The organism is Enterovibrio nigricans DSM 22720 (genome assembly GCF_900167155.1).
Lineage (GTDB): Bacteria > Pseudomonadota > Gammaproteobacteria > Enterobacterales > Vibrionaceae > Enterovibrio > Enterovibrio nigricans.
Window position 1 is genome coordinate 57,672 of the sequence record NZ_FUXU01000005.1, and the last position, 57,671, is coordinate 115,342.

Genomic DNA, 57,671 nt, shown 5'->3' on the forward strand with positions numbered 1-57,671 from the left:
GAAAAATTGCCACACGGGTTGTGGTGACAGTTGGCTGATTTCTGACACAGGCTCTCTCCAGAAAAACGAAAAAAAATCGACGTGCAGCAAATGCTGCACGTCGATAACCTAACAGAATTTGTAACGGAAAAGTATGCCTTGTTAAAAGGATATCCCTATAAATCTGATAGGTGGCTAAATCTTAAACTGTATAGAGAGGCTTTTAGGTCGTACACCTGCTGTGAAGTCTATGAATCATTTGGATTGAGTCCGACGGTTCGCTAACCCGTCATAGCATTAAGATGACGTTTTATGTAATTTTATTACATAAACAGCCTTGTTCATGCAATAAGTGTGATGTAGATCTCTATAGATATTGTAATAAAATAACGAAAAAGCTATTATCTCACCGTCCTGAGTCAGGACTGTGAAGAAAGGTCTACGCACCCAGGAATAGGGGATGCGCTTTCATTCGTTTAAGGAAAAGCCCGATATTATTCGTCTCCAAGGAACCGAGCTTTGTAGAAGCCGCATCCATTCGAATGTATTGAGAGAGAGTACTTTAACAATGAAAGGCAGTTCAGCGTCCAGCTATTGGAACCAAGGTGCTGTGTTCACAGCAAATTTCAGATACCCAAATCCGTTTGGTTATCAGCGCAAGTGACCGTACTTGTGCACGATACTGTAATACCCCAACTCTAACAGATAATTTGTTTCCAACTTGGATACAACGTTTCATCTGGCGCCACGACTTCGTGGCGTTTTTTTTGCCTCTTTTTCGTGAAAACTTGAATGCGACTCAATTACTGAGAGGTTACTTTATATCGATCTCATAATCTTTAGTTGTACATTTATTGTGCTGAAATTCCTTCTACTATGTGCGCTATTACTCGAACAAACGACGCTTCGCTTAATTCACCACCAATTGATGTTTACGTGACGCAATTCACGCTGGAAATTTTGAGAAGTGGCGGGTAATATTCGCGTCGAATTTCCACGCAAACGTTTGTGGTAAACGTTTGCGTCATTTTGACTGGCCATAAACACTCTTTCCAAGGAATTGAAAGCCATGCTTGAGCGTCTTTTTAAACTAAAAGAGCAAGGTACAGATATACGCACCGAGGTTATCGCAGGACTCACAACGTTTCTGACGATGGCTTACATCATTTTTGTTAACCCAGCAATCCTCTCTGAGACAGGTATGGATCGCGGAGCCGTGTTTGTTGCAACCTGTTTAGCTGCGGCTATTGGCTGTTTCGTCATGGGTCTGGTTGCTAACTACCCCGTTGCTCAAGCTCCGGGTATGGGTCTGAATGCCTTCTTTACTTACACGGTTGTATTCCAAATGGGTTACTCGTGGCAAGTTGCGTTGGGCGCTGTATTCCTGTCTGGTTTGTGCTTTATTGCACTGAGCTTGTTTAAAGTCCGTGAATTGATCATCAATTCTATTCCCCTTTCTTTGCGCACGGGCATTTCAGCAGGTATCGGTATCTTCTTGGCACTGATTGCACTGCAAAATTCAGGCATTGTTGTTGACAACCCTGCGACGCTAGTTGCAATGGGCGATTTGTCTTCGTTTGGTCCAGCAATGGCTGCGCTGGGATTCTTCCTAACCATTGGTTTGGTTAATCGCGGCATTAAAGGCGCGGTAATGATTGCCATTTTGATCGTGACCGGCATTGCTGTTATCTCGGGTAACGTTCAATACGCGGGCATTATGTCTGCACCGCCAAGCATTGCGCCAACATTTATGCAAATGGACCTGTCTGGTGCATTTGATGTGGCAATGATTTCAGTCGTCTTTGCTTTCCTGTTTGTTGACCTGTTTGATACGGCTGGCACCTTGGTCGGTGTGGCAACGAAAGCTGAGTTGTTGGACAAAGAAGGTAAACTTCCTCGTCTGAACAAAGCATTGCTAGCAGACAGTACAGCCACGACTGTGGGTGCTGTATTGGGTACCTCGAATACCACCTCGTATATTGAGAGTGTTGCGGGTGTTGCTGCTGGTGGTCGTACGGGTTTGACCGCGGTTGTTGTGGGTTTGATGTTTATGTTGGCCCTGTTCTTCTCACCTCTGGCGGGTATGGTGCCTCCATACGCGACAGCGGGTGCACTTTTCTACGTTGCTATCCTGATGATGTCAGGTTTGGTGAGCGTAAACTGGCGCGATCTGACGGAAGCCGCCCCTGTCGTAGTGGTATGTTTGCTGACACCGCTGACATACTCAATCGCACACGGTATCGGTCTTGGCTTCATCTCTTACTGCGCAATCAAGGCATTCAGTGGCAAAGGACGTGACGTGCATATCAGTGTATGGGTTCTTTCTGCGATGTTCTTGCTGAAATTTGTTATGTAAGACACAATACGCCGCAATCTTTTGAGTGAGTTATATTGGCGACCATCGCCTCTGAGGTTTTCTAAATGAGCAACAAGTTTGTTATCACCTGGGACAACATGCAAATGTATACCCGCCAGCTGGCAGAGAAGCTGCTTCCTGCTGATCAGTGGACTGGAATTATCGCGGTAAGCCGTGGTGGTTTGGTTCCAGCAGCAATTCTGGCTCGTGAGTTGGGTCTTCGTCACGTAGATACTGTTTGTATCGCTAGTTACGACCATGATCATCAGCGTGATATGCAAGTCCTGAAGAAAGCTGACGGCGACGGTGAAGGCTTTATCGTTGTTGATGATCTGGTAGACACTGGCGGTACTGCGGAAGTGATCCGTGAAATGTACCCGAAAGCGAAGTTTGTAACCGTGTGTGCGAAACCTGCGGGTAAGCACCTGGTTGACGACTACGTAGTAGACATCGCTCAGGATTGTTGGATTGAGCAACCTTGGGACATGGGTGTAACATTCGTAGAGCCTGTCGCTAAACGCTAAAATTTTAGAAGCCCCGAAAGGGGCTTTTTTTATGTCTGAACAAAGGCATGTGGGAATTTTTTTCTCTGGGGTAATGTCATGGTTTTCTAACTGTGATGGTTTACACTACCTCCAGTAATTTCTGAATATTTGGGAGAGGTATCGTGAGCGAAACCGAATCCGAAAACCTGTCGATTAAACTCTTCAAACAACACAAAAATGCCAAAGAAACATCCACTATTGTGGGTTCAGTCAATCAGGGCTTGAGCAACATACACAATGCGTTGGATGGCGACAGTGACAATAGTTGGTATCGTATTCTTCGCCGCCCACAGTGGATATGGCAAGGGATCGATCCGATTGAAATGGAAGAAACACTGGCGCGAATTGCGGTATCTAACAATGAGCGCAGTAGCGAAAAGCTGTTGGATACAGTGATTGGCTATCGTCCTGGAAACTGGGCGTATGAGTGGACGCAATGCGGTATGCGCCATCAAAAAGTGGCGCAACAGTTGGATGAGTCGGGTAAAAAAGAAGAGGCAGTAAAAAAATGGCTGTTGGCGAGTACCTGTTTTAGCATCGGAGCGTATCCTCACCTCAAAGGCGATTCTCTATCATCGCAAGCAGAAACGTTAGCAAACAAAGCGTTTCATCATGCGATAGATAAGCTGCCTTACAAAGTGAAAAGCATCGTGACGCAGGTAGATGGGAGACCATTGGAAGGTTTTCTCTATTTGCCCCACACTAATGAACCCTTGCCTACCGTCATTGTCAGTGGTGGTGTAGACAGTTTGCAAATTGATGCTTGGCGTCTGTTTGAAACCTATTTTGCTCCCGCCAATATCGCCATGTTGACGTTGGATATGCCATCGGTAGGACGAAGCAGTCATTGGAGCCTTACAGAAGACAGCAGTCGGCTGCACCAAGCCATGCTGCATGAGTTACGTACAGTACCATGGGTAGATCACCATCGCGTCGGTTGTCTTGGCGTCCGTATGGGCGCGAATGCAGCAGTTAGAATGGCATTTGTCGAACAGAACAATGTGAAATCCTGTGTCTCTGTAGGCGGTATGCTCCATACCATGCTGAATGAAGCGTACCAGCAGAAAAACATTCCACCTATGTATCTTGATACCATCGCCTCAAGGATGGGTAAGCACGTTGCCAGCACATCGTTACTGACTCAGTTACAAGCATTGTCGCTCAAAAATCAGGGGCTGCTGACAGGACGACGAACGAAAGTTCCTGTGTTGGCGTTGAGCCTGTCGGGTGATCCTGTGTGCCCAGAGACAGACAACCAATTGGCGGCTCTCTATAGTCAGGGTGGTAAGGCAAAGACATTACCGAATAAGCCGCTACACGATGGCTATCACAGAATTATGTTGGAAGCTATGGAGTGGTTTTCAAACACCCTGTGACAAAGATCGTTTAACTTGCTTTCGCTATCTCGTATTCGTCAAGGCTCTCTGATATAGGACGAATTCCTTTGTTTAGTTGTTATACACTTGAAGTTTGCTGATTAAAAAACAACCTCACGATGAGGTGATGGAATCGGGCGGGAGCACCGTCAGAACACATCGCAACAAATAATAACAACATTGGAATTCGTTTTAAGGGAACTTGCTATGACTGACGAAACTAAATCTATCTCCCATGGCCGACTCATGACAAAGTTTGCCCAACTGGGACCCTATCTTCGCCAGAATAAATCATCGGAACAGAGTTACTTCTTCGATTGCCTCTCTGCCTGTGTGAATGCTAAAAAAACACCAGAAAGCCGCGAGTTTTGGGGCTGGTGGATGGAACTGACGCCAAAAGAGGGTGGGTTTGAATACGTCTACGCATTTGGCAAATTTGATACTGCTGGCGAGTGGAAAGAAGAAAATGTGCCTAGCAAGAGTGCGAGTGAAGTGAAGGCGTCATTAGACACTTTCTATCAAAAAATCACTGGTTTTGTCGAAGGTGACCTGTCGTTAGAGATTTCAGCACTCCCATCACTTAAACAACCAAAGTTGGGCTCGGCTGCATAACCAAAGAATATCGCTATATTCGCTTGTTATCTTGGGCTGAGATTGATAAAAGTAAGACTCATTTGCTTTATTTGTTATCAATGTCATGTCAGGCCAAGAAAACAATTCATCTATTAAAGTGTCTGGTGGTCAAATCGATCGCCAGACCGTCGTTGTAAAGCTGGGTACTAGCGTACTCACTGGTGGTTCTAAGAAACTGGATCGCGCCCATATGGTCGAACTGGTTCGCCAGTGCGCCATGCTTATTCGTCAAGGTCACCATGTCGTGATTGTCACCTCTGGTGCGATTGCTGCAGGTCGTGAGCATCTCAATCATCCTCAAATTGCAAACACTATCGCGAATAAGCAAATGCTGGCAGCGGTAGGGCAGTCTCGTATTATTCAAGCGTGGGAAAGCCTGTTTGCTATTTATGGCATCAATATTGGTCAGATGCTTCTGACGCGTGCTGATTTGGATGATCGTGAGCGTTATTTGAATGCGCGTGACATGCTACAGGCGCTACTGGACAATAATATTGTCCCTGTTGTGAACGAGAACGACGCCGTTGCAACCGCTGAAATCAAAGTGGGTGACAACGATAACTTGTCTGCGCTGGTAGCTATTCTCGCAGAAGCGGACAAGCTTCTGTTATTGACTGACCAACCCGGTCTCTTTACGGCCGACCCGCGTAGCAACCCAGATGCAGAGCTGATCCATGAAGTTCATACCATTGACGAAACCCTGCATAAATTAGCGGGTGGTAGTGTCAGTGGTTTGGGTACAGGCGGAATGGCAACCAAACTTCAAGCAGCAGACGTAGCACGTCGTGCTGGGATTGAAGTGACGATTGCAGCAGGTAGCCGTCCTGAAGTGATTCAACATGTGGTAGAAGGCAAACCCGCAGGGACACGTTTCTTACCGTTGGAGTCACCACTTGAAAGCCGTAAGCGCTGGATTTTGGCAGGGCCTCCTCCTGCAGGAAATATTGTCATTGACGATGGTGCTGCGAAAGCTGTGGTTGAGCGTCACAGCAGTTTGCTGTCTAAAGGCATTGTGTCGGTAGACGGTCAGTTTGACCGTGGTGCAGTGGCACGTATCTGCAACAAAGATGGAAAACTGCTTGCTCGCGGTATTTGCCGGTACTCAAGCAAAGACTTAAGTGCCATTGCGGGTCGACATAGCCAGGACATTCAAGATATTCTGGGTTATGCACACGGAGCTGTGGCGGTGCACTGCGACGATTTAGTCGTAATCGATTAATCAGGCTGAGGCGCACGCCTTAGCCAAAATGGAAGAGCAATAGAGGCTGAAATGAGTCTGCAACAAATGGGACGCGCAGCGAAAGACGCTGCTTACGCACTGGCAACCGCACCGACGGCGCAGAAAAATAAAGCGCTGGCAGTGATTGCTGATGAATTGGAAGCAAATGCAGCAACAATTCTTGCTGCAAACGCAAAAGACATCGACGCAGGTCGCGAAGCCGGTCTGCCCGATGCCATGTTGGATCGTCTGCTTCTGAATGAATCCCGTCTGGCAGGCATTGCCGCAGACGTTCGCAATGTTATTTCTCTGTCTGACCCCGTCGGCAGCGAAATTGACTGCAAAGTGCTAGAAAATGGCATGACATTGAGCCGTCGTCGTGAGCCCATTGGCGTCATTGGTGTGATTTACGAAGCGCGCCCGAATGTGACCATTGATATTGCTTCGCTCTGCCTGAAAATCGGTAACGCGAGTATTCTGCGTGGCGGTCGCGAAACGTTCCACTCGAACGTTGAGCTTGTGAAAGTGATTCAGACTGCGCTGGAAAAAGCCGATCTGCCAGCCGCGTCTGTTCAGTACATTGAAAAACCAGACCGTGAGCTGGTGGGTGAATTACTGCGTTTGGACGAGTACGTGGATATGATCATTCCACGTGGTGGTGCGGGCTTGCACAAAATGTGTAAAGAGAACAGCACTATCCCTGTCATCATTGGCGGTTTTGGCATTAGCCATCTGTTCGTGGATAAGACTGCGGATCTGGATCGTTCACTGGATCTCATCATCAACTCGAAAGCACAGCGCCCATCAGCCTGTAACGCACTGGATACCTTGCTGGTGCATGAAGACGTTGCGACAGAGCTATTTGAAAAGCTGGTGCCACTGCTGAATGACAACAAGCTGAAGATCGTTGCAGACAGTGCAGCTTACCCTCTGTTGTCAGCGGTTGCGGATCTGCATGAAGCAGGCGAAGGCGACTTTGACACTGAATGGCTGAGCTACACGCTGGGCGTGTCGATTGTCTCTGACGTGCATGCTGCTCTGAAGCATATGCGCGATCACAACGCGAGCCACTCAGACGCGATACTGACTAACGATCTGATGGCGGCAGAAGCCTTCATCAACGGTGCGGGTTCAGCGGCGGTGTATGTGAATGCGTCTACACGCTTCACAGACGGCGCACAGTTCGGTTTGGGCGCGGAGGTTGCGGTATCGACTCAGAAACTGCATGCGCGTGGCCCAATGGGCTTAGAAGAGCTCACCACCTACAAATGGGTAGGTAAAGCAGATTATCTCGCACGCCCATAAGGCGAGATGAGATAAATCGTAACAGAAGGCACTCTCCATGAGTGCCTTTTTCTATTCAGCCACTATCTGTTTTCATTGAATGGCGGTACTCTCTCGCCACTATTCGATAACGCCAGAAACTGCGATGGATTACACCACACTCTCTCGGATCAGCCTTAAGAATCTTACCGTGATGCATGTGCTCTTGATGACGCACAGTGTCACGGCTACGGCGGATATTCTGTGTGTGACCCCATCCAGTGTCAGCAAGGCACTCAGTCAGTTAAAAACGCAGCTTAATGACGATCTTTTCTTCCGTCGTGGTAATCAGCTAACGCCGACGCAATTTGCGCTCAGTATCGGCCCTGCGATTCACAATGTGCTGTCGAACATCAATGGCATTTTCCAGCAAGGGGAATTCTCGCCAGAGGTGTATGAAGGCACCTTGTCGCTCTCAATGCGAGAAAGTACGTTCGAGCTGTTTGCGCCGAAGCTTTGCGGTATTTCCGCCCAGCTTTCGGACAAAGCGCGCCTGAATATCTCCACCAAAGAGCAGTTCAGTTTTGAAGCGCTGCAAAGCGGTAAGTTGGATTTTCTGTTGTTACCGCACGACATCAGCCAGCCGCCGACTCAGAGCAAAAGCTTGGTGTGGCAAACCATTATGGAAGATGAAATGGTATGTCTGATGCGTGCCGATCATCCGCTTGCACAGCAAGACTTATCGATCGAAGGCTATCTAAGTTGCCGCCACATTCGGGTGATCGACAAAGACTTGGCTGAACCCTATTTTGAGATGACGCTGACGCAACGCCATGGTGCGCGCAATATCGCTTTGATGGTTGCAGATTTTGGTTCTGCGGCACTGACCTGTCATCATTCAGACTATCTATTTACCTGCTCTAAACGCTGGGTGGAAACCGCCTTGCAGGCAAAAGATCTGATAGCAAAACCTTTGCCCTTTGACTACGGACAGGTGGCGTACAGTCTGGTGTGGAACATGGTGAGCCTTAACAACCCAGCGTGTCGTTGGCTTCATAGCCAGCTTATTGCTGAGTGCTAATATGCCTATCAAGGCATGAGCATATTTTAGGTATAAATGGTGGGTTTCAGCATCGGACGCTGAATGCGGGCGAACAGCAAATCGTGGAAGCGATCCATTTCGGCTTCGCTGCATTTTTCCCACTCCAGTGCCTGACCCATCACGCCATGGTGTTGAAACGCATTGAGGCGAATCTGAACCGATTTTGGCAGTTTATTGAGATACGCGCCGACGGCATCCACTTCCGTATCCAAGTCACTTTTCCCCGGAATATGCAGCAAACGCACTTCGTGCAGTTTTCCTATATCAGCCAGCAAGTCGATAGTCTCGATGACGCGGTGTTTATCGCGGCCAATGAGCCAGCGGTGCGTCTCGGATTGCCAAGATTTTAAATCAATCATTGCGCCATCAAGGTAAGGGGCAACACGCTCCCAACCTGCGCGCGACAATGAACCGTTGCTGTCGATAAAGCATGTCAGATGTGACAACGCAGAATCGGCTTTAACGGCTTTGAAAAGCTCGATAATGAACGGCAGTTGCAGCGTGGCTTCACCGCCTGAGACGGTAATGCCGTTCAGGAAAAAGTGGTGTTGGCGAACCAAGGCCAGCATGTCGTCCAAGCTGTAGCTGACAATTTTCGGGTTGGACTTGTGGGGACACACATCAATGCAGAGATCGCAATGTGTGCACTTTGCAGCATCCCAAACCACTTTGCCTTCAGCACTGAATGACAGCGCATCAGCAGGGCAGGGAGCCACGCAATCGCCGCAATCGGTGCAGTGATTGATGGTATGCGGGTTGTGGCAGGTAATGCAGTCGAAATTGCAGCCCTGCAAAAAGATGACCAGGCGGTTGCCCGGTCCATCTACACAAGAGAATGTCAGGATACGGCTGACCAATGCGTTTGTCTTACTCGGTTTCACTGACATTCTCCGATTGTGCTTTCTACTGACGTTTACTTACTTGTAAACAGGCGTGGTCTCGAAGCTCACCACACGTGGTGCGCGGTCAAGAATACCTGTGTTGCAAGCCGCTTCTGCGCCCAGCCACGTGGTGTTCTTACGAGAGCCTTCATCGTCGTATTTCGCGATGTCAGACAGTTTGATCATGTAACCCGTTACGCGTACCAGATCGTTTGACGCAACGTTCGCAGTGAACTCGCGGTAGCCCATGTTGATTGCACCCTTACACAGGTTGAACATGGCTTCTGGGTTTGATTTTACTGTCTCGTCGATGGTCAGAATGTCACTGATACCCGAGGTGTAGTATTTGTGGTGACCAGCGGTTGCGTGAACGTAAGTCACTGGGTCTGGTTCAGTACCGTAAGGAATACGAACGCCAGGGGTCACGTCTTTGTCGATGCTGATACCACCTTGTGAGTGCAGAACCGCTTTACCGTTCAGACCGTACTTCACAGGGCTTGCTTCAACCAGCTCTGCCAATTTTGCAGAGATAGCGTGGCCCAGTTCGTTTGCCGCGATGTCGTGACCGTACTTCATTGACTGACCGTCTTTCTCCATCAGGATGTTGACGGCTTCCGCCATGCCGTAAATACCGAACATAGGCGCGAAACGACCTTCTTCAATCAGGCCTTCTGTTGCCAGGAAGTGTTTGAAGTAGTTTGAAGATTCGTGCAGGAAGCTGCTACGAACGTCCATCAGTTCAACCATCAGCTTGCTGTACGTTGGCAGCACTGCGTTCAGGAAGTCTTGTGCACTTTCCGCTTTCTCAGCAGCGTGCTTCAGGTTCATACGCACCAGCGTGTTAGAACCGCCAGCCAGTGGCAGCGAGTTGTAGCAGCTCACGATACCGAAGCGCTTGTCGCCGTATGCGGCAGCGTGCATTGGGTAGTTCGCGATGTGCGGCTTGCTGCACTCAACGATGTTTGCAGTCGCTTGACGAAGCAGGTCGTCAGACGTTACCGCTGGGTCGTACATGAACGTCAGGTTCGGTGCGATTTGCTTCAGCTCAGCATCCACGCGCAGGATGGTGCGACAGATGATGTTGTCTGCTGGGCCGATGTTTGCGTGCATGAATGCATCTGGCAGGGTGCGGTCCAGCATGATCCAGAAACGCTTAATTTTTTGGTAGATCTCTTCGTCTGACAGATCGCCCACGTAAGGCATCAGCACATCATCCAGTTGACCCACGTAAACCGGAATGTTGGTCACAGACGGTACGTGGTGGTAGATGATGTTCAGCATGTTCAGCGCATCATCAAGGTTCTCTGCAGGAGACAGCTCTAGGTACTCAGAACCCTGAGACAGGAACTTTGCGTAGTCTGGCAGCACGTAGCGTGGTTTGAATGGTGCGTGACCTTCAAACATGTCACAGATAACGCCGTCTTTCATCGCCTGCTCGATATCGTCAGAGATATCCATGTAAGGCAGGCTTGCTTCTGCTTCCAACGCCAGCCATTGGTTTTTCTGCTTTGGCGACAGGGTTGGGTTGTTGATGATTTGGTAGAAACGTTCTTGAAGTTCTGTCAGATGCTTGCTCATGGAAAAGACCTTACTTTGATTTGGGTTTATTCTAAGCGCGAATCCGGTTTGCCACTATTGAACAATCAAGAAGCGGCTTTTTCTAAAATGGAAATCCGCGAGATGTTGTGGCATTGTACTGAAAAACGCTTGGAGAGGAGCGATAGATTGAAAGCACACTATTGGTAAGCCTTTGTCCTGTGGAGCGCAAAAATACCACTTATGGCTAGTCGTTTGATAAATGACTAATTTGTTTTTTTGTACGATCACGATCAAGTCTATCATTGCGTGCCTCATGATATGCTTTGGTCTAATATTTTAGACAGAAATGGCATTTTGTGTGGCGAAAAGAAAAGATCGTTAGCGTTAGAAACTTGTGCTCATGTGGGGGGGAAATAATATGTCGATTGAAAGTGTTGTTAGCTGGGCTAACAAGTTAAAAAAGAGTCTTTGGTGGCGTCATGCAATAAGGTTAGCTGCTGAGAAAGGTGAATTAGCTCGAGATGACTTGCTGCTGCTTTTCACTATTGCCAAAATGGAACATGGCCTAGAGACTCAGGACGATTCTTTCCCAGACTACATTGCGCCAGTAGACCTTACGGGATTTGGTGAGGAAGGACAGTCTGTAAATCTGAAAAGCATTGGCAAAGTGAATCATGTATCCGCATTGGTTTCTGATGCATTGTTAGAATTCAAAACCGAAGGCCTGACTGCAGTATATGGTGACAACGGTTCTGGAAAGTCTAGTTATGCAAAAATCCTCAAGAATACTTGCCTAACTCGCGGTAATACGCCAAAAATTCTATCTAATATTTATAAAGATAAATCTGGAGATCCTTCTGCGGAGCTCTCGATTGTCATCAACGAAGAACAGCATGATGTTGAGTGGGCTCTATCTGCCGCCTCACGCGAAGATCTAAAGTCAATTCGAGTATTCGACAACACATCTGCCGCTCACTACATTTCAGGTGAAGATGCTATTGAGTACAAGCCAGTCGGAATGAAAATCTTGGCGCAGCTTATGCGTGCCTGTGAGTTTGTGCGCGCTGAAAACGATAACGAGAAGAAACCGTTTGTCCCACCAACCCCATTGCCGACTTTCAAACCTAATAGTAAAGCTCTCGCTTTTGTTTCGACATTGTCGGCTAAGACTAAACCTGAAGATGTTGACGCGCTATGCATCGATAAAGAAACAGAAGATTCGATCCCTGTTCTGATTGAAGAACTAGCGAAGCTCAAAACCAGTACCCCTGAGCAACTTCGCAAAGGTTACAGTGACAAGTACAAGGGTCTACAGCCACTACTTACTCATTTAGAGAAACTGAGAGACAAGTTAAAGCAAGAGAGTTTCGACTTAATCAAGGCTTCTTACGACGATTACAAAACAAAGCAAGGTGCAGCTGAGTTAGCTCGCAGTCAGGCTGTTGATGGTCATGAGCTTGCCGGTATCTGTTCACAAGAATGGGCTCAGATGTGGTTCCATGTTAAGACGTTTGTTCAAACTTATAACAGCAAACTGGCATTTCCACCAGTTGAGGGTTCAGCATGCCCTACGTGTCTCCAACCCATTTCAGGTGAAACTGCAATTAAGCTGAAATCATTTGACGACTATTTGAAAGATCAAACTCAGGTAGAAGCCAAAAAAGCGAAAGGAATTTTTGACACTTACATTGCGAACCTGAAGATCCTCAACTTTGATTTAAAGCCTTATGAGTTGGTTCTAAGCAAGATCCGCGACCACAATGCAGAGTGCGCAGATAGCATTGTCGCACTGAATACAAGCCTCGAAACTCTTCGCAACAACCTAGTTAAAATCGAACCGGACTTTACTTCTATCAAGGTTGACTTCAAGGCTGTTGACTGGATTACTGCTCAGATTGCCTCTTGGAAGAAGAAAGAAGCTGAAGTTGCAACGAATGAAGGTTTGGCTAAGAAGATTTTAGACATTACGGTGCAGCTCCAAGAGCTTGAGGACGGAAAGACCTTCACTGCAGCTAGACGAAATGTAATGAGTGAGATTACTCGTCTGCAGATGCTCGCTCTGTACAATAGTCTTGGTAGCTCTTGTCAGTCTGCTTCTATCACCACTCAAACCAACGCTATCGCAAATAGTGGTGCTGTAGGTGCTCTGCAAGGTGCATTTAGAGCTGAACTTGAGAAGCTCCACTTTGACAATTTTGATGTGGATACCGTTACTCGCGGATCTCGTGGAAAGCAAATGCTCAAGATTCGCCTTACAGATAAGCCTAACGGGATCACTGACGTGGCAAGTGAAGGCGAGCAAAAGTGTATTGCCCTTGCTTGCTTCTTGGCTGAGCTGACTGTAGATAACAGAAAATCAGCTATTATCTTTGACGACCCAATTAACTCACTCGATCACAGGTGGCGTCGTTTGTTCGCTGATCGCATCGCTCAAGAGGCTTTAACACGTCAGGTGATTGTGTTCACGCACGATATGTCTTTCTTGAAGATGTTAGAGGAATCCTGTGGGGTAGCTAAAGCTCCTTCGGAAGTGGTTTCTATTCGTAAATTAGGTGATGTAGCCGGTTATCCATTCCGAGAGCCTCCGTGGGATGTCAAAAACACAAACGCTCGAGTTGGTGAACTGAAAAACTTGGCACCTCAACTCAAGAAGATGGAAGCATCAGGAGATTTTGAATATGAAATGCGAGTTAAGCATAGTTATGGTTTGATGCGTGAAACTTACGAGCGTCTTGTTGAAGAGTGGCTACTAAGAAAAGTTGTTGAGAGATTTGGTCGTGCAGTTAAAACTCAAAGCTTGAAAGAGATCGTCGACGATGTGACTTCTGAGGACAATGATATCATCAATGCAGCAATGTCTAAGTGCAGTACTTATATGTGCGGTCATGACAATGCAACCGGATTGGCGGTCGATTGTCCTCGTGCGAGTGAATTTGAGAAAGATGTGAACGATTTAGACGCTTATTTCAAAGCTCTGAAGAAGCGTCGTAATTAATGAAACGGTAATGCGGCTTAGTGAGGAGCTTTGTGTTAGCTTCATTTTCCCTAGCTCGGAATTGTCCCAAGCCAAATTAAAGCACCACAACACTTTCCCTTTTCCCACAGAGAGAAAGGCTTCAACAACCAGAAACAAAAAACGCCGAGCAATGCTCGGCGTTTTCGTATCTAGATTTGCGTGAGTGCTTACTTAATTTCCACGCCCTGTGCTTGCAGGTCTGCATGGTAAGAAGAACGAACAAATGGACCACACGCAGCGTGTGTGAAGCCCAGTTCCAACGCGATATCACGCAGCTCGTCAAACTCTTCAGGCGGCACGTAGCGCTCTACCGGAAGGTGGTGACGGCTTGGTGCCAAGTACTGACCCAAGGTCAGCATGGTTACACCGTGTTCACGCAAGTCTTTCAGGACTTGAACGATCTCTTCTTTGGTTTCACCCAGACCCATCATGACGCCAGATTTGGTCGGGACGTCAGGGTGCATTTCACCGAACTTCTTCAGCAGCTCAAGAGACCACTTGTAGTTGGCACCCGGACGCGCTTTACGGTAAAGGCGAGGGGCGGTTTCCAAGTTGTGGTTGAACACATCTGGCGGGTTGTCTTTCAGAAGCTCAAGTGCGGTATCCATACGACCACGGAAATCAGGCACCAAGGTTTCGATGCGGATTTCTGGGTTCAGCGTACGAATTTCGCGGGTACAGTCGGCAAAGTGCTTAGCACCACCGTCACGCAGGTCATCACGGTCTACCGAGGTAACCACCACGTATTTTAGCTTCATGTCGCTGATGGTTTTTGCCAGTTTCGCTGGCTCATTGTCATCAGGCTGGTTCGGACGGCCGTGAGCAACGTCGCAGAAAGGGCAGCGTCGAGTACAAATCGCACCCAGAATCATGAAGGTCGCGGTGCCGTGGTTGAAACACTCCGCCAAGTTAGGGCAAGAGGCTTCTTCGCACACCGAGTGCAGGTTATTTTTGCGCAGCGCAGACTTAATGTCTTGGATGCGTTTGCTGTCCGAAGGAAGTTTGATCTTCATCCACTCGGGCTTGCGCAGCATCTCTTTTTGCTCGGTCGGCATGTTTTTGACCGGGATGAGCGCCATTTTGTCTGCATCGCGGTACTTAACGCCGCGTTCCATCTGGATCGGTTTGCTCATAATTCGTTGCTTTCTGTTAGGGACTCCACCTCATCATAACCGAGGTGAGAAGTCAGTTTATCAACTAACACAGGGTAAAGCTCAGCAAGTGACGCTGGGCCCCCTAAATCGACGGTTTGTGTCATCGCCATTCCGGCATACCCACAGGGGTTAATGCGTAGGAATGGGGACAAGTCCATATTGACGTTTAGTGCCAATCCGTGGAAAGAACAACCTCGACGGATACGAAGACCCAACGAGCAGATTTTGTTGTCACCCACATACACACCCGGCGCATCCGGACGCGCATTGGATTCAATACCATAATGGGCAAGCGTATCGATCACAATGTTTTCGATATGCGTGACCAGTTCACGTACGCCCATTTTTTTGCGTTTTAAATCAATCAGTACGTAAGCGATTTGCTGACCCGGACCATGATAGGTGACTTGTCCACCGCGGTCACTCTGAACAACGGGAATGTCACCGGTTGCGAGCAAGTGCTCAGCTTTGCCTGCCTGACCTTGGGTAAACACAGGCTCATGTTCGACGAGCCAAATTTCATCAAGCGTATCACTGTCGCGTTCATCAGTGAATGCGTGCATCGCTTCAAACGTTGGCGTGTATGGGCGCAAACCAAGCTGTCTGATGATGAGACGGTTTTGCTGCAAAGTACACCTGCCTGATTGAGATAGCTTCATCCGTAATCAGGAAAAGATTGCGGTAAGAAGATGACGTAAAACGGGTATCAGTGTCGATATTATAATGAGCGACGGCTGAATTAACAGCCGCCGACAGTAAGGGTATTACGTGTTCAGCTTGCGCTGATCACAGAACCATACGAACGATTTCGATATCGGCAAGTTCTTTGTACAGCGTTTCAACTTGGTCGATAGAGGTGGCTGTAATGGTCACAGATACCGCGTGATACGTGCCTTTACCGCTTGGCTTCACAGTCGGGCTGTAATCGCCGGGTGCGTGACGCTGAATCACTTCCAAAACCAGATCTGGCAGCTCTGGCTTCGCATAGCCCATCACTTTGTAAGTGAACTTACACGGGAACTCCAGTAAGTCTCTCAGTTTTGGTTCTTCTTGCATGTATGACTCCATATCGGCGGCAGAAAAAAGCAGCCGAATACTTGTTTGTACGAGTCCCTGACCACTGTGTATGTATCTCAGAAACTGGGATTTCGATCACGAATATAATTGGGGGAGAATAGTAATCGTCTTGTTAAAAGAAAACAAGATGATGTGCGTTCACCACCCTAAGGTATATGGGGGCGAAAGTGGAAAATAAAAAGGGCAGTGAAATCACTGCCCTTAAATTCATTTTATCGGATGCTTAGAAGAGGTTCTTGAAGAACATCACGATGTAGTCCATCAAGCGGCTGAATAGGCCACCTTCTTTGACATCATTCAGTGCAACCAATGGGTATTCTGCAACGTCTTCACCATCAACTTGATAGTACAGCTTACCGACAACATCGCCTTTCGCGATAGGTGCTTCCAGCGTTTTTTCCAGTACGAAGCTCGCTTCTAGATTTTTCGCCTTGCCGCGTGGCAGAGTAACGTAAGTATCTTCAGTCACACCCAGTGCCACTTGGTCAGTGTCACCCATCCACACTTTTTCAGTTACAAACGTTTCGTTTGCTTTGTGTGGTTCAACGGTTTCGAAGAAACGGAAGCCGTAGTTCAGCAGCTTTTTGCTTTCTGCTTTACGCGCGTTGGCACTGTTTGTGCCCATCACAACCGCAATCAGACGCATCTTGCCTTCGGTTGCAGAGCTCACCAGGCTGTAACCTGCTTTGTCTGTGTGACCCGTTTTGATGCCGTCAACGTTCATGCTCTTATCCCAAAGCAGACCGTTACGGTTGTACTGGGTGATGCCGTTGTAGGTGTATTGCTTATCGCTGTAAATGCGGTATTCCTCAGGAACGTCGCGGATCAGCGCTTGGCCAAGCAATGCCATATCATATGGCGTTGAATAGAGGTCGTCATGGTCTAAGCCGTGTGCATTCATGAAGTGGGTATCTTTCATGCCCAGCGATTTTGCCCAGCCGTTCATGAGATCAACAAAAGAATCTTCAGAGCCCGCGATGTGCTCAGCCATCGCAACACATGCATCGTTACCTGATTGGATGATAATGCCGTGGTTCAGTTCGTTGACGGTGACAGTGGTGCCCACTTCAATGAACATTTTCGAGCTGCCTGGGAAGTTTTTTGCCCACGCGTTCTTGCTGATCACCACTTCATCATCGAGGCTGATATTGCCGCGTTCGATTTCCTGACCAATGACATAACTGGTCATCATTTTGGTTAGACTCGCTGGGTTCAGACGTTCGTGAGCATTGTGCTCAGCCAGAACTTTGCCTGAGTTGTAGTCCATTAATACGTAGCCTTTTGCCGCGATTTGCGGGGCATCAGGAACAACGCTAGGCGCTGCGAAAACGGTCGCAGAAGTTAGTACAGCGGTCGATAAGACTAAAGAGCGCAACAATGAGGGTGATTTTTTCATAAATTTAGGTACTTACTCGGTATTTCTCTAGTCAAAACAGCCCACACTATATCAGATAGGTAGGCATTGTGTCAGACGGTGTTACAACAACTTACTAATTACTGACATTCAAATTGGGTGTCGGTTCATTAGTGATCGGTTCAACAACAACAAAAGCTTCATTAATTTGATGTTCACGTGCTCGCATGGCGGCATTCTGCGTTTTATCGTAGTCGTAGAATGGCCCCAAGCGTACGCGATAGACGCTGTCGGCATGCAAAATATCGGTTGGCTGATCGAGTTGCTTGCCGAAGGTTTCTGCAGCGCGTAGTGCTTTGTCTTTATCTGAAATCGCGACCAGTTGTACAAAATAGCGATTCAGGCGCGCACCTTGCCATTCCGTATCGTCGGCGGGCTTATCGACTTTTAACAGCGTCACTTTAACAGGAGCAGTCCCAGTTTTCAGCACATCGAGCTTGGACGCGGCAGCATAGCTCAAGTCTATGATTCGACCCTCATGAAAAGGCCCGCGATCGTTAACACGTACAATGGCTTTTTTGCCGTTGGCGGTGTTCTCTACTTCGACATAACTTGGCAGAGGTAAAGTCTTGTGCGCAGCAGACATGGAGTATATGTCATAAATCTCGCCGTTAGACGTTTTGTGGCCGTGGAACTTCTTGCCATACCATGAGGCTATCCCTGTTTCAGAATAGGTTTCAGGCTCTTGCAGTACATGATATTGCTCACCGAGCACGGTATAGTCTTTATTGCCAGCACGGCTATAAGGTTCATAGCGTGGCTGTGCATCTTCAATATGCTGTAGGGTTGGCACAACGTCTGGTGCGGTGTCGTCAGCCAGTGTGTAGCGGCCATCATTTTCTGTGGTCGCACAACCCGCTAAAACCAATACAGACATCACTAGGTATTTTTTCATTACAGTGCCTTCGAGAGCATTTTTCGGTGGGTATGGATGGACATCAAAATGCCAAAGCCAGCCATCAGGGTCACCATTGAGGTGCCGCCATAGCTAACTAACGGCAGGGGAACACCTACCACTGGCAATATGCCACTGACCATACCGATATTTACAAACACATAAACAAAGAAGCTCAGTACGATACTTCCTGCCATCATGCGTCCAAACGCGGTTTGTACTCGGCTCGCGAGCAGCAGTCCACGACCGATAACAAAAAGGTAGAGAGTGAGCAGACAAGCTACGCCAATCATTCCCCATTCTTCCGCGATCACCGCAAAGATAAAGTCGGTGTGACGCTCTGGCAAGAACTCGAGTTGAGACTGCGTGCCATGTAACCAACCTTTGCCTGAAATTCCACCAGATCCTATGGCAATCTTAGATTGGATAATGTGATAGCCCGCACCAAGCGGATCAGATTCCGGGTCAAAAAGTGTTCTTACGCGAATACGCTGGTATTCGCGCATCAGAAAAAACCAGAGCACAGGAATAAATGACGCCAGTAAACTGACTGCACCGATGATGATTTTCCAACTGATACCAGAAAGGAAAAGCACAAAAATGCCTGAGGCGGCAATAAGAATAGATGTTCCCAAGTCGGGTTGTTTCGCGATGAGTATGGTGGGAACAAAAACCAAAACTAGCCCAATGATTAGCGTTTTAAATCTCGGGGGGAGGGATTCTTTTCCGATAAAGCGCGCGACCATGAGGGGAACGGCCAGTTTTATCAACTCGGAGGGCTGAAAGGTAATCACACCAAGATTCAGCCATCGCTGGGCCCCTTTTGCAATTTCACCAAAGAGTAAAACCGCAATTAGCATACCAATGCCTACGATGTAGAGATAGGGAGCCCAAAATTCGTAGTGCCTGGGAGACACCTGTGCTAACACAAACATCACGCCAAGTGCCAGAAGCATTCGGAACACTTGGCGTTCCATCATCGCAACGTTTTGCCCACTCGCGCTCCACATGACCAGAAGACCGAATCCCATTAACGCCAAGATACCAAAAAGAAGTGGAGCATCGAGGTGTAAACGTTCAAACAGTGTTTTCTTTTGGCCTGAGGATGCGAGAAGGCTCATTGGACAATTTTTCCGCTGTTTTTATCTTTGTCTAGAAGCACATGATCAAATATCCGCCGTGCGATAGGGGCGCCGTTGCTGGAACCACCACCGGCATTTTCCAGTACCATAGAGACAACCACTTTAGGGTTATCAAAGGGTGCAAATCCTGTGTAAAGGGCATGGTCTCGCAAGTGCTCTGCCACTTCGTCAGCGTTATATTCTTCGTCTTCGCCCAACCCGAAGACTTGCGCCGTTCCTGATTTACCGCCAGTCACATATTTTGCGTCGGCGAAGTGACGTCTCGCCGTGCCTTTGCGACCATGGTTTACCAAGCGCATGCCTTCCAATGCCATGTTCCAGTATTTTTCATCGACATTTTCAATCGGTGGGTACGGAGACAGTTGCACCTCTTCTTTCACGCCTTCTTTCTCTGTGCGCATGAGAAGATGTGGCGGATAGACCTTACCGTGATTGACTAATACCGCTGTTGCCTTGGCAAGCTGCATCGGTGTCGTCGTCCAGTAGCCCTGACCAATACCAACAGGGATTGTGTCACCTTTGTACCAAGGCTGTCTGTACCGCGCCATTTTCCATTCACGGGTTGGCATGTTGGCTTTGCTTTCTTCGTAAATATCGATACCAGTGAATTCACCAAAGCCAAATTTACTCATCCAACTGGAGAGTTTATCGATGCCCATGTCGTATGCAATCTGATAGAAGAAGGTATCCACGGACTCTTCAATGGATTGAACGATGTTGACACGACCATGACCCCAAGGGAGCCAGTCACGGAATGGACGTGAATTGGAGTTAGGCAGTCGCCAGTAACCCGGATCATTACGTGTTGTATTCGGTGTGATAATCTTCTCTTCCAGTGCTGATACAGCAATGAAAGGTTTGACGGTCGATGCTGGCGGGTAAATGCCCAGCGTTGCCCTGTTCACCAGTGGACGATTATTGTCATTTAACAACGCACGATAATCTTTACCAGAGATGCCGTTCACGAACAGGTTCGGGTCATAACTGGGTGTGGAAACCATGGCGAGTACTGACGAATCTTTAGGGTCCAGCACGACGACAGCTGCACGTCTGTCCCCTAATATGCCACGGATATAAAGCTGTAGGTCGACATCAATATTGAGCACAAGATCTTTGCCTGGCTCAGGCGGAACGTACTTCAAGGTGCGAATAATGCGACCACGGCTATTAACTTCGACTTCTTGATAGCCTGCAGTGCCATGAAGCGTGTTTTCATAGAAGCGTTCAATACCGAGCTTTCCAATATCTCGGGTAGCTTTGTAGTTACTGATCACTTCTGCTCGCTCTAGGCGAGCGATGTCTTTGTCGTTGATTTTTGCTACATAGCCCAGCACATGCGTGAGTGCATCACCGTACGGGTAATAACGCTTGAGGTAGCCCTTAATTTCAACGCCAGGGAATTTATATTGATTGGCCGAGAATACCGCAACTTCTTCTTCAGTCAGTTGGTTTTTCAGTGCAACGGCATTGAAACGGCGCGACCGTTTCCTATCACGTTCGAAGTTTTTAAGTTCTCGTTCCGTGATAGGCAGGATTTCTTTCAGGCGCTCAATTGTCCCCGGGATGTCTTTGACTTGCTCTGGGGTAATTTCCAACGCGTAGACCGGACGGTTTTCGGCCAAAATCTTGCCATGACGGTCATAGATCAGGCCGCGGTTAGGTGCGACAGGGACGACCTTGATACGGTTATCGTTAGAGCGGGTAATGTAATCGTCGTGCTCTTTAACTTGAATGTTATAGAGGTTGAGCAAAAGGATACCCACGAGAACGACAATACCGCCGAAAGCCACAATGGCCCGGCGGAAAAACAAAGAAGACTCAGCCTGATGATCGCGTATTGGACTACGCTTGTACTTCATGAATTATTCTCGGTGATAAGGGTGATTAGCTGTGATACTCCAAGCTCGGTAAAGGCTTTCTGCCATCACGACGCGTACTAGCGGGTGTGGCAGTGTCAGGGGTGACAGTGACCAGCTTTGATCGGCCGCTGCTTTGCAGGCTGGGGCTAATCCTTCAGGACCTCCAATGAGAATTGACACATCGCGGGCATCCAACTTCCAGCTTTCCAACTGTTCTGCCAACTGTTCAGTGTCCCAACGTTTTCCCGGAATATCTAACGTAACAATACGGTTGCCTTTAGGCACCGCAGCCAGCATTGCTTCACCTTCTTTTTGTAGGATGCGTGCAATGTCGGCATTTTTACCGCGTTTACCCGCAGTAATTTCCACCAGTTCCAGTGGCATATCTTTAGGGAATCGACGGCTATATTCTTTGTAGCCTTCCTCGATCCATTTTGGCATTTTGGTGCCAACAGCAATTAACTGAAGTTTCATCTGATCAGTTCCACAGTTTTTCTAACTGGTACAACTGACGTTGCTCATCTTGCATGACATGCAACATGACATCACCGAGATCCAGTACGACCCATTCACCTTCGTTTTCGCCGTCCATGCCTAAAGAGCGAATGTTTGCCGCTTGCGCTTCATCAGCAACGTGCTCGGCAATGGAGGCGACATGGCGTTTTGAATTTCCAGTGCAAAGCACCATGAAGTCCGTGATGCTACTTTTTTCGCGAACATCAATGGTAATGATGTCAGCCGCTTTCATATCATCAGCTTTATCGACAACGAAATGTTGAAGTTGTTCCGGAAGCAAAGTTAACCCCTTTGTAGATACTAGTCCTCAGACGTTTGGCCTTGAGGTATTGAACGCCCATTCTGCTGAATGGATCGAAAAATTATAACATTGGCGCATTTGAATAAAATACGTTGATGTCTAATTGACAGTTAGTTGACAGGTGACAGTCGGACAGAATGCCCGCACATATTGAGGCTAAATTCTGCGAGAGCTGGCCAAGGTTGACTGTCAAAGTCAGTCTTAACCATGGTTTCAATCTCTGCCAAGCTTCGTAATAACTGCATCAGTGCAGGCAATGGCAAGCGATGCAGAGCCGCGGTCAGTGGCGCCCGACGATTTTGCCAAACACGGAAATGGTCGAAAATTTTACTCAGACCCATCCCAGACCCACCGTATTCCTGCATTTTGCATAGCTGAACCAGCTCTTTTTGAATCACACGTAATAAGATGGTGATCTCTACGCCTTCGGCTTCTAATTGACGAAGGATACGGATAGCGCGCTTGGCTTTCCCTTCGATCAACGCATCAGTGAGCTGGAAAGGGGTAAAGTGGTTATTACGAGACAATGCGTCTTGTAACCGTACCAGTGTCAACTCGCCATCAGGGTAGAGCAGTTGAAGCTTCATCAAACTTTGGGATAGCGCCAGCAAGTTGCCTTCGTGCCACTGTGCCAGCAAAAGAACAGACTCGTGATCGGGTTTGAGGCCAAGACCATGACAGCGGTTTTCAATAAAACGTGGCAATTGGCGCGCGTCGGGCGTATTGCACGGCACGTATAAGCCATTTTTATGAAATAAGGTGAACCACTGTGTCGACTCTTGCTTTTTGTTTAGGCGCGGACCGTCAAACACCACTAACACATCTTGATGCAGCAGCGGAGCTAGCTCTTTTAACGCATTTGTCTGCGCGGCTGTCAGTGGGTTTTCAGGAAACGTAATGATGAGGATCTGCCGATTGGCAAACAGGCTTAACGCCTGACAACAGTCATAAACGTCTTGCCAGTTGAGCTGATTGTCGATCGTAAAGCGGTGCTTTTCATCGAAGCCTTGCTTTGCTGCTTCATCCACAATAGCTTGGATCGACTCTTGTTTGAGAAGAGGCTCATTCCCAAACAACAGATAAGACTGACACAAGCCTTGAGAGAGACGTTGTGTCAGTTGTTCTGGATAAACCCTCATTGCGTACTTTCACCGCTGGTGGAGTAGTTAGAAAGTGGTTTTCCGCGTTGATCGTCTTTCCCTTCAAAACGGGTTTCAATCGTCATGGCTGGCTTTTTCTGGTCAACACCTTGATACAGCTCACGCAGGGCCTTTTCTTCTGCTTGTTTTAGCTCATATTCTTCAATATGCGCATTCAAGCGTGCAAGTTGACGCATGATCTGCTTGGTCGCTTCCACCCGCATTTCCTGAGCCAACATCTCTTCTTCTACGGATTTAGCAAGTGCTGTCAATGGGTTATCAAGATAGGTTCGGCTCAAAGAAGTAGAAAAGTTATAGCTGCCTTTGTCGGGAACGGTAACCGAATAGCTCACTCTATACGCAAATTGCTTTTCGGCAACACGGCTGTTTTGGTACAAAGACAAGGTGCTTTCGCCGTAACTTTCCCCATTCAGATTGAGGTTGGCGACTTTCGCTGTGGGTGTGACGAGGTCGATGTCGTATTGGCGAAGCTGGGTCTTCATTTCCCTTGTTAGCTTGCCATACTGGTCAAAGCTCGTGACCGAGAGGGTTTTAATTTCATCGGGCAAATTGTAGCTGCCACGAAGGTGGAATCCGCAAGAAGCGGTGGCCAAAGCGGCCACCACGACTAGCAGGGTTCGGAGAGAGCGAAAGATCGATTTCACCGAATACTCCCTGTATTAGTTAGCAACGATATTAACCAGTTTACCTGGTACGTAGATGACTTTACGGATGGTCTTACCTTCCGTGAATTTCACTACGTGCTCATCATTCTGTGCCATCGCTTCAACGTCGTCTTTCGCCGCATCAGCTGCAACAGTGATTTTCGCACGAAGCTTTCCGTTCACTTGAACAATGATCAGTTTCTCGTCTTCTACCATTGCATCGTTGTCTGCTACCGGCCAAACCGCGTTGTCGATGTCAGTTTGACCCAGCGCAGCCCACAGCTCAGTGCTGATGTGCGGGGTGATTGGGTAAAGCATCGCAACGATAGCTTTCACTGCTTCGTCTAGGATTGCACGGTCAGCATCAGTGTCTTGAGGTGCTTTGGTCAGACGGTTCATCAGTTCCATCACCGCGGCGATCGCGGTGTTGAAGGTTTGACGACGGCCAATGTCATCGCTCACTTTCGCAATTGTCTTGTGAACTTCACGGCGTAGCGTCTTTTGATCAGCGTTCAGTGCAGATGTATCCAGAGCGGCTACGTCACCTTTCGCAGTGTGTTCGAAGACCAGCTTCCAAACACGCTTCAAGAAGCGGTTAGCACCTTCAACGCCAGATTCTTGCCACTCAAGGGTCATGTCTGCTGGTGATGCGAACATCATGAACAGACGCACGGTGTCAGCACCGTACTTATCAACCATCTCTTGTGGGTCGATACCGTTGTTCTTCGACTTAGACATTTTGGTCATGCCTGAGTGAACGAGGTTATTACCTTCAGTATCTACTGCTGTGGTGATGCGGCCTTTCTCGTCGCGCTCAAAGGTGGCTTCAGTTGGAGAAACCCAAACTTTCGCGCCTTTGTCGTTGTTGTAGTAGTACGCATCAGCCAGCACCATGCCTTGGCACAGAAGACGCTTGAACGGCTCGTCAGACTTCACGTAGCCTGCATCACGCAGCAGTTTGTGGAAGAAGCGAGAGTACAGCAGGTGCATGACCGCGTGCTCAATACCACCGATGTACTGGTCTACTGGCAGCCAGTAGTTTGCTGCGTCTGAATCCAGCATCTCGTCTGCTTTTGGTGAACAGTAGCGTGCGTAGTACCAGCTAGACTCCATGAAGGTGTCGAAGGTGTCCGTTTCACGCAGTGCAGGTTGACCGTTGTAGGTGGTTTCAGCCCACGTTTTATCCGCTTTGATAGGGCTGGTTACGCCATCCATCACAACGTCTTCTGGCAATAGCACAGGCAGTTGATCAACAGGCACTGAATGTACTTCGCCATCTTCAGTGGTCACCATTGGGATTGGAGCACCCCAGTAGCGTTGACGAGATACACCCCAATCACGCAGGCGGAAGTTAACAGTCTTGTGGCCTTTGCCTTCTGCTTCCAATTTGGCTGCAATCGCATCGAACGCTTGCTCGAAGCTTAGGCCGTCAAATTCACCAGAATTAAACAGAGCACCTTTTTCAGTATGCGCTGCTTCTGAGATGTCTGGAGCATTGCCGTCTTCTGCCAAGATCACAGCCTCAATGTTCAGGCCGTACTTGGTTGCGAATTCGTAGTCACGCTGATCGTGACCTGGTACTGCCATTACCGCACCTGTGCCGTAATCCATCAGTACGAAGTTAGCGATGAAGATTGGCACTTCACGGCCATTCAAAGGATGGATAGCCTTTAGGCCAGTGTCCATACCCTTCTTCTCCATGGTCGCTAGCTCTGCTTCAGCAACCTTGGTGTTTTTACATTCTTCGATGAATGCTGCCAGCTCTGGATTGTTCTGTGCAGCTTTGGTCGCCAGTGGGTGACCGGCTGCGATACCGACGTAAGTCACGCCCATCAGCGTGTCAGGACGCGTGGTGTACACTTCCAGATCGCTTTCACCAGCAACTTCAAACTTCAGCTCTACACCTTCAGAGCGGCCAATCCAGTTGCGCTGCATGGTTTTCACCTGCTCAGGCCAGCCATCCAGTGTTTCCAGATCGTCCAGCAGTTCTTGCGCATACGCGGTGATTTTGATGAACCACTGTGGAATTTCTTTTTGCTCTACTGGCGTGTCACAACGCCAGCAGCAGCCGTCTTCAACCTGCTCGTTCGCCAGAACGGTTTGGTCGTTTGGACACCAGTTAACAGAAGACGTCTTCTTATAAACCAGACCTTTTTCGTACAGTTTTGTGAAGAATTCTTGTTCCCAACGGTAGTACTCTGGCGTACAGGTTGCGAATTCACGATCCCAGTCATAGCCGAAGCCCAGCAGTTTCAGCTGGTTCTTCATGTATTCGATGTTCTCGTAAGTCCACGGCGCAGGCGCGGTTTTATTTTTAACCGCTGCGTTTTCTGCTGGCAGACCGAATGCATCCCAACCGATAGGCTGCATCACGTTCTTGCCTTGTAGGCGCTGGTAGCGAGAGATCACATCACCGATGGTGTAGTTACGTACGTGACCCATGTGTAGGCGACCGCTAGGGTATGGGAACATGGATAGGCAATAGAATTTTTCTTTGCTTGGATCTTCAGTAACTACGAAGGTCTTGTTGTTGTCCCATTCAGCCTGAACTTTGGGCTCTATGTCCTGTGGACGGTATTGTTCTTGCATCGATGACATCCGGGAAATTGTGAGATAGGTATAAAATGAACCAAAATAATCGACATAGAATAGCTAAAGGTAGAAGTCGCAACAACACTTGAATGCAGAGGTGACCTATGCCAGAGCAAAAAGCGGAATATAAAGTGCTTGTTCAGCGGATCCGAGACGCGTTAAAGCACAGTCCTGAGGAGCTACAGCGTTGGGTTGAGCTGTCTGAACGCTATTTTACAGCAGCGTCAGATATGACCAAAGATGAGCTGGCATTGATCGAAGCTTACTTTAAACGTGATGTGCAGGAGTTTGGCGCACGATATAACGAGTCAGAGTCTGAAAAAGCGGATAGCGATCTTTTTAAAAGCCTTATCGCCAATACGCTATGGGAGCAGTTGGCTGAAATAACTGACAAAACGCAGCTTGAGTGGCGGGAAGTACTGCAAGATATTCAGCATCATGGTGTCTATTCGGCGGGTGAAGTTGTGGGGCTGGGAATTTTGATATGCGAGAAGTGTGGCAATCAAACCGAACATACCCATGTTGATGTGCTGAGACCTTGCTTAAAATGTGGCAATAAACAATTTAGCCGTAAGGCATTTCCGGCCTGACAGAAATACAAAAAAGGGCGCGTCGAGCACCCTCTATGCAACCATTTTGATTCTACCTTAATGGTTCGATATTGAATTTCTGCCCAGCGATGGCTGCCTCAATCATCAGGCCGCCTTTAGCTTGCGTGAAAATGGAAATACCGTTGATGTAATAGGCTTTTGACTGGGTGTTTCCAGCACTGGCGGACGTGCCAGTGGTGCCTACGTGTGCGGCGGCTCCTTCAGTCAGTGCCGTCGCAGATGCCTGCGCGCCAAGCTCAAAACTGCCTGACATGAAGTTGTCAAAGGTGGCTTTGTCTTCAAAGAAGAGAATCTCGCTAAACGCTTGTCCACCGAAGGTAAAGCCTACGGATATTTGTACAAGCTCAGCTTTGGCGACAGTGTTATTTCGTTCGTAAACCAAACCGTTGCCATATGCGCCACCAATCCAAAAGCCACCTTTTCCAACAGACGGGAACACAGCGTAGCCATAGGCATTTTCAAAAAAGGGCTTCACAGATTCAAAGCGGTGAAAGTTCGCAAGCACAGCGCGGGTATCGGCAAACAATTCGGCATCTGTTTCGGCGAACGCGGGTTTAACAAAAAGGGTAGATAGGGCAAGGAAAAAGCCCAGAGAAAAACGCAAAGCGGCACTCATAAGTGACTCCCTCACAAAAGAAAACAGGCAGAGTGGCATTGTAAGCACTCTGCCTGAATTAGACTTGAAGAGAGACGGAATGTTCTCTCTTACTTTTGCGACAAACTAAACACTTATGGATTTTTCTGTTTTCTTGCCATAAAGAATGCGGCACCCATTGAGAGCAAAATCCAAACATATAACGGCCAATCACCAAATTGGGTATACGGTGTTTGTCCTTTGGTTGTTGGTACTTTGGCTCTGAGCACCTCGGTTTCAAACTGAGGAATCTGTTTGATCAATTCGCCCTTATACCCAATAGCAGCAGTGAGGCCAGTGTTGGTTGCCCGAAGAACGGGTTTGCCGTTTTCCAAGGCGCGCATTCTCGCAATCTCCAGATGCTGGTGTGGGCCGATCGACGTGCCAAACCAAGTGTCATTGGACAATGTGAGAATGAAATCAGAGTCAGGTGTCAAACTTTGCCTTACTTGGTCGTTGAAAGCGATTTCATAGCAAATTGCAGGCGCCAATTGGTAGCCTTTTGCATTGATGTTAGGTTGCGTGTAATTGCCTCGACTGAACGATGACATCGGCAGATTAAACAGCGGCGCTATCGGGCGAAGCAGGTCAGCAAAAGGGACGAATTCACCAAACACCAACAAGTGGTGCTTGCTGTAGCTCTGCTTTGCTGGGTAGGTATAACCATTTTCGCCATTCTCACCCAAGGTGATGACATTGTTGTAAAACTGCCCATCATCGGTTTGGTCGAGCACACCCGTTATCAATGCGGCGTGATTATTGATTGCCGCCGCGTCGAGGCGGTGCAAAAAATCGGGTAAATCACGCTCCAATGCTGGAATGGCGGCTTCTGGCCATATGACGATGTCAGCATCCCAATTTTGGCGTGTCATGTCTTGATAGCTCAATAGCGTTGGCCAGCGTTGGCTTGGCAACCATTTCAGCTCTTGCGGGACGTTGCCCTGTACCATAGCGACGTCAACGTCTTTGCCCGTTTCCTGTACCCAGTTAATCTGACTGGATAGGGTGCCGACAATGGCAACAACAAGCGCAGGGGTTAGCGCCGAAACCTTACGAGTAAGCACGGTGATAGCCACAGAACCCGCAATGATCAGCAATGCCAGCGTAATGCCCTGAACGCCAAACATTGGCGCAAATGACGCCAAGGGTCCATCTATTTGGCTATAGCCTGGCCATAACCAAGGAAAGCCTGTGAGGAACCAGCCTCGAAACCAATCGATAAGTAGCCACAATGAGGGCGCAAACAATAGGTAAGAAAGCGACAGCGGCAATCTGATACGTTGCAGTACAAACGCGAACAGCGCGGGGTACAGTGACAGGAACATGACCAGCAATGCGATAAGGGTCAAACCTACCGCCGTGGGAAGCCCACCGAAGTTGGCGATGACAACATAAACCCAGCCAATGCCTGTGCCAAATTGGCCGAGGCCCCAACTGAAGCCGATTAACGCGGCGCGTTTCGGGGATTGCCCATGAATGAGCAAAAGAAGTGATACCAAGGCAACTAGCATCGCTGGCCAGAAGGAATAGGGTGCGAAGGCCAGCGTGGCGAGTGCACCAGAAAAAGCGGCCCCGAAGATCCGCATGAATACTTGGGGCCGTTTTAAAGTTTGTATAGCTAGCATTTGACGTTTAAGCCGTTTCTTCCTCTACAGTCGTATCTGGAATAGTAACCTGCAATTGGATGATACGTCGACTGTCAGCTGCCGTGACTTTGAAATGGAAGTTTTCGATGTCCACTTCTTCGCCACGTGTTGGCAGATGACCAAAGCTGGTCATTACCAAGCCACCAATCGTGTCAATGTCGTCGTCATTGAATTTAGAACCGAATTTCTCATTGAAGTCCTCCAGTGTCGTCAGCGCTTTCACCGCGAAGGTGTGCTTACTAAGCTGGCGGATTTCTTGCTCTTCTTCATCGTCGTATTCATCTTCGATGTCGCCAACGATTTCCTCAAGAATGTCCTCAATGGTTACCACGCCGGAGACGCCGCCGAATTCATCGACAACAATCGCCATATGGTAGCGTTCTTCCTGGAACTCTTTCAGCAGACGATCGACACGTTTGCTTTCCGGCACGACCACAGCAGGGCGGATCACTTTGTCGATGTCAAAAGGTTCGCTGCTCGCCATCAAATAGCGCAGCAAATCCTTTGCTAGCAAAATGCCTTCAACATGGTCTTTGTCGTCGCTGATCACAGGGTAGCGTGAATGCTGCGCGTCATTGATAATCGTGATGATTTCTTCAAGAGGTTGTGAGCGTTCTATGGTCACCATCTGCGAGCGTGGAATCATGATGTCTCGAATGCGCATTTCAGAAATCTGCATAACGCCTTCGAGCATATCCCGTGTATCGTGGTCGATCAGATCGTTCTGTTCCGAGTCACGGAATACATCTACCAGTTCCTGACGGTCTTTCGGTTCACCCTGAAAGAACTGTCCTAAACGTTCGAAGAAGGTCTTTCTACTCGGACCTTCAGAGCTTTGTGAGTTGTCTTCGTTCATTGTCTCAATTTTTACAACGTTGATATTAGATAAAGTCGGCTGCGTATGGGTTATCAAAGCCCAGCGCATTCATAATGGAAATCTCTAGAGACTCCATATCTTCCGCTTCTTCATCGTCAATATGGTCATAACCTAGCAGATGGAGACTGCCATGTACAACCATGTGCGCCCAATGGGCAAACAGTTCTTTATTCTGCTCTTCTGCCTCATTCTCTACCACTTGGCGGCAAATAACCAAGTCACCCAGCAGATCTAACTCTACACCAGGGGGAGCGTCGAACGGAAATGACAGAACGTTTGTCGGTTTGTCTTTACCGCGATAGTCACGGTTAAGAGACTGACTTTCGAATTCGTCAACGATTCGGATAGTCACTTCCGCTTGCTCACGGAAAGATTTTACAGCCTGCTGAAACCAGCCTTGTAGCTGTTGTTCTGAAGGCAGATTATCAGTGTTTTGTGTCGCGATTTGAAGATCGACGAAATATTGCATTTAAGATTGCTTCTCTTCTGAGTGTGTAGCGGTCGTAGTAGAGGCTTCTCTTTCTTGATAGCGACGTTCTTCCGCTTTCTTGCGGGCACGTGCATCTTCTGCTTCCCATGCGTCGTAAGCCTGCACGATGCGGGCAACAACAGGATGTCGAACAACATCGTCAGCCAAGAAGAAGTTGAAGCTGATTTCATTCACATCTGCTAACACTTCAATGGCGTGGCGAAGGCCCGATTTCGCATTTCGAGGTAAATCGATCTGGGTAACATCACCGGTGATCACCGCGCGGCTATTAAAACCGATGCGGGTCAGAAACATCTTCATCTGCTCGACGGTCGTGTTTTGGCTTTCATCCAAAATGATGAAGGCATCATTTAGGGTTCGACCACGCATGTAAGCAAGCGGTGCGACTTCGATGACATTACGCTCAATCAATTTCTCTACACGCTCAAAACCCAACATTTCGAACAGAGCGTCGTAAAGAGGACGAAGATAGGGATCGACTTTTTGGCTCAAATCACCTGGCAAGAAACCGAGCTTCTCACCAGCTTCAACCGCTGGACGCGTGAGCAGAATGCGACGAATCTCCTGACGTTCCAAAGCATCAACCGCTGCTGCAACAGCAAGATAGGTCTTACCTGTGCCTGCAGGTCCCACACCAAAGGTGATGTCATGTGTCACCATATTTGTGATGTATTGCGCTTGATTCGGAGTACGAGGCTTGATAACACCTTTTTTGGTCTTGATGTTGATCTCTTTGCCGTAGGGGATCGTGGACTCGATATTTTGCTCTAAGACGCCGCTTTCTTTGATCGCTAAATGGATCTGATCCGGTTCTATATCCGGATAACGGTTTTTAACGGGCGCAGTTTCAACGTAAAGCGTTTTTAAGATATCAATCGCTGCCGCGGCGGAATGGGGCTTGCCGACAACAGAGAATTCATGACTACGGTGGTTAATTTCCACACCCAAACGGCGTTCGAGATGCTTGATGTTGTCATCAAACGGGCCGCACAGGCTGGCAAGGCGTGAATTATCAGCTGGTTCCAGTGATACTTCCAGAGTAATGATTTTGTTCAACGCTGTCCTCGCAAGTGTTATCGGCACTTGTATCTTGTGCCGATAACGGTGATTACCCCTGCGTCATTGCAGGGCCAGGGATGGCTTATTGGCCTCCGGTCTATTACGGAGTATACACGCCTACGCCAAGATCATCTTCTTTGCGCGTTTTTGCCATCATTTCCGCAGGTGACATTGCCACACGCAGGTTCATTTTTTTTTCGGTGCGAATCAGTTCACCGCGCAGTGAGTTAGTCAGTACATCTGTGATTTTCACGTCAACAAATTGACCGATCAAATCCATAGAACCTTCAAAGTTCACCACTCGGTTATTTTCTGTCCGGCCACGCAACTCCATCAAGTTTTTACGTGATGGGCCTTCAACCAAAATGCGTTGTTCAGTGTCCAGCATTTGACGGGCAAAAATCATCGTTTGCGCGTTAATTTGCTGTTGCAGCTCATACAAGCGTTCTTTCTTCACTTGCTCTGGCGTATCGTCTGGCATGTCTGCCGCCGGCGTACCTGGGCGAGGTGAGAAGACAAAACTAAAGCTCATGTCGAAGTTAATATCACGAATTAGCTTCATGGTCGCTTGGAAATCGGCGTCTTCTTCGCCTGGGAAACCGACAATGAAGTCTGAGCTCATTGCGATATCAGGACGTACTGCACGCAGTTTGCGGATTTTTGACTTGTACTCAATCGCCGTGTGAGGGCGCTTCATCATGGTCAATATACGGTCCGAACCACTTTGCACTGGCAAGTGAAGGTGACTAACCAATTCTGGCGTATCACGGTAGACTTCAATGATGTCATCGGTGAATTCAATTGGGTGGCTGGTGGTGTAGCGGATACGGTCAATACCGTCGATCGCTGCCACATAGCGCAGTAGTTCAGCAAAGGTGCATACGTCGCCGTCATGGGTGTCACCACGGTATGCGTTTACGTTTTGGCCCAACAGGTTAACTTCACGTACGCCTTGCTCTGCAAGTTGCGCGATCTCAAACAGTACGTCGTCTATAGGACGGCTAACTTCTTCACCGCGGGTGTAAGGCACAACACAGTAGGTGCAGTACTTAGAGCAGCCTTCCATGATAGAAACGAATGCGGTTGGGCCTTCAGCGCGAGGTTCTGGCATGGCATCGAATTTTTCGATCTCAGGGAAGGAGATGTCCATCACTGGGCCATGATCTTGCTGAGATTGTTTGATCATTTGTGGCAGACGATGCAAAGTCTGTGGACCAAAAATCACATCAACATACGGTGCACGCTCACGAATGTGGTCGCCTTCCTGCGTTGCTACACAGCCACCTACGCCAATGACTAGGTCAGGCTTATGATCCTTCAGGTTTTTCCAGCGACCTAGCTGGTGGAACACTTTTTCCTGAGCCTTTTCACGGATTGAACAGGTATTCAGAAGCAGCACATCCGCTTCTTCCGGCACCTCGGTCAGCTCGTAGCCACCAGCCGCGTTAAGTAGATCTGCCATTTTTGATGAATCGTATTCGTTCATCTGGCAGCCCCAGGTTTTGATCAGCAGTTTCTTAGCCATGTAACTTATTGCTCATGTTAATGTTTTTACGTCTTTCAGTTGAGTGTGATTCGATGAAGGCATGCGGTCTGGCCTCTTTACATCTCAACCGGAATTCACAATTCTGTTTGCTCCAGCACTTTCAAATGATTGGGCTGGGCTCTGATAAGCCGCGTATTGTACTGCTTTAGTCAATCTGTGACCAGATCGCGTTCCCCCCAAATTTTTTAGTGGAATTGTCGCCGAAGTTTTGTAGTTCTTGTACTAACTGGGCGGCTTACAGGTAGAATGAGACCAGCTTCTAAAGAGATTTTGTTATGAAACAATTCGATATTATTGTCGTGGGCGGTGGCATGGTGGGGGCTGCGGCTGCGCTGGGCCTTGCGAAGCAGGGAAAACGTGTCGCGATGGTTGAGCGCAATGCGCCAATCCCCTATTCGCCTGAACAGCCAATGGATTTGCGTGTTTCCGCGATTTCTCCTGCATCTATTGGTCTGCTTAAATCCTTGAAAGTTTGGGGCGATGTCTCTGAAATGCGACTTTGTCCTTATCGACGTCTCGAAACCTGGGAACATCCAGAATGCCGTATTCGATTTGATGCTGACAGTATGAAGCTATCAGAACTTGGATTTATTGTTGAAAACCGGATCCTTCAGTTAGCCCTGTGGAAGGGCTGCGAAACGCAGCCAAATATGGAGATTATCTGCCCAGGTAATATCGTCGCTATGCGGTCCGACGAAAACGGCCATGTGGTTGAGTTGGAAAGTGGCGAGATGCTTCATGGTCGGTGGTTGTTGGGGGCTGACGGCGCCAACTCACGAGTACGTGATTACGCCAAAATAGGTGTGACAGCGTGGGATTATCGTCAGCACTGCATGCTGATTAACGTAAAAACCGAGTTACCACAACAAGACATTACTTGGCAGTGGTTTACGCCAGAAGGGCCGCGTTCTTTCTTGCCGCTTCCTGGCCATCAAGGCTCGCTGGTCTGGTATGACACGCCAGTACGCATCAAACAACTTTGCGGTTTGTCACCAGACGCTCTGCGTGATGAGGTATTGAAGCATTTCCCGAAAGAGTTGGGGAATATTGAGGTACTTGGGCAAGGCGCTTTCCCACTGACTCGTCGTCACGCGCAACGTTACTACCGAAACAATGTGGTATTGCTGGGTGATGCGGCCCATACGATTAATCCTTTGGCCGGGCAGGGGGTGAATCTTGGCTTTAAAGACGTGGATGCTTTGCTGGATGTGGTGGCTGATGCGGGTGTTGAATGGCTGGATGAAACAGTATTGAAAGCCTACGAATACAAGCGAAAACCCGATAACCTCATGATGCAAACGGGCATGGACGTGTTCTATGGCGGCTTTAGCAATGATATTGCACCGCTAAAATTGCTGCGTAACGTCGGATTAAAGTTGGCCGAGAACAGCGGGGCAATCAAGCAGCAGGTGCTTAAATACGCGATGGGGCTTTAGCGTCATTCTTACTTGCCTAAATGGCGACTTGCCTAATGCTTATCGCCATTTATCCTGCGTCAGAAATGTCGCTAAATCTCATTTTGCGCAACTGTTATGTGCCGCAGAAGGTTCGCAATACGCGCTCTTGCGGCTTTGGGGCGGCTTGCAAGTCGCGATTCTCTTCAGAGACGTGATACGGTGTTTTTAATGCCTCAGCCAAGCGATGGAAAAGGGTGAAGTCATTTCGTTCCATCGCATCTTCAATCGTTTTCTCGACCTGATGGTTTCGGGCGATCAATGCGGGGTTCGCTTGTCGCATCGCCGCAAGTGCCTCGTCGCTGCTATCTCTCTCTTGCGCCCACTGAGACAACCACGCTTGCCCGACATCGGCAGATGAAAACAGCGACAGCAATTCAGCGTCACTCTCGCCTTGGGCGTGACGTGTCAGTGCATCGAAGAACAAAGTAAAGTCGATGCCTTCGCGTTCAATAGTAGGAAGCGCACTGTTAATCAAATCTTCCGCCAATTCGTTATCAGATGTCATGCAGAGTTTGGCTTTTAGTCCTAGCTGGAACGTTTCTTGGAAGGTTGAGATGTAAATTTGCAGATGCGCTTCGGCAATCTTAATGGCTTGCTCTGAGTCGCTGTCAAACAAAGGCAGCAAGGTTTCCGCCAAACGCGAAAGGTTCCAGTAACCAATATTCGCTTGTTGGTTCCACGCGTATCTCCCTTCTCTGTCGATAGAGCTAAATACTTTGCCTGCTTTAAATTCATCCATGAACGCGCACGGACCAAAATCGATGGTCTCTCCAACCAATGACATATTGTCTGTGTTCATGACGCCGTGAATAAAGCCAACTAACATCCACTGAGCGATAAGATTAGCTTGCCGAATGCCGATGGCCTCTAACAGAGCTGGGTATTTATCATCGCGTTCAGACAGTGCTGAATAATGGTGTTCAATCAAGTGATCGGCCAGTGCTTTGACACCAGACTCTCCGCTTTTGGCGTAAGCGTACTGAAAAGATCCCACCCGAATATGGCTCGACGCCGCACGTGCCTGAATACCGCCGGGGACCATCTGGTAGTCTCGCATGACGCGTTCGCCTGTACCCAAGATGGCGAGCGTGCGAGTGGTTGGAATGCCTAAGCCAGCCATGGCTTCACCCATCAAATATTCTCGGATCACGGCACCTACGGTTGCTCGGCCATCGCCACCACGAGAATAGGGCGTTCTTCCAGAACCTTTCAGTTGGACGTCAATGTATTGCTCATCTGAGATTTTGAGTTGGCCCAGCAAGTGAGCGCGGCCATCGCCAAGCAAAGGAGAGTAATGGCCAAATTGATGACCCGCATACGCCATTGCAATCGGATTGGACGCTGAATAGTCGCCATTACCTGCAAGGTAGGAAATACCTTCAGTACCTTCGAACCATTCGCAATCAAGCCCGTAGTTTTTCAACAGGTTGTGATTAAGTGCCAGAAGAGTGGGAGATTCCACACGCTTTGGTGCGAGAGGCGTGTACATGTCATTTGGCAGATCGAGGTAAATCTGGTTTGAAATCGGATTTGTATTACTCACGGCGACCACTTCCTTTCTGTCCTTATTAAAGCGTACAGATATTGGATGTTGATGCAACCACAGAGAAAACAGGGAATACGTGCAGGATAAAGTGAGGAGGCAGAAACGAAAAAAGCCCGCCGTAAGGCGAGCTCTCAGAATATGGCTGGGGTACCGGGAATGGCGGCATCAAAAGCCGCTGCCTTACCGCTTGGCGATACCCCAATTGTAATCACTTATAACATCGTGATTTATTACTCTCTGAAAGAGTAATGGTGCGGAAGGAGAGACTTGAACTCTCACACCTTGCGGCGCCAGAACCTAAATCTGGTGCGTCTACCAATTTCGCCACTTCCGCATACAGTATTACTGGTCAGTTTTTAACCTTGTCTGACTCTCATTATAGAGCAAGGGGATTGGTGCGAAGGGAGAGACTTGAACTCTCACGTCCGTTAGGACACTAACACCTGAAGCTAGCGCGTCTACCAATTCCGCCACCATCGCAAATTTTGTTCAGACTGAAAGCCTTGGCTTTCCGAGATTAGGTAGTTTCTCTTATCTGGTTGAAAGTCTCAAGACCTTCGATATTAGTGGTGGCTACGACGGGATTCGAACCTGTGACCCCATCATTATGAGTGATGTGCTCTAACCAACTGAGCTACGTAGCCAAACCAAATATGTGGCTGGGGTACCTGGATTTGAACCAGGGAATGGCGGCATCAAAAGCCGCTGCCTTACCGCTTGGCGATACCCCAACAGAAATCACGCTGTAAAGCATGATTCTTGAATCTTTTACTCAATGAAGAGTAATGGTGCGGAAGGAGAGACTTGAACTCTCACACCTTGCGGCGCCAGAACCTAAATCTGGTGCGTCTACCAATTTCGCTACTTCCGCATTGTTGTTTTCTTTCTGAAAACGTCGCACTAAAAGAATGGTGGCTACGACGGGATTCGAACCTGTGACCCCATCATTATGAGTGATGTGCTCTAACCAACTGAGCTACGTAGCCATCTTTAATTTCAGAGGCTTCCCCCTGAGTGCGGGGCGCATTATGCGAAGAAGCGTGTGAGCCGTCAACCCTTTTTCCAAGGTTTTTTTAGAGATTTAACGACTTCGGTGTGAATTTAAACAATGTGGCGGCATTTATGACAACAATGGCTTTCAGGTATCCGTATTTTGTTGCCTTAGAACGAGAAAAAGCTGGCTCTCGCCAGCTTTTTTAGATTGCTTTGCAGTAAATGCTTATACGTTAAAGCGGAAGTGGATTACGTCGCCATCTTTAACGATGTATTCTTTACCTTCCAAGCGCCATTTACCGGCAACTTTTGCACCCGCTTCGCCGTTGTTTTGGATGAAGTCATCAAAACCGATGATTTCAGCGCGGATAAAGCCTTTTTCGAAGTCAGTGTGGATTTTACCTGCCGCTTGTGGTGCTGTTGCACCAACAGGGATTGTCCATGCACGTACTTCTTTCACGCCAGCGGTGAAGTAAGTTTGCAGCGTCAGAAGATCGTAGCCCGCACGGATAACACGGTTAAGACCTGGTTCTTCCAGACCCATTTCTTCTAGGAATACGGCCGCTTCATCAGCGTCCAGTTCAGACAGTTCGCCTTCGATTTCAGCACAAACTGCAACAACAGTCGCGCCTTCTTTCTCGGCGATTTCGCGCACGATATCCAGGTATGGGTTGTTTTCAAAACCGTCATCGTTCACGTTCGCGATGTACATGGTTGGTTTCAGCGTCAGGAAGTTCAGATAGTCTACCGCTGCTTTTTCTTCTTTGGTCAGTGACACTGAACGCAACATGTTGCCTTCTTCCAGTACTGGAAGAAGTTTTTCCAGAACGCTGATTTCGAATTTCGCGTCGCGGTCACCGCCTTTCGCTTTCTTCGCTTGGCGTTGGATAGCACGCTCACACGCTTCCATATCAGACAGTGCAAGTTCAGTGTTGATAACATCAATATCGTCAGCTGGGTCAACTTTACCGGCAACGTGGATGATGTTGTCGTTTTCAAAACAACGAACAACGTGACCAATTGCATCAGTTTCACGGATGTTAGCCAGGAATTTGTTGCCCAGACCTTCACCTTTAGATGCGCCAGCAACCAGACCTGCGATGTCTACGAATTCCATCGTGGTTGGCAGGATACGCTGTGGGTTAACGATTTTTGCCAGTGCGTCCAAACGCAGATCTGGCACGGGTACCACGCCAGTGTTTGGCTCAATAGTACAGAACGGGAAGTTTGCCGCTTCAATACCTGCTTTGGTCAGAGCGTTGAACAGAGTTGATTTACCGACGTTTGGCAAACCAACGATACCGCATTTAAAACCCATGAGATGGTAACCTTTCGTTGTAGAAACAGGATAATACCGCTCGAATTAAATACTCACGATTTAATCCGTTTGGTATCAGCGCTTTAGCCTTTGGCTTATTGCGCCTTAAATGTATGTAGGCGATTTTGCGCCTTAGCCAGATCGTCATTAAGCAGGATGTCGATACAGCGTACCGCTTCATCGACAGCTTGCTCGATTTGGCTGTGTTCATTCGCAGGTGCTTTCGTCAGCACGTAGCCTGCGACTTTGTCTTTGTGTCCAGGGTGTCCGATACCGACACGAAGACGATAGAATTCTTTGTTGTTGCCCATCTTACTGATGATATCGCGAAGGCCATTGTGGCCACCGTGACCACCGCCTTTTTTGAACTTGGCAACACCTGGAGGTAAATCGAGTTCATCGTGGGCGACCATGATTTCTTCCGGTTTGATTTGGAAGAATTTCGCGAGCGCGGCAACTGATTTACCTGACAGGTTCATGAAGGTTGTCGGGATCAACAAACGCAGATCTTCGCCACCTACACTGATTCTGGCAGTCAAGCCAAAGTACTTTTTGTCTTCTTTCAGCGACACGTTATGAATGCGTGCCAGCTCTTCAACGACCCAAGCACCCGCATTGTGGCGGGTTTTAGCATATTCTGGCCCTGGATTTGCCAGACCCACTAAAAGACGAATTTGATCGCTCACGCAGAGATTCTCGTTGTTCTGAATTTTCAGTGACGAGCACAGGTAAGCAAACCTACCTGCGCCAAAAGCGGCTTATCCTACCATTATCTGCGCAAAACAAAAACGCCTCGCGAGAGCGAGGCGTTTTTCTCTGACTGGATCCGACAATTAGTCGAACATTGCAGAGATAGATTCTTCGTTGCTGATACGACGGATTGCTTCAGCTAGCATGCCTGACAGTGTCAGTTGAGACACTTTACCGGTTGCTTGCATTTCCGCGCTCAGTGGGATTGAGTCAGTGACGATCACTTCGTCAATCACAGAATCTTTGATGTTCTGAGGCGCATTGCCTGAGAATACCGCGTGAGTTGCGTAAGCGAATACACGCTTCGCGCCACGGTTTTTCAGCGCTTCTGCTGCTTTACATAGCGTACCGCCGGTGTCGATCATGTCATCAACGATGATACAGTCACGACCTTCAACGTCACCGATCAGGTGCATAACCTGAGAAACGTTTGCACGTGGACGGCGTTTGTCGATGATAGCGATGTCAGTGTCGTCCAGCAGTTTTGCTGTTGCACGTGCACGTACTACGCCACCGATGTCTGGAGAAACGACAACTGGATCTTCCAGTTTCTTCGCCAGCATGTCTTCAAGCAGAACAGGCGTACCGAAGATGTTGTCAACAGGCACATCGAAGAAGCCCTGAATCTGCTCGGCATGCAGATCTACAGTCAGAACGCGGTCAACACCAACGTTAGACAGGAAGTCTGCAATGACTTTCGCAGTAATTGGCACACGTGCTGAACGAACACGACGGTCCTGACGTGCATAGCCAAAGTAAGGAATAACTGCAGTGATTCGGCCAGCTGATGCACGACGCAGTGCGTCGATCATCACAACCAATTCCATTAGATTGTCGTTGGTTGGCGCACATGTCGACTGGATAACGAATACGTCGCTACCCCGTACGTTTTCATTGATTTGTACACACACCTCACCGTCAGAAAAACGGCTAACAGTTGCGTCACCTAGTGACATATATAGGCGATTCGCGATGCGTTGGGCGAGTACAGGCGTTGCATTACCAGCAAACAGCTTCATATCAGGCACGGTGGAAAACCTCGGGGTAGTATCCATTGAGTGTTGACTATCTCATTGTGTTTGTGAATTCAAGGTGGTGAAAAGCGGTGACGTGTTTACACCACGCGCTACAAACCCAGTAAGCCAGTCGGGCAATTGGTTTAATGTCGAACGAGCGGCTGCTTCATCTTCGAACTCAGCGAAGACACAGGCACCTGTTCCAGTCAATCTTGACGGCGCGTATTCTAGCAGCCACGAAATGGCCTTATCAACCTCTGGGAACAACTCTCTCACGATCTTTTCGCAATCGTTTTCGTGTTTTTCCGCCAATAGCTCATTTAATGTGCGATTGGGTGTATTGCGAGTCAGATTTTCGTGTCCAAAAATTTTGGCGGTTGCGATACTAACGTCCGGTTTTGCCACTAAATACCATTTCTCAGGTGCGTCGGCAGGTTGCAGCTTTTCACCCACACCTTCTGCAAATGCGGTGGTGCCCCGAACAAAGACAGGCACATCAGCCCCTAATGCTAGACCCATCTCGGCGAGTTCGTCGATGGAAAGTTTGGTTTCCCAAAGATAATTCAGTGCAATCAGCGCTGTTGCGGCGTTAGACGATCCGCCGCCGAGACCGCCGCCCATGGGCAAAATTTTGTCAATATGGATATGGGCGCCCGCTTTGCAACCTGTTTTTGACTTAATGGCCATGGCTGCACGATAGACAAGATTGTCTTGCGGCAAAAGACCTTCAATGTCAGGAGACAAGGTCACAGAGCCTGTCTCGTTAGGCGTGATAGTTAAACTGTCGCCGTAATCGAGAAACTGAAAAAGCGTTTGTAAATCGTGGTATCCGTTGTCACGGCGACCCGTTATATAAAGAAATAAATTAAGCTTGGCGGGTGACGGCCAAACGGATGGCTGATGCATTATTCGTATATCCACTGAGAAATGACGAGATTCACTTTCTGGTCATTCTTTATCATTTTGATTTTGGATGGCAGCAGGCTGGCTGTATTTGCGTCATAGCTAACGTAATCGAGTTGCCAACCGGGTTTGTTTGATTCGATGTTGTTTTCGCTCAACGATGCTAAGCGGTTGTCCGCCCCAAGTTGATAGTCGTTGCCCGTCGCAGGAAGGCCTTTAATCCAGAACATCATGTCATCGACAGGTAATGCTATGCCCGTTAGTGACTTTAATAGCTTGTCTGCATTTTTCCCTATGTAACGTTTTCCATCGTTATCAACTAATTCAGCATGTGTTGGCGTCGCATCCAATTTAAGTAAGGTTGCTCCCAAGAAGTTGCTTAAACGCAGTGAGAGTGTGTCACCTTCTTGTTGCCAGACAAAGTTAGCAGAGACGCGTTGTTCTGGGCTAATGAATGCCACCTTGCCTTTGACTGTGAAATGTTGGATTTCTGATAATGCGGCCTGATGCGCTTCCCATTGCGTTAATGGAGCGGGAGGCGTTGTCGTACAACCGGATAGGCCAAGGAAACTGAGGAATAGCAAAAGAAAAAGGCGTAGTTGTCGATGCATTGAAAACTCCATGTCAAACTCCATGTTGATTGGAGTCCTAGGATTATATCCATCTCGCTATGATAAATCTCGGTTCAGTTATAGTTGTAGAGTTTTTGAAGGTGAACCGGACGAGGTGTAGTATAAAAAATAAACACAACTGTATGACGTGTGGCGAAAAATTCACACTTCGCTGTGTTAGCGGGATGGGGAATATAATGTTATCTTTTATTCGACGGGCCCATAAAGTAAAATCCACGGCTCGGATTTCACCTGGTGCTGTCGGTAACCCTGCTTAATGAGCTTGTTAGTTCTCGGAATCAATCATAAGACTGCTACAGTCGATTTGCGTGAAAAAGTCGCTTTTTCACCACAACAACTTCAAGATGCGCTTAACCAGCTTAAAGAAAAGCAGGTGGTGCAGAGCGGGGTTATTGTGTCTACCTGCAACCGAACTGAAATCTATTGTGAAATAGAACAGCCGAGTCCGGGCGTAGTTGTTGATTGGCTGCAGGACTTCCATCACCTCAACAGCGACGCCTTATTACCTTGCCTTTATACCCATCATGATCAAGCGGCGGCTCAGCACTTGATGCGTGTTGCGTGTGGTTTGGATTCTCTTGTTTTGGGCGAGCCTCAAATCTTGGGGCAGGTGAAGCAAGCCTATGCAGAATCGGTTGATAATGATGTAATCAGCGGTGCATTAGAACGCTTATTCCATAAAACATTTACCGTTGCAAAGCGCGTTCGTACAGAAACCGACATCGGTGGAAACGCGGTATCTGTAGCATTTGCTGCATGTTCTCTTGCCCGCCAGATTTTCGAGTCATTGGAGAAATCCACGGCTTTGCTCGTTGGGGCGGGTGAAACAATCGAGCTGGTTGCGAAGCACTTGTATGAACACAAGTGCCAGAACATCATTGTCGCTAACCGTACTCGTGAACGTGCGAAGCCTTTTGCGGACGCCTTTGGCGCAGAAATTATCTCTTTGGAAGAAATTCCAGAGCATATGCACAAAGCTGACATTGTCATCAGTTCAACGGCTGCACCGCTACCTATCATAGGGAAAGGTATGGTCGAAAGGGCAATCAAGGCTCGTAGACATCAGCCAATGCTGTTGATTGATATTGCGGTTCCTCGTGATATTGAAGAGGAAGTCGGCGATCTAAACGACGCCTATCTTTACACCGTTGATGATTTGCACTCGATTGTTGAACGAAACCGAGAGCAGCGTAAAGCCGCAGCCGTTCAGGCTGAAGCCATCGTTGACGAAGAAAGCCACAGTTTTATGACGTGGATGCGTTCACGTGATGCCGTTGACAGCATCAAGCAATATCGCGCCCACTCTGAAGCCTTAAAAGATGAGTTGCTCAGCAAGAGTCTTCAATCGCTAGCCAGTGGTGCAGATCCGGCCAAAGTAGTGGCTGAGCTAAGTAACAAGTTGACCAACAAACTGATCCATGCGCCGACCCAGGCCATGCAAGAAGCCGCTAGAAACGGTGATGAACGTACGCTGGAAACGCTGCGTCAAGGCTTAGGTCTGGATCCCCTGAAATAGTTTTAAGAATTACTATGAAACCATCTATTCTCACCAAACTAGAAGTGCTCAGTGAGCGCTATGAAGAAGTACAACACCTGCTGGGTGATCCAGGCATCATCGGTGATCAGGATAAATTCCGTGCGCTGTCGAAAGAGTACAGCCAGTTGGAAGAAGTGACCATGTGCTTCAACGCCTATAAGCAGGCGGTTGACGATCTGGACGCTGCTCAGGAAATGGCGAACGAAGACGATCCTGAGATGCGCGAAATGGCGCAAGAAGAAGTGAAAATGGCAAAAGGCGAAATAGAACGCCTGACCGATGAACTTCAAGTGCTCTTGATTCCTAAAGATCCGAACGATGAACGTAACTGTTTCGTTGAAATTCGTGCTGGTGCAGGCGGCGATGAAGCAGGTATTTTTGCGGGTGATCTTTTCCGTATGTACAGTCGTTTTGCTGAATCAAAAGGCTGGCGTGTTGAAGTGATTAGTGCCAACAGCTCTGAACAGGGCGGTTATAAAGAGATGGTGGCTAAAATCTCTGGCGACGGTGCTTACGGTGTATTGAAATTTGAATCTGGTGGTCACCGAGTTCAACGTGTACCGGCAACAGAATCACAAGGCCGCGTGCATACATCTGCATGTACCGTTGCGATTTTGCCTGAAATTCCAGAAGCAGAAATTCCAGATATCAACCCGTCGGATCTGAAAATTGATACCTTCCGTTCATCGGGGGCGGGTGGTCAGCACGTTAACACCACTGACTCTGCTATTCGTATTACTCACTTACCAACGGGTACCGTAGTTGAGTGTCAGGACGAGCGTTCACAGCACAAAAACAAAGCGAAAGCGATGTCTGTTCTAGCAGCGCGCTTAATCAAAGCCGAAGAGGAAAAACGCGCCGCTGAACAAGCGAGCACGCGCCGTAACCTACTTGGTTCAGGTGATCGCTCTGACCGTATTCGTACTTACAACTACCCACAAGGCCGAGTTTCTGACCACCGTATCACCCTGACTGTTTATCGTTTGGATGATGTGATGGAAGGCGATTTGAAGTGCTTGATTGAACCGATTGTTCAAGAGTTCCAAGCGGATCAGCTTGCGGCACTGGCTGAACAGCACTAATGCCAATCAGCATTGAAAATGCGCTGCAAGAAGCAGCGCATTTGTTAACCGAACATCAAAGCCCATCACCGAGAATTGACGCATCTGTGTTGCTGTGTCATGTCCTCGATAAACCAAGCAGCTATCTCTATACCTGGCCAGATAAAGTACTGACAGACGCCGAGCAAAGTGAATTTGATGTGCTCATCCAACGTAGAATGCTGGGCGAACCCGTCGCGTATATTATTGGTTATCGAGATTTCTGGTCTTTGCGTTTAAACGTTGAGCCAAGTACGTTGATCCCGCGTCCGGATACAGAGCGTCTCGTGGAACTCGCGCTAGAGCGTTTACCTGCAGATGCGAATTCTGTTCTGGATTTAGGGACAGGCACCGGTGCCATCGCACTATCGATTGCCTGCGAGCGAAAAGACGTACAGGTGATGGGGGTTGACCTTCGTTCAGAAGCCGTTGCGTTGGCTGAGCGTAATCAGCTCGAAAATGGGATTATAAATGCGCATTTTGCGCAGAGCAGTTGGTTTGAAAATATACCAGCACAGACTTTCAACATGATTGTCAGTAATCCTCCTTATATCGACCCGGAAGATCCACACCTCTCACAGGGAGATGTATGTTTCGAACCCAAGTCAGCCCTGACTGCCAGTGATCATGGTTTGGCGGATATTCGCGAGATTTGCCAGCAAAGCCCGCGTTTTCTTGCCGACAACGGATGGTTGATGATTGAGCATGGTTACGATCAAGGGGATCCAGTGCGTACGATTTTTTCTGATGCAGGATTTATCGACGTTGAGACACTGCACGATTATGCAGGTCTGGATCGTGTTACGCTGGGTCGTTTTGCTAACTGAAATAACAAGAAAGAGAGATTGACGGAATTATGTACGCTGCATTGAAGCACACTCACCTATTGTTTATCGCCTTGAGCGTATCTTTGTTCATTTTACGCTTTATCTGGCGTTCAATGGGCAGCACTATGATGCAAAAGAAGTGGGTGAAAATTGTCCCGCACATTATCGATACGGGTCTGCTTGCGACAGGTGTCGCTCTGATTGCTGTGACGGGTTTTATGCCATTCACCCCAGCGGGTGTGTGGATGACTGAAAAGTTGACTTGCGTACTCGCTTACATTGCCCTTGGTTTTGTTGCGCTGCATTACAGTCAAGGTACCATGTTTAGAGTCTTTGCATTCTTTGGTGCTTTGGGTTGGGTGTATGCAGCGGCTAAATTGGCGATGACGAAAACACCATGGTTGTTGGGGTAAAAATGATCGCGTTTACAGATCAAGAACTTGATGAGTTGTCGCTTGTTGAAGGCGCGTTGGCACTGAATGCTGCCATCGATCCTTCAACCTCGCTGCATTGGGTTCGAGCGGAACTTGAGTTATTGGCGAAAGAAGCTGAAAACGCATTGGCAGGGGAAGCTAACGACGAGTTGCGATTAGAAGGCTTATTGCGATTGTTCTACAAGGATTGGGGCTTTCGTGGCGACTTTGAACAGTATTTCTCTTCAGAAAATGCGTTTGTTGAAAAGGTGCTAAAACGTCGAAAAGGCATTCCTGTCAGTTTGGGGGCAGTATTGCTGTTCCTTACCAAACGCTTAGAGTTGCCAGTAGAGCCTGTCGGATTTCCAACGCAGTTGATTTTGAAAGTAAACTGGCGTGATCGTGAACCCTCATATATCAACCCATTCGACGGCGAATTTCTTTCACAACGCACCTTACGCGGTTGGCTAATCGGTAAGGAAGGCCCTATCGCTCAACTTCGTCCTGAAGATCTGGATGTCTCAGACAACCCGACCTTAGTGGGGCGCTGGTTAGCGGTGATCAAAAGAGCGTTGCTGCGAGAGGAAAAGTACGATATGGCTCTGCGCTGTAGCGAATTAGCATTGACGTTCAGTCCTGACGATCCGTACGAGATTCGAGATCGTGGCTATATTTTCCAGCAACTAAAATGTGACTGGGTAGCGGCAGAAGACTACGAATATTTTATTGCTCAGTGTCCGGATGATCCGGCTGCTGAACTTCTTAAACTGCAAGTTAGAGTATTGACTGCAGAAGCTCCAATTTTCCATTAATCAGGAATTCACCATGACAACACAAAAAACGGTTCAAATCGGCGATATTCAAGTTGCTAACGACAAGCCATTTGTTCTATTTGCCGGGATGAATGTGTTGGAATCTCGCGATATGGCCATGCAGATTTGCGAGCACTATGTGGAAGTAACCCAAAAGTTGGGTATTCCGTATGTGTTTAAAGCCTCTTTCGACAAAGCGAACCGTTCTTCAGTACATTCTTACCGTGGTCCAGGCCTGGAAGAAGGTATGAAAATCTTCCAAGAACTGAAAGACACATTCGGCGTGAAAATCATTACTGATGTTCACAATGAAGCACAGGCTCAGCCAGTATCAGAAGTGGTTGATGTGATCCAATTGCCCGCGTTCTTAGCTCGCCAGACCGATTTGGTTGAGGCGATGGCGCGAACTGGCTCTGTGATCAACGTGAAGAAGCCTCAGTTTATGAGTCCTGGCCAAGTGGGTAACATCGTTGATAAATTCGCAGAATGTGGCAACGAAAAAGTGATCCTGTGTGAGCGTGGCGCATGTATGGGTTATGACAATCTGGTTGTTGATATGCTGGGCTTCGATGTTATGAAGAAAGCAAGTAATGGCAGCCCGATCATTTTCGACGTGACGCACTCTCTGCAATGTCGCGATCCACTGGGTGCAGCATCGGGTGGTCGTCGTGAGCAAACGGTTGATTTGGCTCGTGCAGGTTTAGGTACCAAGATTGCGGGTTTGTTTATTGAAGCGCATCCAAACCCAGAAAAAGCACGCTGTGATGGCCCGTCAGCACTGCCTCTGGATAAGCTGGAGCCGTTCCTGAAGCAAATGAAAGCGCTGGATGATCTGGTGAAAAGTTTCGAAGATTTGGATATCCGTTAAGCGATATTCGAAGAGAAGAAAAGCCGGCGAATGCCGGCTTTTTTGATCCTACAACTTGAAGCGAGAGATTTCGTTATTGAGTTGTTGAGACAAGCTCGACAAATCAGAGGCTTGCATCGATGCTTGGTTGGCTTCTTCTGCCAACTCATCAGATGCATGTCGCACCGCTTCTGTATTTCGGGTGATTTCCGCTGTTACTAGAGACTGCTCTTCGGCCGCAGAAGCGATTTGCGTGGCCATATCACTGATTGTCGAAACGGATGTTGTGATTTGGGTCAGGCTGTCTGTGGCGCTGCTTGCGTCCTCCACGCTTGTGGTTGCCAGATAGCGGCTATCCTGCATGATTTTCACTGCCGATTGCGTCGTTGACTGCAAGGTTTCGATCGTCGCTTGGATCTCTCGCGTCGAATCATGTGTACGCTGGCTTAACACGCGAACTTCGTCGGCGACTACGGCAAAACCGCGGCCCTGTGCGCCAGCTCGTGCGGCTTCAATGGCGGCGTTCAACGCCAGCAAATTAGTTTGTTCCGCAATGTCCTGAATGGTCGACAGAATAGAGTTGATGCTTTGCGTATGCGCATGAAGCTCGGTGATCACCGACGTCGCTGATTCTACCTCGGTCGACAAGTTTCCAATGGACAGCTGGCTTTGATTGACCTGTGAGGCGCCTGTGTGAGAACGGCCAACAGCATCTTTCGACAGTTGCGCTGTGTTTTCGGCACTACTAGCAATTTCCTGTGTTGCTGCGGCCATTTGGTTGATGGCTGTGGCAACCATGTTGATTTCGTCTTGTTGACCACGAATGCGTGAGCTACGAATATTCGCGTGTTCGGCCGCGCCTGCCGCTTGTTCGGATAAAGCTTCACCGACGTTTTTCAAATGCACGACCATAGTATGCATGTTGCCCACGAAGGTATTGAAATTGTGTGCCAGTTGACCGACTTCATCTTCACTATGTGGTGTGAGACGTTGTGTTAGGTCCGCTTCACCACTGGCGATTTCGGCCATCGCTTTTGATACACGGTTCAGGTCTCGGAACAAAATGTTGACCAACCAGATAGAAAGAGCAAGCACGACCAAGGTCACGCCCAGGCTGGTCAATATCAAGGTCGTAACGGCACTGTTATGCGCTTCGAGCTCGGTATTCAGGTCAAGTTCAATGCCTATGTACCATTGTGCGGTTGGTAGTGATACGAAGTAGTACGCTTTTGGGCTGCCATTGATATTTTGGTGGATTAACGTGCCTTGGCGAGCGGCATCTTGGACTACGCGCATGTTCAGCGCGGGGTTGTATTGTGTCAGGGGCGCTCCATTCAAAGAGGCGTCTTTGTGCGCAATCAGTGTGCCTTTGTCGGTAAATAACATGCCGAATGCATTGTCACCAAAATCAAATTGCGAGATGTCACTCATGATTTTACGCAAGCTAATATCACCGCCCAGTACTCCCTGCAATTGGCCACCTTGCAAGACGGGCTCAGCGACGGTCACCATGGTTTCTCCGGTCAACGCATCTCGGTAAGGTGCAGTAAAGATGGTTCGATTTTCTGTTACTGCTTCGATATACCAAGGTCGCTGGCGAGGGTCGATGTCAATTGTGGCGCCATTTGACAGATCCAACGAGCCATCGACTTCGCCATAAAATGTCATCGCAAAGTTGCCGGAGATCTGGATCATTTTCAGTGCATTGATTTCATCATCGTGAGGTTGTGTTTCAATGAAACCCTTCATGGCGGTAGCGTGGGCGTCTAACCAATCGATGAAACCCACTTTTGCGACGTCTGACGAGCTGCGCACTCTGTATTCAAGGCTGTTTTCAGTTTGGGTTGAAAGTTGGTTTGCGGCAAGCAGAGACAAGGTTGTTGCCATCGCGATGACGGCAATAAGGCACGTGCCAATTAACTTCTGCTTTAGAGTGAGTGTCATGTTTACTTCCTTGCGAGGAACTCCAGAATTGGAAGCGCTCCCGTCGTTCTGAACGTTATAAGCGCGGGGCAACCTGTACATCTAGTATTTGTACATCATGCTGTATCGGCGTTATTAGCAGAGCCTTTAGCGAATATTGCGAGTGAGGGTGAGTTTTTTTCACAACATAGTGATTTTGCTTCACGGTTTTGCGGCGGAGAGTTTGATGTCGTGGGAGTGAACGATGTGCGCTGTCTTTAAACGAGGTAAGTCTTAACTTTCAGCAAATGTGGTTTTGGGAGATAAAATAAAAGAGACGTTTAGATGGCTATTTGTTGACGAGGTAAACATTTCATTTTACTCTGCGCTTCACATCACAAAAATATATGCAACACAACATGACAGAGAAGCAAACAACAATCAATCCTTCAGCCCTTGCGCTGGTGCCCTTTGGGTTCTTTCTTTGCCTTTTTATCGGAACTGGCATCTACTTTTCGACTCAAAATGTCGACTTTGCCTTTTATCAGCTTCCAGCGACGATAGCCGTTTTACCCGCCATTGTTTTGGCGGTGTTGATGAGCAAGGAAAAGCTCAATACTGCCATTGGCCAGTTCATCGAAGGGGTATCACACCGTGACATTACCGCGATGTGCCTTATCTACCTGCTTGCAGGCGCGTTTTCTGCTGTGGCGAAAGCAACCGGAGGGGTAGACGCAACGGTAAACCTAGGTTTGGCCGTTCTTCCTTCCAGCTTGATCTTGCCGGGCTTATTTCTTATCTCTGCTTTCATCGCAACAGCGATGGGAACATCAATGGGTACCATTGCGGCGGTTGCACCTGTGGCTCTTGGTATTGCTCAAACGACGGGCATAGATTCCGCATTGATGGCTGGTGTGGTGCTCAGTGGCGCCATGTTTGGCGACAACCTTTCAATCATCTCTGATACCACGATTGCTGCGACACGCTCACAAGGCTGTCACATGAAAGATAAGTTTAGAGAGAACGTCAAAATCGCAGTACCGGCTGCGCTGGTGGTGTTGGTTATCTTTTTCTTTGCCAATGAAGTGACGCAAGCCCCTGTAGCTGGCGAAATTGATTGGTTGGCGGTTCTTCCTTACATGACGATTCTTGTTCTTGCCGTGTCCGGTATGAATGTGTTTGTTGTCCTGTCTCTCGGCATTGTATTTGCGGGCGTTGTCGGCATTGCTCAGACACCTGATTACAGCCTGATGGCATTTAGCAAAGATATCTATGCTGGCTTTGGTAACATGCAGGAAATTTTCTTGTTGTCTTTGCTGATTGGTGGTTTGGCTGAGCTAATGCGTCAGCAAGGTGGTTTGGCGTTTGTCACTGACAAATTGAGCCGATTGATCATGGCGCGCGCAGATAAAGCAGCAGAAAAAGGTTCTCCGCGTGCTAGTGAAGCGGGGATTGCGTTGTTGGTCAGCTTGACCAACATGTGTACCGCAAATAACACCGTAGCAATTATTGTAGCGGGTGGCGTTGCGAAAAAGTTGGCGACGCAACACGATGTAGCGCCAAAGCGCAGTGCAAGCTTGTTGGATATTTTCTCTTGCGTAATCCAAGGATTGTTACCATATGGTGCTCAAGCGCTGTTGCTCGGTTCCATCTTTGAACTGTCACCGCTTTCCGTTGTTAGTCAATCTTACTACTGTTTCTTGCTGGCGATCGCCGCCGCTTTTGCGATTGCTCGCTCTAAAGGACAGCACGGTACCCACTAAGATCTGCGACCCCAAATCGCTGAGTGAAAACTCGGCGGTTTGGGTGTGATTCGGTGATCTATATAGCACTTTGTTGAAAGAACAATGTGATGGTTTGCGTATATCTTTAAACTACATCGTGAAATACGATTATTTACGTTAACCCTTACAAAATGACGACTCACTCATTTTGTTAAAGCGAGAAGCCCTTCTCGCACTTTCAACAGAATAATAGGTACACCCATGATGGATCGCCTTTCTTTAAAAGCAGCAATTAGTGCTGCATTACTTGCTTCGCTAGCAGGTTGTTCTACCACTCAAAACACGACAGACATCGTGCCAGGATGGCAGCCAGATACCACCTACAACATCACTATTCTTCATACCAATGATAACCATGGCCGTTTTTGGCATAACAAATATGGTGAATACGGTATGGCTGCTCGCAAGACGTTGATCGACAACTTGCGTAAAGATGCTGAGGCGAAAGGTGCGGCAGTGCTTCTGCTGTCTGGTGGTGATATCAACACGGGTGTGCCTGAATCTGACCTTCAGGATGCGGAGCCAGATTTCAAAGGCATGACCATGATTGGTTATGATGCCATGGCATTGGGTAACCATGAGTTTGATAATCCACTCGACGTATTGGATAAGCAAATGCAATGGGCTGACTTCCCAATGCTCTCAGCGAACATTTACGACAAAGCGACAGGAAAGCGTAAGTATCAGGCATATCAAATGTTTGAGAAGAACGGCCTTCGCATCGCCGTTATTGGTTTGACGACTGAGGACACTGCGAAAATCGGTAACCCTGAATACATTGGGGAACTGGAGTTCCGCGATCCGAAAGAAGAAGCGAAGAAATTGATCGCTGAAATCGAAAAAACAGAAAAGCCGGATATGATTATCGCAGCGACGCACATGGGCCATTACGAAGATGGTAACCGTGGTATCAATGCGCCAGGTGACGTTGCTTTAGCGCGTTATTTGGACGAAGGATCTCTCGATATGATTGTGGGTGGTCACTCACAAGAGCCTGTCTGTATGGAAGGCCCGAACATGTACAACACTGCCTTCAAGCCGGGCGATGAATGTAAGCCTGACAGCCAAAACGGTACTTGGATCGTACAAGCTCATGAGTGGGGCAAGTATGTCGGTAAAGCTGACTTTGAATTCCGAAACGGCGAACTGAATTTGGTCTCTTACGACTTAATCCCTGTAAACCTGAAGAAAAAAGTGAAGGTGAATGGCGAGAAAAAACGCGTATTTATCCAAAACGAAATTCCGAAGGATAAAGAGCTTTATGACTTTTTGAAACCGTATCAGGACCAAGGGCAGGGCCAACTGAACATTAAGATTGCTGAGACCAATGGTAAGTTGGAAGGTGATCGTAATGTTGTGCGCTTTGAACAAACTAACTTAGGCCGTCTCATCGCAGCATCGCACATGGATCGCGCAAAAGCAGATTTCGCAGTAATGAACTCTGGCGGTGTGCGTGATTCTATCGAAGGCGGTGACGTGACGTACAAAGACGTTCTGACGGTGCAGCCTTTTGGTAACATGGTGACCTACACGGACATGACAGGTACAGAAATTCTGGATTATCTGAACGTGGTTGGAACTAAGCCTGCTGACTCAGGTGCCTACGTGCAGTTTTACGGTATTTCGATGACCGTGTCACCAGATGGCGTGAGCGATGTGGTTATCGGTGGTGAACCGCTGGATCTAAATAAAACATACCGTTTCACGGTTCCAAGCTATAACGCGGCGGGCGGTGATGGTTATCCAAAGATCAGCGACCATGCTGGCAACGTCAACACCGGTTTTGTCGATGCTGAAGTTCTGAAAGACTTCCTGGAGAAAAACTCTCCGATTGATGTAAATAAATATGCGCCAAACGGTGAGATTGTTTACAAATAATTGAGCTATTCAATGTTTCACTGTGGGGGAAATGTCCCGCATTGAGAAAATGGGAACAATGATAGAAAAGGCACTGGTGACAGTGCCTTTTTTTATGTCATTATCAGCTTACGTTTTATATGGGTTAGCGTTAATGAAAAGGTTAATGCCACCCTGTCGTTACAAGAGATTTATCGGATGACGCCGGCAATTACCCTCGCGGAAAAAGCAGGAATTTCCTTTCATGTTCATAGCTATGAACATGACCCTCATAACACGAATTTCGGACTTGAAGCAGCAAGTGTGCTCGGGCAAGACCCCGCTCGTGTTTTTAAAACCTTGTTGTTTGCGATGAACGGGGACCCCAAAAAGTTGGCGGTGGCCGTTGTGCCTGTTTCTGGTCAATTAGATTTAAAAGCCGCAGCAAAAGCAGCGGGTGCAAAAAAAGCAGAAATGGCTAACCCTGATATTGCAGAAAAAACGACGGGGTACATCGTTGGCGGCATCAGTCCATTAGGCCAGAAAAAGCGCTTGCCAACGTTTCTTGATGCCAGCGCAGAAGCCCATGACACGATTTATGTCAGCGCGGGGCGTCGTGGGCTTGAAATTGAACTTTCTCCAGCAGATCTCCTCTCACTTACACAGGGGAAAATGGCAACAATAGGTAAGCAGGGGAAATAAAGAATGCGTATGTCGTGGCTGGTCTTGTTTATGGGTTCCTTGTCATCATTTGCAGCAATAGGTGTGGAAAAATCGACACTGTTAGAGTGCTACAAAACGAATGAAACACATGTAGAAGTCACTGCTTGCCTCGATAACCACTTGAGCGTTGCGGAAAGCTCACTGCAAGATACTCAGTCTAAACTCAGTGATCGCATGTCTGAACTGGATAACATTTCTTCCCATGGGCATGCGGCGGTATCTGCCAATCAGGCATTTGAGGAGTTTAGCGTTTGGCGAGACAAACAGTGCAAACTGGTTGAAGCAACGTTTGCTTCTGGCTCCGGCAGTGGACAGGCTTATCTTAATTGCATGATAGATGTGACGAATGAGCAAATCTCTCGATTAAACCACTTAATGGGTAACAAGGAATAGTTGAAGTGAGTGTGTCTGTTTGGCTTAGTTTAGTGTTGGTCTGTATGCTAGGCGCGATGTCACCCGGCCCGAGCCTTGTCGTAATGGTTAGACATAGCTTGGCAGGTGGTCGTTTGCACGGAATTGCTGCCGCTTGGGCACATGCACTTGGTGTGGGTTTGTATGCGGTATTGACGTTGTTGGGTCTTGCGGTTGTTCTTCAACAATCTCCCATCGTGTTTAAAGTGATCGCTTATGCAGGCGCAGCCTATTTAGCTTGGCTGGGTATTAAGTCTATTCGTGCCAACGGCGGAGTCGCCGCCAAGTTGGAGAAAGGGGAGAAAACATCGCTATTAGAAGCCGCGAGAGATGGCGCGATGATCTCCGTTCTCAATCCTAAATTGGCGCTTTTTTTCCTCGCGCTATTCAGCCAGTTTGTGGCTGTTGGCACAGACATTACTAGCCGCTCCATCATTGTGCTTACGCCCATTGTTATAGATGGTTTGTGGTACACGGTAGTCGCATTGGTCTTGTCGTCCAGCCGGATGTTGGAGAAGCTGAAACAACGTGCGGTCTTGATTGATAGGTTGTGCGGGGTCGTATTGATTGGGTTGGCTGCGCGTGTTGTGGTTGCGCTGTAACCGAATACCGTAGAAAGTAAAAAGGCACTTATTACTAAGTGCCTTTTTGTTATCAACCTTTTCGAGCAAGGTGTCGCTCGCGTGTTTCGAGCTTTTTCTCTTGGCTTTTCTTCAAAAGCGCATACACAGCACCCGTTCCTCCTTGGTGCCTTTGCGCGGAGTGGAAACACTGTACATCGGTAATTTGTTCCAACCATTGGCAGACGAAACTTTTCATCATGGCTTGAGGGTTAGAACGCTCGCCCTTACCGTGCACAATCACCACGGTGCGAATGTCCATTTTTTGGCATTGTTTTAAAAACTTCAGTATCTCTTCACGTGCATCTTTCAACGTAAACTTATGCAAGTCTATACGCGCATGCGCCTCATATTTACCGAGTCTAAGTTTTCGGAATACACCGTCTTGGACTCCTGGACGTTTAAACGCCACGATGTCATCAGGCTTGAGCATTTTTGCGTAATCAAGTGAGAGGTGCTCTGGGTTTCCATCAGAGAGTGTTTGCGCGGCTTGCTGACGAGCAAGTTGCGCTTCTGTGGGTTTGTGAGGCAATGCCGATGGTTCAACCGTATCGTGCTTGATAGGTGCAACGTCGGACATCATTTCCCGAAATAAATCGAACTCATTGTTACCGTTCATGGTCTTTGCGGGTTAGTGAAGCATCGCCAAAGTATATACCGAAACCTTGCCAAGGTGCAGAGAGAGATTGAAAGTGAATATGTAGAGAGATCGTCAGTGTGAAAAAAACCAGCAAGAATGCCTTGCTGGTGTAAGCAAATGGAGAGAAAGGAAACTGTTACAGTGATTCGTCAGTTTCAGACGATGTCATTGCTTTGTAAACAAAGAAGCCACCCATAAAGCTGATCATGCCAAGGGCAACAAAAATCACGATCATTGAGGAGAGGCCAATTGCGTTGCCGAATAGTAGGTCTAACCAAAAGTCCATGCTTGTGCTTCCTTTGTCTGTAAACGTTACGGATAGGTTGCCAATTGGTGAATCTTTCATCGATGATCCAGATCAATGGAATGTAGGTTAGTAGCACGTCACTTGTTAGCGTGGGTGGGCGGTCGCAATTTGCCCATACTGATGATCCTTTGAGCGAACAGTGTCTGTAAGGCAAAAAACGTGAGAAAACACTTGAGTCTGCGCCAAGGATGAGTATTATTAGCGACCTCTGAGGCGCACAGCGTTTTTCAGAACAGTCGGTGAATAGCGCAGCTTGGTAGCGCATCTGGTTTGGGACCAGAGGGTCGGGGGTTCGAATCCCTCTTCACCGACCACCATTAGAAAGCCTGCTCAATGAGCAGGCTTTCGTCGTTTTGGAATAGGGAAAAGTGATTGTCGGTCATGCGTGCCGCATGATGGGTCGGGTGCGGAACGCCGCCCGGATCGAATCCCTCTTCACCGACCACCATTAGAAAGCCTGCTCAGTGAGCAGGCTTTCGTCGTTTTGGAATAGGGAAAAGTGATTGTCGGTCATGCATATCGCATGATGGGTTGGGTGCGGAACGCCGGACCAGTTCGAATCCCTCTTCATCGACCACTATTAGAAGCTTCGCAGAAATGCGGGGCTTTTTCGTATGTATAGAACACCCGCGAAACGTAAACGTGCTTTTTGAAAAGACAAAGAGTGCGTTAGAATGGGGGATTCTAGGACAGCCCGAAAAATGGCAAAGGATTTTAGATGAAAAAATCTATTTACATTTGGTTTATTCTGCTTTTTGTCATGTCTATGATCGTGACGAAAGTGATTGTGAGTGGTTAAAACCACTCACCATTTCTACTATTTGGGTAGTGTGTTAACACATTCTACAGAATGTCCTTTATTTAACGCTCTGACCTCAAAGCCCTTATTTTTAAGCATATCCAATAAGCCTTCTTGGCCATAAAGATGTAACGCACCTACCACAATGGTATATGTCCCATTGCCGAACTTACGTGTATCGCTCAGTGTTTCTGTCCAATGTCGATTCCTGTCGGTTATGATGACTTCTTCAAGTTCGCCAGAATCCTCCATCATGTCTTCAACGATATCTGTTAAAGCCTGACTATCGCCCGCTGCCCATGCATCTATCATGCAGGGTAATACTGTTTGAGCCTCTTCCCAATGGTTTAGGGTATCCAACAACAAAGGAAGGCCGTCATCTTTCATTGAGGTGATGAAGTTCAGTTGTTGTTGCATGGTCTCCAGAGCAATGATGGGAATATTCTTTTCTTGTGCCAGTGTTAAAAAGTGAACATCAATGCCGAGTTGTGGTTGCAATCCCATCTGCGAAGTCTGCGCTTGTTGAATAGCCATCGCAGCCTGCCAAGGCGGCATGTTTTGCAATGCGAGCGACGGCAAATGTACATCTTTGGCGATGTCATTGAGTGTGTGCTGTTCTGTTGCATTTAAGAAGGTTTGTGAGGCTTGGCCTGTCGGGATACTTATGTTGGTGTCGGAAAAGAGGTCGGCTTCAACAATCAGGCCTTTACTGCGCTGAAAATGGTGGATGATTTCGTCTGGAAGGGGATAAAAGCTGGGTTTACCCATGTGCACCGATCCCATGAGTGCAAAAGAAAGGTCACCCTTTTTCGCTAGCCAAACAGTCGGCTCAGCCGCAACATTGGAAAAGAAAAGCAGCGAAAGCAGCGGAACGAGCCGTTTAATCATAAAACCTCCATACCAGTTGACACCAGTATGGAGGTTTTTGATAAATCTGTCTTTCTTAGTTATGGGTGTTATATACCACCGTCA

Annotated in this window: 53 protein-coding genes, 7 tRNA genes and 1 pseudogene (2 of these 61 cut by a window edge); 22 read left to right on the forward strand and 39 right to left on the reverse strand. The window is 48.1% G+C overall.

Annotated elements, in window-relative coordinates:
• Positions 1-48 (reverse strand): annotated as a pseudogene (locus B5D35_RS03190) (aminoacyl-histidine dipeptidase) (it extends 1,417 nt beyond the left edge of the window).
• A gap of 1,000 nt (positions 49-1,048) precedes the next feature.
• Between B5D35_RS03190 and B5D35_RS03195 the strand changes: the two are divergent.
• From B5D35_RS03195 to B5D35_RS03225, 7 genes are all read left to right on the forward strand, one after another.
• A complete protein-coding gene (locus B5D35_RS03195; RefSeq protein ID WP_078751164.1) occupies positions 1,049-2,335 on the forward strand; it encodes an NCS2 family permease in 1,287 nt (428 codons plus the stop codon).
• A 65-nt stretch (positions 2,336-2,400) separates the two neighbouring features.
• Positions 2,401-2,859: a xanthine phosphoribosyltransferase gene (gpt, locus tag B5D35_RS03200; RefSeq protein WP_078751165.1), complete on the forward strand. Its 459-nt coding sequence runs from the start codon at positions 2,401-2,403 to the stop codon at positions 2,857-2,859.
• Positions 2,860-3,002: 143 nt separating this feature from the next.
• Positions 3,003-4,256 (forward strand): esterase FrsA, encoded by a 1,254-nt coding sequence (gene frsA / locus B5D35_RS03205; RefSeq protein ID WP_078751166.1) that lies wholly within the window; start codon positions 3,003-3,005, stop codon positions 4,254-4,256.
• Positions 4,257-4,463: 207 nt separating this feature from the next.
• Positions 4,464-4,868 carry a sigma factor-binding protein Crl gene (crl, locus tag B5D35_RS03210; RefSeq protein ID WP_078751167.1) on the forward strand — a complete coding sequence of 135 codons (405 nt, stop codon included), beginning with the start codon at positions 4,464-4,466 and terminating at the stop codon, positions 4,866-4,868.
• Positions 4,869-4,953: 85 nt separating this feature from the next.
• Positions 4,954-6,108 carry a glutamate 5-kinase gene (gene proB / locus B5D35_RS03215; RefSeq protein ID WP_078751168.1) on the forward strand — a complete coding sequence of 385 codons (1,155 nt, stop codon included), beginning with the start codon at positions 4,954-4,956 and terminating at the stop codon, positions 6,106-6,108.
• A gap of 51 nt (positions 6,109-6,159) precedes the next feature.
• Positions 6,160-7,413 carry a glutamate-5-semialdehyde dehydrogenase gene (locus B5D35_RS03220; RefSeq protein ID WP_078751169.1) on the forward strand — a complete coding sequence of 418 codons (1,254 nt, stop codon included), beginning with the start codon at positions 6,160-6,162 and terminating at the stop codon, positions 7,411-7,413.
• 124 nt (positions 7,414-7,537) lie between these two features.
• Positions 7,538-8,452, forward strand: a complete 915-nt coding sequence (locus B5D35_RS03225; protein ID WP_078751170.1) for a LysR family transcriptional regulator — start codon at positions 7,538-7,540, stop codon at positions 8,450-8,452.
• 26 nt (positions 8,453-8,478) lie between these two features.
• Here B5D35_RS03225 and B5D35_RS03230 read toward each other — a convergent pair whose 3' ends face one another.
• Together B5D35_RS03230 and B5D35_RS03235 are read right to left on the reverse strand one after the other, a co-directional pair.
• A complete protein-coding gene (locus B5D35_RS03230; protein ID WP_078751171.1) occupies positions 8,479-9,360 on the reverse strand; it encodes a YjjW family glycine radical enzyme activase in 882 nt (293 codons plus the stop codon).
• 30 nt (positions 9,361-9,390) lie between these two features.
• Complete coding sequence (locus tag B5D35_RS03235; protein ID WP_078751172.1) at positions 9,391-10,932, reverse strand: YjjI family glycine radical enzyme; 1,542 nt, start codon at positions 10,930-10,932, stop codon at positions 9,391-9,393.
• Positions 10,933-11,311: 379 nt separating this feature from the next.
• On the opposite strand from B5D35_RS03235, the gene B5D35_RS03245 reads away from it, so the two are divergent.
• Positions 11,312-13,888 carry an AAA family ATPase gene (locus tag B5D35_RS03245; protein WP_078751174.1) on the forward strand — a complete coding sequence of 859 codons (2,577 nt, stop codon included), beginning with the start codon at positions 11,312-11,314 and terminating at the stop codon, positions 13,886-13,888.
• Positions 13,889-14,076: 188 nt separating this feature from the next.
• On the opposite strand, the gene lipA is transcribed toward B5D35_RS03245, so the two are convergent.
• From lipA to leuS, 12 genes are all read right to left on the reverse strand, one after another.
• Positions 14,077-15,042: a lipoyl synthase gene (lipA, locus tag B5D35_RS03250; protein WP_078751175.1), complete on the reverse strand. Its 966-nt coding sequence runs from the start codon at positions 15,040-15,042 to the stop codon at positions 14,077-14,079.
• A complete protein-coding gene (gene lipB / locus B5D35_RS03255; protein WP_170915119.1) occupies positions 15,039-15,722 on the reverse strand; it encodes a lipoyl(octanoyl) transferase LipB in 684 nt (227 codons plus the stop codon). The genes lipA and lipB overlap by 4 nt, the downstream gene beginning before the upstream one ends.
• Positions 15,723-15,849: 127 nt before the next feature.
• Positions 15,850-16,119 carry a DUF493 family protein YbeD gene (ybeD, locus tag B5D35_RS03260; RefSeq protein ID WP_078751177.1) on the reverse strand — a complete coding sequence of 90 codons (270 nt, stop codon included), beginning with the start codon at positions 16,117-16,119 and terminating at the stop codon, positions 15,850-15,852.
• Positions 16,120-16,363: 244 nt separating this feature from the next.
• Entirely contained in the window at positions 16,364-17,536 is a 1,173-nt protein-coding gene (locus B5D35_RS03265; protein ID WP_078751178.1) for a serine hydrolase, read from the reverse strand.
• A 94-nt stretch (positions 17,537-17,630) separates the two neighbouring features.
• A complete protein-coding gene (locus B5D35_RS03270) occupies positions 17,631-18,449 on the reverse strand; it encodes a septal ring lytic transglycosylase RlpA family protein (protein ID WP_078751179.1) in 819 nt (272 codons plus the stop codon).
• Positions 18,449-19,570 (reverse strand): peptidoglycan glycosyltransferase MrdB, encoded by a 1,122-nt coding sequence (gene mrdB, locus B5D35_RS03275; RefSeq protein WP_078751180.1) that lies wholly within the window; start codon positions 19,568-19,570, stop codon positions 18,449-18,451. The genes B5D35_RS03270 and mrdB overlap by 1 nt, the downstream gene beginning before the upstream one ends.
• The gene (gene mrdA, locus B5D35_RS03280) at positions 19,567-21,450 is read right to left on the reverse strand and encodes a penicillin-binding protein 2 (protein WP_078751181.1); all 1,884 of its coding nucleotides are present in this window, start codon (positions 21,448-21,450) and stop codon (positions 19,567-19,569) included. The genes mrdB and mrdA overlap by 4 nt, the downstream gene beginning before the upstream one ends.
• 3 nt (positions 21,451-21,453) lie before the next feature.
• Positions 21,454-21,924 carry a 23S rRNA (pseudouridine(1915)-N(3))-methyltransferase RlmH gene (gene rlmH, locus B5D35_RS03285; protein WP_078751182.1) on the reverse strand — a complete coding sequence of 157 codons (471 nt, stop codon included), beginning with the start codon at positions 21,922-21,924 and terminating at the stop codon, positions 21,454-21,456.
• Between the two features lie 4 nt (positions 21,925-21,928).
• Positions 21,929-22,246, reverse strand: a complete 318-nt coding sequence (gene rsfS, locus B5D35_RS03290; RefSeq protein WP_078751183.1) for a ribosome silencing factor — start codon at positions 22,244-22,246, stop codon at positions 21,929-21,931.
• A gap of 131 nt (positions 22,247-22,377) precedes the next feature.
• Positions 22,378-23,406 carry a DNA polymerase III subunit delta gene (gene holA, locus B5D35_RS03295; RefSeq protein ID WP_078751184.1) on the reverse strand — a complete coding sequence of 343 codons (1,029 nt, stop codon included), beginning with the start codon at positions 23,404-23,406 and terminating at the stop codon, positions 22,378-22,380.
• Positions 23,403-24,071, reverse strand: coding sequence for an LPS-assembly lipoprotein LptE (locus B5D35_RS03300; protein ID WP_078751185.1), 669 nt, complete (start codon positions 24,069-24,071; stop codon positions 23,403-23,405). Before B5D35_RS03300 ends, holA begins: the two co-directional genes overlap by 4 nt.
• 15 nt (positions 24,072-24,086) lie before the next feature.
• Positions 24,087-26,660, reverse strand: a complete 2,574-nt coding sequence (gene leuS / locus B5D35_RS03305) for a leucine--tRNA ligase (protein WP_078751186.1) — start codon at positions 26,658-26,660, stop codon at positions 24,087-24,089.
• A 107-nt stretch (positions 26,661-26,767) separates the two neighbouring features.
• Here leuS and B5D35_RS03310 point away from each other — a divergent pair, with 107 nt between their 5' ends.
• Positions 26,768-27,253: a zinc ribbon-containing protein gene (locus tag B5D35_RS03310; protein ID WP_078751187.1), complete on the forward strand. Its 486-nt coding sequence runs from the start codon at positions 26,768-26,770 to the stop codon at positions 27,251-27,253.
• A gap of 52 nt (positions 27,254-27,305) precedes the next feature.
• On the opposite strand, the gene B5D35_RS03315 is transcribed toward B5D35_RS03310, so the two are convergent.
• The 6 genes from B5D35_RS03315 to miaB form a co-directional block, all read right to left on the reverse strand.
• Positions 27,306-27,890 carry a lipid-binding SYLF domain-containing protein gene (locus B5D35_RS03315; RefSeq protein ID WP_078751188.1) on the reverse strand — a complete coding sequence of 195 codons (585 nt, stop codon included), beginning with the start codon at positions 27,888-27,890 and terminating at the stop codon, positions 27,306-27,308.
• A gap of 113 nt (positions 27,891-28,003) precedes the next feature.
• Positions 28,004-29,533, reverse strand: coding sequence for an apolipoprotein N-acyltransferase (gene lnt, locus B5D35_RS03320; protein ID WP_078751189.1), 1,530 nt, complete (start codon positions 29,531-29,533; stop codon positions 28,004-28,006).
• Between the two features lie 7 nt (positions 29,534-29,540).
• Positions 29,541-30,410, reverse strand: coding sequence for a CNNM family magnesium/cobalt transport protein CorC (corC, locus tag B5D35_RS03325; RefSeq protein WP_078751190.1), 870 nt, complete (start codon positions 30,408-30,410; stop codon positions 29,541-29,543).
• Positions 30,411-30,435: 25 nt separating this feature from the next.
• Positions 30,436-30,900: an rRNA maturation RNase YbeY gene (ybeY, locus tag B5D35_RS03330; protein ID WP_078751191.1), complete on the reverse strand. Its 465-nt coding sequence runs from the start codon at positions 30,898-30,900 to the stop codon at positions 30,436-30,438.
• Complete coding sequence (locus tag B5D35_RS03335) at positions 30,901-31,977, reverse strand: PhoH family protein (protein WP_078751192.1); 1,077 nt, start codon at positions 31,975-31,977, stop codon at positions 30,901-30,903.
• Positions 31,978-32,080: 103 nt separating this feature from the next.
• Positions 32,081-33,505, reverse strand: coding sequence for a tRNA (N6-isopentenyl adenosine(37)-C2)-methylthiotransferase MiaB (miaB, locus tag B5D35_RS03340; RefSeq protein ID WP_078751193.1), 1,425 nt, complete (start codon positions 33,503-33,505; stop codon positions 32,081-32,083).
• A 296-nt stretch (positions 33,506-33,801) separates the two neighbouring features.
• On the opposite strand from miaB, the gene B5D35_RS03345 reads away from it, so the two are divergent.
• A complete protein-coding gene (locus tag B5D35_RS03345; protein ID WP_078751194.1) occupies positions 33,802-34,962 on the forward strand; it encodes a 2-octaprenyl-3-methyl-6-methoxy-1,4-benzoquinol hydroxylase in 1,161 nt (386 codons plus the stop codon).
• A 94-nt stretch (positions 34,963-35,056) separates the two neighbouring features.
• Here B5D35_RS03345 and B5D35_RS03350 read toward each other — a convergent pair whose 3' ends face one another.
• From B5D35_RS03350 to lolB, 12 genes are all read right to left on the reverse strand, one after another.
• The gene (locus B5D35_RS03350) at positions 35,057-36,526 is read right to left on the reverse strand and encodes a protein adenylyltransferase SelO (protein WP_244556494.1); all 1,470 of its coding nucleotides are present in this window, start codon (positions 36,524-36,526) and stop codon (positions 35,057-35,059) included.
• A gap of 252 nt (positions 36,527-36,778) precedes the next feature.
• A tRNA-Leu gene (locus B5D35_RS03355) sits at positions 36,779-36,863 on the reverse strand.
• A gap of 59 nt (positions 36,864-36,922) precedes the next feature.
• A tRNA-Leu gene (locus B5D35_RS03360) sits at positions 36,923-37,009 on the reverse strand.
• An 87-nt stretch (positions 37,010-37,096) separates the two neighbouring features.
• Positions 37,097-37,173 (reverse strand) — tRNA-Met (locus tag B5D35_RS03365).
• Between the two features lie 12 nt (positions 37,174-37,185).
• Positions 37,186-37,260, reverse strand: a tRNA-Gln gene (locus tag B5D35_RS03370).
• 55 nt (positions 37,261-37,315) lie between these two features.
• A tRNA-Leu gene (locus B5D35_RS03375) sits at positions 37,316-37,400 on the reverse strand.
• A 38-nt stretch (positions 37,401-37,438) separates the two neighbouring features.
• Positions 37,439-37,515: transfer RNA gene (locus B5D35_RS03380), tRNA-Met, on the reverse strand.
• A gap of 233 nt (positions 37,516-37,748) precedes the next feature.
• Positions 37,749-38,840 (reverse strand): redox-regulated ATPase YchF, encoded by a 1,092-nt coding sequence (gene ychF, locus B5D35_RS03385; RefSeq protein WP_078751195.1) that lies wholly within the window; start codon positions 38,838-38,840, stop codon positions 37,749-37,751.
• Between the two features lie 95 nt (positions 38,841-38,935).
• Positions 38,936-39,526 carry an aminoacyl-tRNA hydrolase gene (pth, locus tag B5D35_RS03390; protein WP_078751196.1) on the reverse strand — a complete coding sequence of 197 codons (591 nt, stop codon included), beginning with the start codon at positions 39,524-39,526 and terminating at the stop codon, positions 38,936-38,938.
• A 147-nt stretch (positions 39,527-39,673) separates the two neighbouring features.
• Positions 39,674-40,618: a ribose-phosphate pyrophosphokinase gene (locus tag B5D35_RS03395; protein ID WP_067419947.1), complete on the reverse strand. Its 945-nt coding sequence runs from the start codon at positions 40,616-40,618 to the stop codon at positions 39,674-39,676.
• A gap of 42 nt (positions 40,619-40,660) precedes the next feature.
• Positions 40,661-41,512 carry a 4-(cytidine 5'-diphospho)-2-C-methyl-D-erythritol kinase gene (gene ispE / locus B5D35_RS03400; protein WP_078751197.1) on the reverse strand — a complete coding sequence of 284 codons (852 nt, stop codon included), beginning with the start codon at positions 41,510-41,512 and terminating at the stop codon, positions 40,661-40,663.
• Positions 41,512-42,120, reverse strand: a complete 609-nt coding sequence (gene lolB / locus B5D35_RS03405) for a lipoprotein insertase outer membrane protein LolB (protein WP_078751232.1) — start codon at positions 42,118-42,120, stop codon at positions 41,512-41,514. Before lolB ends, ispE begins: the two co-directional genes overlap by 1 nt.
• A gap of 277 nt (positions 42,121-42,397) precedes the next feature.
• Between lolB and hemA the strand changes: the two genes are divergently transcribed.
• The 6 genes from hemA to kdsA are packed head-to-tail and all read left to right on the forward strand — an operon-like array spanning position 42,398 to position 47,698.
• The gene (gene hemA, locus B5D35_RS03410) at positions 42,398-43,657 is read left to right on the forward strand and encodes a glutamyl-tRNA reductase (RefSeq protein ID WP_078751198.1); all 1,260 of its coding nucleotides are present in this window, start codon (positions 42,398-42,400) and stop codon (positions 43,655-43,657) included.
• A gap of 14 nt (positions 43,658-43,671) precedes the next feature.
• Positions 43,672-44,760 (forward strand): peptide chain release factor 1, encoded by a 1,089-nt coding sequence (gene prfA, locus B5D35_RS03415; protein WP_078751199.1) that lies wholly within the window; start codon positions 43,672-43,674, stop codon positions 44,758-44,760.
• Positions 44,760-45,605: a peptide chain release factor N(5)-glutamine methyltransferase gene (gene prmC / locus B5D35_RS03420; RefSeq protein WP_078751200.1), complete on the forward strand. Its 846-nt coding sequence runs from the start codon at positions 44,760-44,762 to the stop codon at positions 45,603-45,605. The genes prfA and prmC overlap by 1 nt, the downstream gene beginning before the upstream one ends.
• 29 nt (positions 45,606-45,634) lie before the next feature.
• Positions 45,635-46,018, forward strand: coding sequence for a SirB2 family protein (locus tag B5D35_RS03425; protein ID WP_078751201.1), 384 nt, complete (start codon positions 45,635-45,637; stop codon positions 46,016-46,018).
• Positions 46,019-46,020: 2 nt separating this feature from the next.
• Positions 46,021-46,830, forward strand: a complete 810-nt coding sequence (locus tag B5D35_RS03430; protein ID WP_078751233.1) for a SirB1 family protein — start codon at positions 46,021-46,023, stop codon at positions 46,828-46,830.
• A gap of 13 nt (positions 46,831-46,843) precedes the next feature.
• Positions 46,844-47,698 carry a 3-deoxy-8-phosphooctulonate synthase gene (gene kdsA / locus B5D35_RS03435; protein ID WP_078751202.1) on the forward strand — a complete coding sequence of 285 codons (855 nt, stop codon included), beginning with the start codon at positions 46,844-46,846 and terminating at the stop codon, positions 47,696-47,698.
• 48 nt (positions 47,699-47,746) lie between these two features.
• On the opposite strand, the gene B5D35_RS03440 is transcribed toward kdsA, so the two are convergent.
• Entirely contained in the window at positions 47,747-49,621 is a 1,875-nt protein-coding gene (locus B5D35_RS03440) for a methyl-accepting chemotaxis protein (protein WP_078751203.1), read from the reverse strand.
• Between the two features lie 377 nt (positions 49,622-49,998).
• On the opposite strand from B5D35_RS03440, the gene B5D35_RS03445 reads away from it, so the two are divergent.
• From B5D35_RS03445 to B5D35_RS03465, 5 genes are all read left to right on the forward strand, one after another.
• Positions 49,999-51,342: a Na+/H+ antiporter NhaC family protein gene (locus B5D35_RS03445; protein ID WP_078751204.1), complete on the forward strand. Its 1,344-nt coding sequence runs from the start codon at positions 49,999-50,001 to the stop codon at positions 51,340-51,342.
• 222 nt (positions 51,343-51,564) lie between these two features.
• Complete coding sequence (gene ushA, locus B5D35_RS03450) at positions 51,565-53,241, forward strand: bifunctional UDP-sugar hydrolase/5'-nucleotidase UshA (RefSeq protein WP_078751205.1); 1,677 nt, start codon at positions 51,565-51,567, stop codon at positions 53,239-53,241.
• Positions 53,242-53,418: 177 nt separating this feature from the next.
• Positions 53,419-53,901: a Cys-tRNA(Pro) deacylase gene (ybaK, locus tag B5D35_RS03455; protein WP_078751206.1), complete on the forward strand. Its 483-nt coding sequence runs from the start codon at positions 53,419-53,421 to the stop codon at positions 53,899-53,901.
• 9 nt (positions 53,902-53,910) lie between these two features.
• Positions 53,911-54,315, forward strand: a complete 405-nt coding sequence (locus B5D35_RS03460; protein ID WP_244556495.1) for a lysozyme inhibitor LprI family protein — start codon at positions 53,911-53,913, stop codon at positions 54,313-54,315.
• 5 nt (positions 54,316-54,320) lie between these two features.
• Entirely contained in the window at positions 54,321-54,935 is a 615-nt protein-coding gene (locus B5D35_RS03465) for a LysE family translocator (RefSeq protein WP_078751208.1), read from the forward strand.
• 52 nt (positions 54,936-54,987) lie between these two features.
• On the opposite strand, the gene smrA is transcribed toward B5D35_RS03465, so the two are convergent.
• Positions 54,988-55,572, reverse strand: coding sequence for a DNA endonuclease SmrA (gene smrA, locus B5D35_RS03470; RefSeq protein WP_078751209.1), 585 nt, complete (start codon positions 55,570-55,572; stop codon positions 54,988-54,990).
• 157 nt (positions 55,573-55,729) lie between these two features.
• Positions 55,730-55,879 (reverse strand): DUF3149 domain-containing protein, encoded by a 150-nt coding sequence (locus tag B5D35_RS03475; RefSeq protein ID WP_078751234.1) that lies wholly within the window; start codon positions 55,877-55,879, stop codon positions 55,730-55,732.
• Between the two features lie 258 nt (positions 55,880-56,137).
• Here B5D35_RS03475 and B5D35_RS03480 point away from each other — a divergent pair.
• A tRNA-Pro gene (locus tag B5D35_RS03480) sits at positions 56,138-56,214 on the forward strand.
• Between the two features lie 3 nt (positions 56,215-56,217).
• Here the strand turns inward: B5D35_RS03480 and B5D35_RS25205 are convergent.
• The 3 genes from B5D35_RS25205 to B5D35_RS03490 form a co-directional block, all read right to left on the reverse strand.
• Positions 56,218-56,349 carry a hypothetical protein gene (locus B5D35_RS25205; RefSeq protein ID WP_269808508.1) on the reverse strand — a complete coding sequence of 44 codons (132 nt, stop codon included), beginning with the start codon at positions 56,347-56,349 and terminating at the stop codon, positions 56,218-56,220.
• A 368-nt stretch (positions 56,350-56,717) separates the two neighbouring features.
• Entirely contained in the window at positions 56,718-57,587 is an 870-nt protein-coding gene (locus B5D35_RS03485) for a TraB/GumN family protein (protein WP_078751210.1), read from the reverse strand.
• A 55-nt stretch (positions 57,588-57,642) separates the two neighbouring features.
• A protein-coding gene (locus B5D35_RS03490) for a DUF411 domain-containing protein (RefSeq protein ID WP_078751235.1) crosses the window boundary here: on the reverse strand, positions 57,643-57,671 show its 3' portion. 406 nt of this gene lie beyond the right edge of the window; only the last 29 of its 435 coding nucleotides appear in the window; its start codon lies beyond the right edge, outside the window; its stop codon occupies positions 57,643-57,645.

Bases quoted from the DNA above. Each gene is read 5' to 3' on its own strand.
- holA (WP_078751184.1), bottom strand. From the start codon at position 23,406: ATGAGGGTTTATCCAGAACAACTGACACAACGTCTCTCTCAAGGCTTG.
- mrdA (WP_078751181.1), bottom strand. From the start codon at position 21,450: ATGAAGTACAAGCGTAGTCCAATACGCGATCATCAGGCTGAGTCTTCT.
- B5D35_RS03270 (WP_078751179.1), bottom strand. From the start codon at position 18,449: ATGAAAAAATACCTAGTGATGTCTGTATTGGTTTTAGCGGGTTGTGCG.
- B5D35_RS03445 (WP_078751204.1), top strand. From the start codon at position 49,999: ATGACAGAGAAGCAAACAACAATCAATCCTTCAGCCCTTGCGCTGGTG.
- B5D35_RS03345 (WP_078751194.1), top strand. From the start codon at position 33,802: ATGAAACAATTCGATATTATTGTCGTGGGCGGTGGCATGGTGGGGGCT.
- B5D35_RS03310 (WP_078751187.1), top strand. From the start codon at position 26,768: ATGCCAGAGCAAAAAGCGGAATATAAAGTGCTTGTTCAGCGGATCCGA.
- gpt (WP_078751165.1), top strand. From the start codon at position 2,401: ATGAGCAACAAGTTTGTTATCACCTGGGACAACATGCAAATGTATACC.
- ybaK (WP_078751206.1), top strand. From the start codon at position 53,419: ATGACGCCGGCAATTACCCTCGCGGAAAAAGCAGGAATTTCCTTTCAT.
- hemA (WP_078751198.1), top strand. From the start codon at position 42,398: ATGAGCTTGTTAGTTCTCGGAATCAATCATAAGACTGCTACAGTCGAT.
- B5D35_RS03315 (WP_078751188.1), bottom strand. From the start codon at position 27,890: ATGAGTGCCGCTTTGCGTTTTTCTCTGGGCTTTTTCCTTGCCCTATCT.
- lnt (WP_078751189.1), bottom strand. From the start codon at position 29,533: ATGCTAGCTATACAAACTTTAAAACGGCCCCAAGTATTCATGCGGATC.
- B5D35_RS03440 (WP_078751203.1), bottom strand. From the start codon at position 49,621: ATGACACTCACTCTAAAGCAGAAGTTAATTGGCACGTGCCTTATTGCC.
- proB (WP_078751168.1), top strand. From the start codon at position 4,954: ATGTCAGGCCAAGAAAACAATTCATCTATTAAAGTGTCTGGTGGTCAA.
- miaB (WP_078751193.1), bottom strand. From the start codon at position 33,505: ATGGCTAAGAAACTGCTGATCAAAACCTGGGGCTGCCAGATGAACGAA.
- ychF (WP_078751195.1), bottom strand. From the start codon at position 38,840: ATGGGTTTTAAATGCGGTATCGTTGGTTTGCCAAACGTCGGTAAATCA.
- lipB (WP_170915119.1), bottom strand. From the start codon at position 15,722: ATGAAGCTATCTCAATCAGGCAGGTGTACTTTGCAGCAAAACCGTCTC.
- B5D35_RS03225 (WP_078751170.1), top strand. From the start codon at position 7,538: ATGGATTACACCACACTCTCTCGGATCAGCCTTAAGAATCTTACCGTG.
- B5D35_RS03265 (WP_078751178.1), bottom strand. From the start codon at position 17,536: ATGAAAAAATCACCCTCATTGTTGCGCTCTTTAGTCTTATCGACCGCT.
- ybeD (WP_078751177.1), bottom strand. From the start codon at position 16,119: ATGCAAGAAGAACCAAAACTGAGAGACTTACTGGAGTTCCCGTGTAAG.
- B5D35_RS03195 (WP_078751164.1), top strand. From the start codon at position 1,049: ATGCTTGAGCGTCTTTTTAAACTAAAAGAGCAAGGTACAGATATACGC.
- prfA (WP_078751199.1), top strand. From the start codon at position 43,672: ATGAAACCATCTATTCTCACCAAACTAGAAGTGCTCAGTGAGCGCTAT.
- B5D35_RS03425 (WP_078751201.1), top strand. From the start codon at position 45,635: ATGTACGCTGCATTGAAGCACACTCACCTATTGTTTATCGCCTTGAGC.
- ispE (WP_078751197.1), bottom strand. From the start codon at position 41,512: ATGCATCAGCCATCCGTTTGGCCGTCACCCGCCAAGCTTAATTTATTT.
- B5D35_RS03230 (WP_078751171.1), bottom strand. From the start codon at position 9,360: ATGTCAGTGAAACCGAGTAAGACAAACGCATTGGTCAGCCGTATCCTG.
- leuS (WP_078751186.1), bottom strand. From the start codon at position 26,660: ATGCAAGAACAATACCGTCCACAGGACATAGAGCCCAAAGTTCAGGCT.
- prmC (WP_078751200.1), top strand. From the start codon at position 44,760: ATGCCAATCAGCATTGAAAATGCGCTGCAAGAAGCAGCGCATTTGTTA.
- B5D35_RS03245 (WP_078751174.1), top strand. From the start codon at position 11,312: ATGTCGATTGAAAGTGTTGTTAGCTGGGCTAACAAGTTAAAAAAGAGT.
- rlmH (WP_078751182.1), bottom strand. From the start codon at position 21,924: ATGAAACTTCAGTTAATTGCTGTTGGCACCAAAATGCCAAAATGGATC.
- B5D35_RS03460 (WP_244556495.1), top strand. From the start codon at position 53,911: ATGTCGTGGCTGGTCTTGTTTATGGGTTCCTTGTCATCATTTGCAGCA.
- ybeY (WP_078751191.1), bottom strand. From the start codon at position 30,900: ATGCAATATTTCGTCGATCTTCAAATCGCGACACAAAACACTGATAAT.
- corC (WP_078751190.1), bottom strand. From the start codon at position 30,410: ATGAACGAAGACAACTCACAAAGCTCTGAAGGTCCGAGTAGAAAGACC.
- B5D35_RS25205 (WP_269808508.1), bottom strand. From the start codon at position 56,349: ATGGTGGTCGGTGAAGAGGGATTCGATCCGGGCGGCGTTCCGCACCCG.
- crl (WP_078751167.1), top strand. From the start codon at position 4,464: ATGACTGACGAAACTAAATCTATCTCCCATGGCCGACTCATGACAAAG.
- B5D35_RS03220 (WP_078751169.1), top strand. From the start codon at position 6,160: ATGAGTCTGCAACAAATGGGACGCGCAGCGAAAGACGCTGCTTACGCA.
- B5D35_RS03485 (WP_078751210.1), bottom strand. From the start codon at position 57,587: ATGATTAAACGGCTCGTTCCGCTGCTTTCGCTGCTTTTCTTTTCCAAT.
- B5D35_RS03235 (WP_078751172.1), bottom strand. From the start codon at position 10,932: ATGAGCAAGCATCTGACAGAACTTCAAGAACGTTTCTACCAAATCATC.
- smrA (WP_078751209.1), bottom strand. From the start codon at position 55,572: ATGAACGGTAACAATGAGTTCGATTTATTTCGGGAAATGATGTCCGAC.
- lolB (WP_078751232.1), bottom strand. From the start codon at position 42,120: ATGCATCGACAACTACGCCTTTTTCTTTTGCTATTCCTCAGTTTCCTT.
- B5D35_RS03475 (WP_078751234.1), bottom strand. From the start codon at position 55,879: ATGGACTTTTGGTTAGACCTACTATTCGGCAACGCAATTGGCCTCTCC.
- lipA (WP_078751175.1), bottom strand. From the start codon at position 15,042: ATGAGCAAACCGATCCAGATGGAACGCGGCGTTAAGTACCGCGATGCA.
- ushA (WP_078751205.1), top strand. From the start codon at position 51,565: ATGATGGATCGCCTTTCTTTAAAAGCAGCAATTAGTGCTGCATTACTT.
- kdsA (WP_078751202.1), top strand. From the start codon at position 46,844: ATGACAACACAAAAAACGGTTCAAATCGGCGATATTCAAGTTGCTAAC.
- mrdB (WP_078751180.1), bottom strand. From the start codon at position 19,570: ATGAGCCTTCTCGCATCCTCAGGCCAAAAGAAAACACTGTTTGAACGT.
- B5D35_RS03430 (WP_078751233.1), top strand. From the start codon at position 46,021: ATGATCGCGTTTACAGATCAAGAACTTGATGAGTTGTCGCTTGTTGAA.